This is a genomic window from Rhodococcus sp. NS-SX18, from assembly GCF_057367935.1.
Window position 1 is genome coordinate 2102611 of record NZ_CM170633.1, and the last position, 57671, is coordinate 2160281.

Here is a 57671-nt window from a genome sequence, read left to right on the forward strand (position 1 = left end):
GACGCTGGCCAAGCACACCGGCAAGGATCCCGATCAGATCCGCAAGGACACCGACCGCGACAAGATCCTCACCGCCGCGGAGGCCGTCGACTACGGTCTGATCGACAACGTGCTCGAGTACCGCAAGCTCTCGGCCCAGAAGTAACCGCCTCGGCCCGGCCCGGAGTGCGCCCCGCGCGCCTTCGTGGCCGGGCCGGTGTGCTCGCGCGGCATTGCCGCTGCGCCGCACAAATAATGGCCCGAATCGCCCGGAACCGGTCGACCGCCGTCGCTGTCTCCGGGTACGGTCGTTCCAAGGGCCCGCTCCCCGGACCGGCGCTGTCGGCGGTCGCGGGATCGGTTGCACGCTCACGAGGAAGTAGGGACCTGACAGATGGCACGTATCGGTGACGGGGGCGACCTGCTCAAATGTTCTTTCTGCGGAAAGAGCCAGAAGCAGGTCAAGAAGCTCATTGCGGGCCCAGGGGTCTACATCTGCGACGAGTGCATCGACCTGTGCAACGAGATCATCGAGGAAGAGCTGGCCGAGTCCAACGAGGTCAAGCTCGACGAGTTGCCCAAGCCGGCCGAGATCCGCGAGTTCCTCGACAACTACGTCATCGGGCAGGACTCCGCGAAGCGGACCCTCGCGGTGGCGGTCTACAACCACTACAAGCGCATCCAGGCGGGCGAGAAGGCGCGCGACACGCGTGGCGAGTCGGTCGAGCTGGCCAAGTCGAACATCCTGCTGCTCGGACCCACCGGCTGCGGCAAGACGTATCTGGCGCAGACCCTCGCGAAGATGCTGAACGTGCCTTTCGCAATCGCCGACGCCACCGCGCTGACCGAGGCCGGCTATGTCGGTGAGGACGTCGAGAACATTCTCCTCAAACTCATCCAGGCGGCCGACTACGACGTCAAGCGCGCCGAGACCGGGATCATCTACATCGACGAGGTCGACAAGATCGCCCGCAAGAGCGAGAACCCGTCCATCACCCGCGACGTGTCCGGTGAGGGCGTCCAGCAGGCGCTGCTGAAGATTCTCGAGGGCACCCAGGCGTCGGTGCCGCCGCAGGGCGGGCGCAAGCACCCGCACCAGGAGTTCATCCAGATCGACACCACCAACGTGCTGTTCATCGTCGCCGGTGCCTTCGCCGGACTCGAGCGGATCGTCTCGGACCGGGTGGGCAAGCGCGGAATCGGCTTCGGCGCCGAGGTGAAGTCGAAGGCCGAGATCGATACCACCGATCACTTCGCCGAGGTCATGCCCGAAGACCTGATCAAGTTCGGGCTCATCCCCGAGTTCATCGGTCGCCTGCCCGTCGTCGCCTCGGTGACGAACCTCGACAAGGATTCGCTCGTGCAGATCCTGTCGGAGCCGAAGAACGCACTCGTCAAGCAGTACGTCCGGCTCTTCGAAATGGACGGGGTGGAACTCGAGTTCACCCAGGACGGCCTGGAAGCGGTCGCCGACCAGGCGATTCTGCGTGGTACCGGTGCCCGCGGTCTGCGCGCCATCATGGAAGAGGTCCTGCTGCCGGTGATGTACGACATCCCGAGCCGCGACGACGTCGCCAAGGTGGTCGTCACCGCCGAAACCGTCAACGACAACGTGCTTCCCACGATCGTGCCGCGCAAGCCCGAGCGCGAGCGCCGCGACAAGACCGCCTGATCGCGGAACACGAGTAGGCCCCGGCAGATGTGCCGGGGCCTACTCGTATGCGCGGAACCTGTACGACCGAATGTCACATCGCATCGATGTCATCGACGCGATGTGACATTGGGTCCCTACGGGAAGGGTCAGATCCGGTTGCCGAGCTCGCGCAGCGGGGTGCGGAAGGTCTCCTTCGCGGACAGTGCGGAGACCGCACACACCAGGCAGGCGCCGGAGGTCAGGATCGCGACGGGCAGCCAGTTCGTCGGGTCGCCGCCCATGAGCGCGGTGCCGATGGCGGGTGCGAAACCGGCGATGGCGAAGCCGAGCTGGGTTCCGATCGCCATACCGGAGTAGCGGACCTTCGTGTTGAACATCTCGGCGTAGAACGACGGCCAGATCGCGTTGGGTGCGGCGTAGAGCAGACCCATCAGGACGATGCCGGCGGCGAAGATCAGCGCGACGTTGCCGGTCGAAATGGCCTGGAAGTACACGAAGACGAACACCGCCGAGCCGAGGACGCCGGTGACGAAGACGGGCTTACGGCCGACCCGATCCGACAGAGCGGCGAGGGCGGGCTGGCTGAACAGGGCGACGGCGTTGGCGGCGATCGCGACCGCGAGCATCGTCGACTTGGCGATGCCCACTTCCTCGCTGGTCGCGAACGCCAGGCCGAAGACGGCGAAGATCGTGCTCACGACGGCGACGAAGGCGCAGAAGATCACGCGGGCCAGGTTGGCGGAGTGGGTTCGCAGCAGGTCGGCCACCGGCAGCTTGGCGACGTGGTCGGCCTTCTTGGTCTCCGCGAATTCCTCCGGCTCCTCGAGCTTGAGGCGCATGACGTACGCGGCGACGAGCACGAGCAGGCTGCCCCAGAACGGGACGCGCCAGCCCCAGCTGTAGAGGATGTCGTCGGGCATGGCCGCGACGGGCAGGAACACCAGGCTGGCGAGGATGAAGCCGGCCTGGGTGCCGTTGAGGGTCCAGCTCGCGAAGAACGCGCGACGGTTCTGCGGGGCGTGCTCGAGGGTCAGCGAGCTGGCGCCGGACTGCTCGCCGGCGGCGGAGATGCCTTGGAAGATGCGCATCAGGACGAGCAGTGCGGGCGCCAGTACGCCGATCGACTCGGCGCTGGGGATCAGGCCGATGCCGAAGGTGGCGACACCCATCAGGATGAGGGTGAACAGCATGACGTTCTTGCGTCCGACCCGGTCACCGAAGTGGCCGAGGACCACGGCGCCGAGGGGCCGCGCGACGTAGGCGACGCCGAAGGTCGACAGGGAGAGCAGTGCCGCGTGTCCGCTGTCGGGGAAGAACACCGTCGGGAAGATCAGGGCAGCGGCGGAGGCGTAGATGTAGAAGTCGTAGTACTCGAGCATGCTGCCGAGAAAGGCCGACGACGCCGCGCGCTTGACCTTGGTGGTGTCGTGCGGGCGGGCAGCGGTCGTCATACCGGAATTCTCCGGTGTGTCGAGGGTGTGCGCGGTCATCGCGTCTCCTGTGCGGAAAAGATGGGGGATGTTCGAGATACGAACCCGGGTTCGTTCTGCGTCGTTCCGAATGTAGGCGCCATCACACGTCCACCGCAAGATGTATGAACTAGATAGTTCATAAATTTTCGGGAAGCGCGCCCGCACGCTGCGGCGCAGGGTTCGTCAGGCGGGCGCGGTCGTCAGGTAGGCGACCACGAGATCGCCCAGCATCCGCCGGTGCCGGGTCCGCAGTTCGTCCGTGGCGAGGTCCTGGTCGAACAGTGCCTGCCAGGTGTACCGGTTGGCGGTGCGGAAGACGCAGAAGCTGCTGATCACGAGGTGGATGTCGAGAGCGTCCACGCCGTCGCGGAAGATTCCGTCGTCCCGGCCGCGTTCGAGGATGCCGGTGAGCACGTCGACGGCGGGCGCTCCCAGGCCGGCGAGCCGGGTCGACCGGCGGATGTGCTCACCGCGGAGCATGTTCTCGTTGGCGACGATGCGAATGAAGTCGGGATGCTGGTCGTGATGGTCGAACGTGGCCTCGGCCAGCGTGCGGATGGCTTCCACGGGGCCGAGGTCTGCGAGGTCCAGCTCGCGTTCCTGGGCGCGGATCGTTCCGTACGAGTTCTCGAGGACGGCCCGGTAGAGGCCCTCCTTGTCGCCGAAGTAGTAGTAGATCATCCGCTTGGTGGTCTGCGTGCGCTCGGCGATCTCGTCGACCCGGGCTCCGGACAGCCCCTTGTCCGCGAACTCCGCCGTAGCCACCTCGAGGATGTTCTCCCTGGTGAGGTCGCTGTTGCGACGGCGTCGGCCGGTGGTCTGCTCGGTTGCCATGGCGCCACCTTAGCGACCGGGTGTTGTGTCGGCCCCGCCCTGGCCGTACGCTACGTCTTGTAACTCACTAGTTCGTACATTGCGCTGGGAAGGGCCCGCCATGACCGACTCCATCCTCTGCGGCCTCATCGGAACCGGCATCGGTGCGTCGCTGACCCCGCCCATGCACGAGGTGGAGGGTGCGCGGCAGGGCTTGCGCTACGTCTACAAGATCATCGACCTCGACGTGCTGGGTCTGGCGGTGGCCGATCTGCCGCGGCTGCTCCGCTCCGCGCACGACCTCGGCTTCCGCGGTCTGAACATCACCCATCCGTGCAAGCAGGCGGTCATCGAGCACCTCGACGACCTCTCCCCGGAGGCGAGCCGGCTCGGTGCCGTCAACACCGTCCTCTTCGACGGAGGCCGGGCGATCGGGCACAACACCGACTGGTCCGGATTCGGTCGCAACTTCGACCGGGGCCTGGGCGGTGTCGCCCTCGACAGAGTGGTCCAGCTCGGCGCCGGGGGAGCCGGTGCGGCGGTCGCCTACGCGGTGCTCACCCGCGGGGCGCGCGAGTTCACCGTCGTCGACCCCGACCTCGCACGAGCCACCGCCCTGCGTGACAAGCTGACCGTGTTGTTCCCGGGCGCCGACGTCGGTTCGGCGACGCCGGACGAGCTGCCCCGGCTGCTGGCCGCCGCCGACGGCCTCGTCCACGCGACGCCCGTCGGCATGGCCGCCCACCCCGGGACGGCCTTCGATCCGGCGCTGCTGCGTCCCGACCTGTGGGTCGCCGAGGTCGTCTACCGGCCCATCGAGACCGAACTCGTCCTGCGCGCCCGGGCGCTCGGCGCCCCGACGCTGACCGGGGCGGGCATGGCGGTCTTCCAGGCCGTCGATGCATTCCGCATCTTCACCGGTGTGGAACCCGATGCCGATCGGATGCTCGCGCACATGACCTCGCTGATCGAAGCGGAGAAGGTCGCCGTCTGACCCGCACCTCCCGGGGACGCCCCGGTCACCGTCCGGGCACGCGGAGCATCGCACATGCCAGGTCGACGATCTCCGACTCGAACGCCCCCAATTCCGGCGCTTCCCCCACGTCGTGGGCGCGTTCCCAGGCGGCGTAGGAGCCGATGACGAACCGCACCGTCAGGCCGACCCGGCGCTGGGCCTCGGCCTCTGCCAGCTCGAGACTGTGCACGATCGCCTCGAACAGGGACGTGAGCACTGCGAGCGACTCGTCGGTCGGGTAGTAGTCCGCACGGGACGCGTTCGCGGCGGGGGCTGTCAGGAACTCCAGTGGCGCCACGGCGAGCCACTGCTCGTTGAACCGTGCCCAGTAGCTGGGGCGGCCGCGGGCGACCTCGGTCGTGAGCGGGTGGACGTAGGCGAAGACCAGTCGCTCCAGGCGTGGCGGTGTGTCGAGGCGGGCAGCGTCCACGAGGGCGGCCCGTTCCGCGTTGACCCGCGGTGCGTGCCGGGTCCACACCGCATCGAGCAGTCCGTGCCACGATCCGAAGTGGTACGCGACGGCCGAATTGTTGCGTTGGCCCGCAGCTTTGACGACCTCCCGCGCCGAGACGCCGTGGATGCCGCGGTGCGCGATCAGTTCCTCCGCGGCGTCGAGTAGAGCGAGACGACCCGTTGACACGACCATGACGTCCACTGTACTAAGAAGCTCAACTTTCCATTTAATACGAGCATCTTAACGGAGGAACTCGTGGCTGGTCTTTCCGGTAGGCGCGTCGTCGTCGCGCTCGCTCTGTCCTCGATGCTGGCTGCAACGGCGTGTTCGGAGGCGGAGCAGCCGCCGTCCGAGCCCGCGCCCGGTGCGCTCGTCAGCTCCCGTCCCCTGACCACCGCTGCGGCACTGCCCAGTGCGGCGCGTACCGAACTGATCACCTACCTGTCCGAGGATGCGGCCGGCCGCACCATCCTCGTATCCGGGACGGTCGCCGTCCCCCGCGGCGATGCTCCCGACGGCGGGTGGCCGGTGATCAGCTGGGCCCACGGCACCACCGGTGTCGGGGACGCGTGCGCCCCGTCCGCCGACACGGTCGGCGGACCCGCACACGGCTACCTGTCCCGCACCACCGCCATGCTCGATCGGTGGGTCGCGGACGGCTACGTCGTCGTGCAGACGGACTACGAGGGTCTCGGCACACCCGGCGGCCATCCGTACATGAACGGCGACAGCGCCGCGAACACCGTCGTCGACATCGTGCGTGCGGCCCGCGAAGCCGACCCCGCCATCGGCACCCGATGGACGGCGATGGGGCACAGCCAGGGCGGGCACGCCGCGCTGTTCACCGCCGCGCACGGCGCCGAACGCGCCCCCGAACTCGAACTGCAGGGAGCGGTCGCCTACGCCCCGGGCAGCCGCACCAGCGAGACGGCCGCCTACTTCGAAACCGGCGGTCCGGGCATCGCACAGGCTCTGAGCTTCCTGCCCGTTCTCCTGCTCGGCGCCGAGGCCGCGGACCCGGACATCTCCGCCGACGCGATGCTCACCGACGCCTCCCGCCCGCTGCTCGCGGCGGCACGCACCGGATGCATGGACGACGTGCGCGCCGCGGCCACAACCGTGCCGGTGGACCAGGTGTTCGCACCCGGCGCCGACGTCGGTCGCTTGACCGAGTACTTCGCCACGCAGGAGCCCGAGGCCTTGACGCTGACCGTGCCGACCCTCGTCGTGCAGGGGACGACCGACGTGCTCGTGTCCCGCCAGGTCACCGACGAGGTCACGAAGTCGCTGTGCGGCAACGGATCCTCGCTCTCGTACGAGGTCTACGACGGTGCCGACCACCGCGGCGTGCTCGAGGCCGCCCACGACGACGTGCGCTCGTTCGTCGAGAAGGTGAGCTCCGGCGAGGCGCCGGCGGCGGTCTGCAGCTGACGGGCGTGCCGTCGACTCACGCGACGGTGCCGGTGTAGACGTTCATCGAGTCGCCGCGGAGGAAGCCGACCAGTGTCAGGCCCGCCTCCGCGGCGAGATCGACCGCGAGCGACGACGGGGCCGACACCGCGCCGAGCGCCGGCACCCCCGCCATCACGGCCTTCTGTACCAGCTCGAAGGACGCCCGGCCGCTGACGACGAGCACACTGTCCGACAACGGGATCCGGTTCTCGGTCAGTGCCCAGCCGAGCACCTTGTCGACCGCGTTGTGCCGGCCCACGTCCTCCCGCAGCGCCCGCAGAGTGCCGTCGGGGGTGAACAGCGCTGCCGCGTGCAGGCCCCCGGTGCTCTGGAAAACCTTCTGCCGCTGCCGCATCCGGGGAGGCATGCCGACCAGGGCGCGGGCGGAGATCGTGAAGCCGTCGGTCAGGGGGAACCGGGTACGGGTGCGCACCTGATCGAGGGACTCCTTCCCGCACACTCCGCACGCGGAACTCGTGACGAAGTTACGTGCGCCCGCCCCGTCCGGCACCGCGACGCCGGGCGCGAGCTGCACGTCGAGCACGTTGTACGTGTTGGCGCCGGTGTCGTCGACCCCGTCGCAGTAGCGCACCACGGCGACGTCCTCTCGGCCGCCGATGATGCCCTCCGCGAGCAGGAAGCCGTGGGTGAGTTCCACGTCGTGTCCCGGGGTCCGCATGGTCACCGTGAGGGCGCGGCCGTCCAGGCGGATCTCGAGCGGTTCCTCCACCGCGAGGCTGTCCGGCCGGCGTGCCTGCCCGTCCGCGGTGATCCGCAGGACGGCCCGGCGGGTGGTGACTCGTCCCATCAGTCGGTCCCGGCCGGTTCGAGCCGCACGACAACGGCTTCGGAGACCGCGGTGTCGGGCTTCGCGGGCATGTTGTCGGTGCCGTAGCTGCGGATCGGCAGGTGGTAGAGGAACGCGGCCTCCTTGCTGGTGCGGCCGGAGGTGTAGAAGACGGCGTGGTCCGGGGTGGTGCCGTTCTCGCAGGACTCCGCGGGTTTGCGATGGCCGGGGGTCTCGGGCCGTGCACTGCCCGGGCAGTCGATGCCGTGACGCTGGTTCGGACGCGGCAGCGTCGCGGCGGTGCGGGCGACGCCCATCCGTTCGCAGGCGTGCTTCAGTGACACCAGGACCGCCGGGACGCCGGCGGCATGGTCCTTCGGCTCGGTGAGGTCGAGGTCGGATTCCACGATGTCGTGCAGCGAACCGTGTCGCGTCATGTGTCCATCCTCACCCGCGGGAGATGCGTATACCGGTTCGAACGCTACCGGGCGTGGCCGAGCGGGCGCTGGGCGGTCGCGGTTCCCGAGGGCGAGCCGCCGTTACACGAAGTTCACCGGCGACTCCCACGCTCATTACACAGCAGGTTCACTCTCAGGTGACGGTGATTAACAACATAAGACAGTCACCGCGACACGTACGAGGGGCGATCCCTCGGGACTGAACAAGGTGGACACCTATGGAAGAGGCAATTGCTGCCGCCGACACCGCCTGGATTCTCGCGGCCTTCACGGCGGTCTCGCTGATGGTTCCCGGGCTCGCGCTGTTCTACGGCGGCATGGTGAGCGTCCGCAGCACGCTCAACATGATCATGATGACATTTGCAGGATTCGCGCTGGTCGGAGTCCTGTGGGTGTTGTTCGGCTACTCGGCCGTGCTCGGAAACTCGCTCGGCGGTGCCGGACTGCTCGGCAACCCCCTCGAGTATCTCGGGCTCGGCCAGCTGCTCGAGGCGCCGGCCGAACCGGGACTGCCCCCGGCCCTGATAGCAGGATTCCAGCTGCTGTTCGCAGGCATCACCGTCGCGCTCGTGTGTGGCGCCCTCGCCGACCGCATGAAGTTCTCGGCCTGGATGGTGTTCGCCGGGCTGTGGGCGGTGCTGGTGTACTTCCCCGTCGCGCACTGGGTGTTCGCGTTCGACTCGGAGGACGGGTCGATCGTCGGCGGTTGGATCGCCAACACCCTCGGTGCGGTCGACTTCGCCGGCGGCACCGCCGTGCACATCAACGCCGGCATCGCGGCGCTCGCCGTGATCCTCGTCCTCGGCAAGCGCCGCTCGTTCCTCAATCCGCCTCGGCCGCACAGTCTTCCGCTGACCGTTCTCGGCGCCGGCATTCTGTTCTTCGGCTGGTTCGGCTTCAACGGTGGTTCCGCGCTCGCCGCGAACAACAGTGCCTCCGTCGTGGTGCTCAACACCCTCGCCGCGGCGTGCGCCGGCATCTGTGGCTGGCTGATCGTCGAGAAGCTGCGGGAGGGCCACGCCACCACCCTCGGTGCGGCGTCCGGCCTCATCGCCGCCCTCGTCGCTATCACCCCGGCCTGCGGTGCGGTCTCGCCGATCGGTGCGCTCGTCGTCGGTGCCCTGGCCGGCGCGCTGTGCTGCTTCGCGATCTCGCTGAAGTTCCGCCTGGGCTACGACGACGCGCTCGACGTCGTGGGCATCCACCTCGTCGGCGGCGTCCTGGGCACGATTCTCATCGGATTGCTGGCCGTACCGGCGGCGCCGAGCGGTGCGACCGGGCTCTTCTACGGCGGCGGATTCGGCCTGCTGGGCACCCAGACCGTCGCCGTGCTCGCGGTGCTGACCTATTCCTTCGCGGTCACCTGGATCATCGCCAAGGGTCTCGACCTGGCCATGGGCCTGCGCGTCGACCCGGAGACCGAATACGAAGGCCTCGACGTCGTCGTGCACGGCGAAACTGCGTACGTCCTCGACGCGGTGGGATTCTCCGGCACGTCCCGCCCGGAGGCGGCGTCAGTGGCCGAGGCCGCGACGGTCCTCACGTCGAAGGCCGCCGCCGAGAAGATCTGAGCGAAAGAGCCGGCCGAGCGAGGCCCCCGCTCCGGCGGGGGTCTCGTCGGCGTGAGCGGGAGGTTCTCCCGACGAGCGGGCGGTGGTGGCGGTCGGCACCCGCGAAACGCCGCGACCTCCTCCCGCTCGCCGTTCTCCCGATCGCCGCGGCGGTCAGTCCTGGTGTTTGTCGGGATACGCGGTGACGGCGAGGAACCGGATCGGCAGGGTGACGAGTTCGTTCGGTCCGTGGATGCCCTCACCGTCGAGCAGCAGGGCGTCGCCCGGCTGGAGCCGGTACTCGGATTCGCCATGCCCGTAGACCATCTCGCCCTCGAGCATGTAGAGCAGCTCGGTTCCCGGGTGCTGGAACAGGGGGAAGACCTCGCTCGCGTCGGTGAGCGTCACCAGTACCGGCTCGAGCCGCTTGTGCTGACCCCGCAGCGTGCCGAGGAGTTCGTAGTGGTGCCCGACGCGGGTACCGCGGCCGACGATCTCCGCGCCCTGCCCGGCCTTGACGAACACCGCCTCGCGTTGCGCGTCGGCGCCCCGGAACAGCGACGTCACCGGGACGTCGAGACCTGCCGCCAGGCGAGCGAGAGTCGACAGGCTGCACGATGTCTGGGCATTCTCGATCTTCGACAGCATCGCCTTGGAGATGCCCACCTTCGCGGCCATGTCGCCCACGGAGAGCCCGCTGGCGATCCGCAGCTTGCGGACCTCGCGGGCGATGGCGCGTTCCAGGTCCACCCCGGTCGGGGTGTCGCGCGGGACCTCCCGGCCCGGCGCGTCGTGCAGTACGGGACGCTCGGGGCTGCTCATGTCCTCACTGTACGTGTTGTTTCCCGACAGTGGACGGTCGTGCGGGGGCGCACATGCGAAAGCGAGCGAATGTGCCTTGCCGTCGGACAGGCCGACAGCAAGGCACATTCGCTCGGTGGGAGGCGGGAGCGGCTCAGAAGCCTCGGCCGGGAATCCAGTCGGTGCCGGCCAGCGGCACGCGCGCCATGGCGGCCGACTCGAGCGTCAGGGCCACCAGGTCCTGGGGCTCGAGGTTGCGCAGGTGGGACTTGCCGCAGGCACGCGCGATGGTCTGTGCCTCCATGGTGAGCACGCGCAGGTAGTTCGCGAGTCGTCGGCCGCCCTCGACCGGATCGAACCGGGCCTGCAGCTCCGGATCCTGCGTGGTGATGCCCGCCGGGTCCTTGCCGTCCTGGAAGTCGTCGTAGAACCCGGCGGCGGAGCCGAGTTTCTCGTATTCCGAATGGAATCGGGGGTCGTTGTCGCCCAACGCGATCAACGCGGCGGTGCCGATCGCGACGGCGTCCGCGCCGAGGGCCATGGCCTTGGCGACGTCCGCACCCGAGCGGATGCCGCCGGAGACGACGAGCTGCACGCCGCCCGGGGTGCGGTGCATCCCCAGCTCCTGCAGCGCTTGCACGGCCTGCGGGATCGCGGCGAGCGTCGGGATCCCGACGTGTTCGATGAACACGTCCTGCGTGGCCGCCGTGCCGCCCTGCATGCCGTCGACGACGACGACGTCGGCGCCGGCCTTCACGGCGAGCTTGACGTCGTAGTAGGTCCGGGTCGCGCCCACCTTCACATAGATCGGCTTCTCCCACCCGGTGATCTCCCGCAGCTCGATGATCTTGATCGCGAGGTCGTCCGGACCGGTCCAGTCGGGGTGCCGGCACGCGCTGCGCTGATCGATCCCGACCGGCAGGGTGCGCATTCCGGCGACGCGCTCGGTGATCTTCTGACCGAGCAGCATGCCGCCGCCCCCGGGCTTGGCTCCCTGGCCGAGGACGACCTCGATCGCATCGGCCTTGCGAAGGTCGTCGGGGTTCATCCCGTAGCGCGACGGCAGGTACTGGTAGACGAGGTGCTTGGACTGGCCGCGTTCCTCCGGCGTCATCCCACCGTCGCCGGTGGTGGTGGAGGTGCCGACCTCGCTCGCGCCGCGCCCGAGCGCCTCCTTCGCCCGGCCGGACAGCGCCCCGAAGCTCATCCCGGCGATGGTCACCGGGATGTCCAGGTGCAGTGGGTACTTCGCGTGCCGGTCGCCGAGGACCACGTCGGTCTCACACTTCTCGCGATAACCCTCGAGGGGGTATCGCGACATCGACGCGCCGAGGAACAGCAGGTCGTCGAAGTGCGGAAGCTTGCGCTTGGCGCCCCATCCACGGATGTCGTAGATGCCGGTGTCGGCGGCACGCTGGATCTCGTGGATGACGTTGCGGTCGAAGGTGGCCGACTCACGAAGTCCGGGCTGGAAGGTCATGGGAGTCTCCTGAATACGGTGCGATCAGTACGCCGAGGCGTTGTCGACGTGGAAGTGGTAGAGCCCGCGGGCCGAGCCGTAGCGGGTGAACTCGGCCGGGTCGGCGTCGAAGCCGGCCGCCCGGAGGAGGTCGCGCAGTTCCTCGAGGTGCTCGGGCCGCATCTCCTTCTTCACGCAGTCCGCGCCGAGGGAGGCGACGGTGCCGCGCACGTAGATGCGTGTCTCGTACAACGAATCTCCGAGGGCCTCACCGGCATCGCCGAGGACGACGAGCCGCCCGGCCTGTCCCATGAAGGCGCTCATGTGGCCGATGCTGCCGCCGACGACGATGTCCACGCCCTTCATGGAGATGCCGCAGCGGGCGGCGGCGTTGCCCTCGATCACCAGCAACCCGCCGTGGGCCGTGGCGCCGGCGGACTGGGAGGCGTTCCCGGTGACGCGCACCGTGCCCGACATCATGTTCTCGGCGACGCCGACCCCGGCGTTGCCCGCCACGGTGACGGTCGCGTGCTTGTTCATTCCGGCGGCGTAGTAGCCGACGTGGCCTTCGATGCGCACGTCGATCGGCCGGTCGAGCCCGCACGCGAGGGCGTGCTTGCCCTGGGGATTGGTGACGGTCACCGACGCGGGCGCCTCGGTGGCCTGCAGTGCGGCGTTCAGTTCGCGCGTGGTGGTGACGTCGAGGTCGTACGTCGTGGTGGCGGCAGGGGTCTCGGCAGGCAGGGTTTCGGCAGGCAGGGTTTCGGCAGGCATGGTCGTCTCCGGCGTCGAAGCGGTGGGGGAAGCGTCGGTACTGGTCAGCGGTGCCATACGTAGACCCGCTCCGGCTCGGGTTCGAAGATGTGGGCGTCCGCGATGCCGGGCAGACCGGCGAGGGCCCGGAACTCGGAGGCCATCGCGACGTACGCGTCGGTCTCGGCGACGATCGCGGGCTTGCACGCGATCGGATCACGCACGACGGCGAAGGAGTCGGACGTCGACACGAGCAGGGTGTAGAACCCGTCGAAGCGGTCTCCGAGCAGCCGCAGGGCCTTCTCGAGGTCGGCGCCTTCGGCGAGGTGCTTGGCGACGAATCGCGCCCCGACCTCGGTGTCGTTCGCGCTGTCGAACGCCACCCCCTCGGCCTCGAGTTCCCGCTTGACCGACAGGTGGTTGGAGAACGAGCCGTTGTGCACCAGGCACTGATCCGGGCCGACGGCGAACGGGTGCGAACCGGCGGCGGTGACGGCCGATTCGGTGGCCATGCGGGTGTGGCCGACGCCCTGCCATCCGGAGGCGACGGGGATCCCGAAGCGCTCGGCCAGCGCCACCGGGTCACCCATGCCCTTGAGGACGGTGACGTCGTCGCCGAAGCCGATGAGCGTGGCGCCGGGATCGACAGCGCGGACTGTGTCGGCGAGCAGCTGCGCCGGAACCGGCGCGTGCAGCACCGTGGTGGGTGCCAGGTCGATGCCGGTCACGCTCACCCCGAGTGCGGCACCCACGGTGGCGGCGAGGTCCGGGGCGGCGCCGAGCAGGGACACCGAGGTGTGGCCGGCGGGGGAGAAGGTGGGGTCGCCGTAGAGGGCGACCCCGGCCGAATCCGGCCCCCGGTCGACCATCTGGCCGAGCATGCCGGTCAGCAGGCTGCCCAGGCGGGGGGCGAGGGCGGCGTCACGCAGGTGAAGCCCGACGATTCCGCACATGGGTCGTCTCTCCTTTTCGATCGTCGTTCGCGGTGACCCGAACGGGTCAGAAGGCGGTCAGGTAGCTGTCGATCTCCCACGCGGTCACGGTGTTGTGCCAGTGGAAGAACTCCTCGCGCTTGAGGGCGGCGAAGTACTCGGCGACACCCGGGCCGGCGGCATCGAGGGCGCCGGTCACGACGGGGTCGGCGGTGAGGGCGTCCATCGCGTGCAGCAGGGTCATCGGCAGCGTCTCCGGATTCGGAGTGCCGCCGGGTGCACCGGGATCGAGCCTGCGGTCGATGCCGTCGAGGCCCGCCGCGACGGCTGCGGCGGCAGCGAGGTAGGGGTTGGCCGAGCCGTCCCCACCGCGCAGCTCGACGCGGTTGCCGTCCGGAACACGCAGGTAGTGGGTGCGGTCGTTGCCGCCGTAGGTGGCGTGCCGCGGCGACCACGTCGCGCCGGAGCTGGTGGCGGTGGCTCCGGTCCGCTTGTAGGAGTTGACGGTCGGGGCGATCACACCCTGCAGGGCGCAGGCATGGTCGAGGATGCCGGCGATGAACGCGTACGCGGTCTCGGACAGCCCGAGTCCGCGGGGATCGTCGGCATCGGGGAACGCGGCCCCGTCCGCCCGCCACAGCGACAGGTGCATGTGCATGCCCGAGCCGGTGCGGTCGGCGAACGGCTTGGGCATGAAGGTCGCGGTCATGCCGCGTTGCTCGGCGAGCACCGAGATCAGGTAGCGCAGCGTGACCACGCGGTCGGCGGTGGTCATCGCGTCGGCGTAGTGGAAGTTCTGCTCGAACTGTCCGTTGCCGTCCTCGTGGTCGTTGGCGTAGTTGCCCCAGCCGAGGGAGTTCATCGCCGCGGAGATCGAGGTCAGGTGTTCGTACATGCGGGTGACGTCCCGGGCGTCGTAGCAGGGCTGCCGCGAGGTGTCGAGCACGTCGGCGGTGCGCAGCGTCCCGTCCTCGTCCCGCCGGACGAGGAAGTACTCGATCTCGGCGCCGACTTTGACGGAGAGGCCACGCTCGGCGGCCTTGCCCAGGACCTGCTTCAGGATCACCCGCGGGGCATAGGGCCAGGGCGTGCCCTCGACGTGGGGGTCGCAGTGCACCAGCGCGAGGCCCGGACGCACGAACGGGATCGGCGTGAAGGAGGTGGGGTCGGGGAGTGCGACGAGGTCGGGATCCTTCGGGACCTGCCCCATCGCTCCGGCGGCGTAGCCGGCGAAACCGACCCCGTCGGACTGGAGCTCGTCGACCGCCTCGACCGGGACGAGCTTGGCGCAGGGCTTTCCGGCGAGGTTGGTGAACACCGCGAGGATGAAGCGGGTGTCGGTGGCGCGGGCGAGAGTGGCGAGATCGGCGACGGGGGCGTCCGTGGAGGGCAGACGCATCACGGGGAGGTCGGTGGCTTCGAGCGTCATGGGTACTCCTGAGGTCCGGCTGCGAAGTTTCATATGGTGAATCGCTGTCGAATGAAATGAAACATAGCATGCATGACGACCGTGTTACGTGGTCGTGAGTTTGTGGTGACGGTCCGGCCCGGCCCGCCGAATCGCGAATTTCCCTCGGGCCGAGAGGATTCGGTTACACGCGTTAACGCGACGGTAACCGCCCGGGGTGTTTCATCTCATTACTGTCTGTTTCACGTCAGCGATCGACGTTCTTCTCACCCCGCCGGTGCAACCGGCCTCGATCCTCAGGAGCCTCCATGGCAGAGACCACCACCGTCCCCGCGTTCCGCGTCACCGCCGACTTCTGGAAGAGCCTGCCCCAGATGTCCACCGACGAATTCCCGGGCACCGAAGGCTTCATCGACGACGTCTACCCCAACCCCGAGGGGTCGGAGATGGCCGCCGGATACTTCAAGCTCGAGCACACCGACGCCCCCCTGGACTACCTGTACGAATACGACGAGATGAAGGTCGTCCTCGAAGGCGAGTTCCGCCTCGAGAACCTCGACACCGGCCAGGTCGCGATCGCCCGCGCCAAGGACGCGATCTTCTTCCCCAAGGGCTCACGCATCCGCTTCACCACGCCCGACGGTGCGCTGGCGTTCTACGTCGGCCAGCGCACGTTCGCGCCGTGAGGACCCGGACATGAGTGTCTGTACGGAGACGACCAGCGTCCCGCGCTGGGACGAGGAGCGCGTCGTCGCCGACGGCGGCAGGGCGGTCACCGTCCTGTCGTTCGGCGACGCCGCCACCGACCACGCCCGCCGCCTGGTGACCTCTTTCGAAGGCCGGCGGGTGAGCTGGCTACGGGCGCCCGCCACCTGGGGCGACGCGGCCGCGGAGGTCCTGCAGCGACAGCTCTCCGCGGCCCGCGTCGGCTGGCGGCTCGTCCTGGTGGGCGACGAGGCCGCCGTCCTCGCCGCCCGGGCCGTGGCCGTCGCCGCGGGGGCGCTCGACGACGAGATCCTGCCCGAGGTGCTGACCACGGACACCCGCACGGTGTACTGCGCGCACTGCCGGCACACCCACGACACCGCCGCCGCGATCGGGCAGACGAGCACGTGCCCGGGTTGCGCGGCGACCCTCGTGGTCTACCACCATGTTTCGCGCCACCACGGCGCATATCTCGGCTACCAGCTCGACGCGGAGGAATGCTGATGACACTCGTATCCGATTCCGGAGCGGCCGTCCGGCGCAACGACGCGATCCTGACCCTCGCCGTCGCCGAGGTGACCACCGTCGCCACCGGTGTGCGGCACGTGCGGTTCGTCGACCCCACCGGTGCGCCACTGCCGTCGTTCACCCCGGGCAGCCACGTAGTGCTCTCCTGCGGCCCCCACGACGACGGCCGGCCCCGCCGCAATTCCTACTCCCTGACCGGTCCGGAGCTCGAACCGCAGAGCTACTCGATCTCCGTGCGGCTCGACGAGACCGGCCGGGGCGGCTCCCGCTGGGTCCACAATCTCGAGGTCGGCGACGTCGTGGAGGTCAGCAGACCCCGAAGTGCCTTCGCGCCGGTCCTCACCGCGCGCCATCACCTGCTCGTGGCCGGCGGCATCGGCGTCACACCCATCCTCTCGCACGCCCGCGCCGCCGCGCAGTGGGGCCGCTCCTTCGAGGTCCACTACACCTTCCGCGAGGGCGACGGCCCGCACCTCGGCGAGCTGCGCCAACTGTGCGGCGACCGCCTGCACACCTACCACACACCCGGGCAGTTCTGGGCCGCGCTCGGCCCGGCCCTGCTCGATCAGCCGCTCGGCACGCACCTGTACGTGTGCGGGCCCGCCGGTCTCATCGACGAACTCACCGCCCGCGCCCGCGGGGCGGGGTGGCCCGACGCCCGCATCCACTACGAGCACTTCGGTGTCGGCGACCTCGACCCCGGAGCGCCGTTCACCGCGCATCTGAACCGCACCGGGATCGACATCGTAGTGAACTCCGGCGTGAGCCTGCTCGACGCGCTCGAAACGAACGGGGTTGCGGTGCCGAACCTGTGCCGGCAGGGAGTGTGCGGCGAATGCCGGATCCCGGTGACCGGCGGCGCGATCGAGCACCGCGACCTCTACCTGACCGACGCGGAGAAGCTCGCCGGCGACTGCGTGATGCCCTGCGTCTCCCGCGCCGGCGGCGACCGATTGGAGCTGGACCTGTGACTGCCGCAACCGGATTCGAGGTACTCCCGGAACACGTCGCGCGGTTCCCGTTTCCGTTCCCCCGCGACACCTACCGCTACAGCACCAATGTCGAACCCGCCGAGACCCCCGCCGACACGGCCGCCGGCGGATGGGGTGAGCATCCGGTCGACGTGGACGGCTTCCTCCTCGACGAACTCGCCGAACGACGGCGCGTGCTCGCCACCGACCCGGGCCGCTTCCAGGCACTCGGGCACATGGAGGTCGCCCAGTGGGACGCGATGCTCACCCTGATGACGATGCTGGCCGAGGCGTACCCGCAGACCTTCGCGCTCGACCGCGACGGCACCGCCCGGCGGTGGAGCAACCGCGCCCTCGACCTCGAGCACGTGTTCGTCTACGGGCAGTCCGCCACCCTGCCCGAGCCACCCCTGCTGTACATCGGCCGGCAGATCCAGGAGGACGTCGTGTTGCTGGACCAGCGCGACGGTGCCCTGTGGGGCGACGCGGGCCTGGTGACGTTCGCGGCGGACTGGTCGCTGCGTTTCGACGTCGGGATGAGCTTCCTGCAGATCCACGGTCCCGTGCCCCGCATCCATACCGAGGGGGTGATCACCCGCGCCCAGTCCTTCCTCATGGGACTGCAACCCGGGCAACGGTACCGGCGCACCAACTGGACTTTGACCGTGGACCGCCGGCTCGACACGGCCACCGAGACGTATCCCGAGTGGGGACGTGACCGGCGCCTGCTCGCCGAGGGGCCTCTCGAGGACGTCGGCCGTCGCCTGCACCTGCGGGTCGAGGTGCAGCACCTGATCCGGCTCGGCGCGTCCGGCGCGATCATGTTCCTCGTCCGCACCTACCTGCTGCCCTTCGAGGAGGTCGCGCTGGTGCCGGAATGGGCCGACCGGCTCTACCGGGTCCTCGAGGAACTGCCCGGGGACATGGCCGACTACAAGGGCCTCACCCGCACCCGCGAGCCGGGCCTGAAGTGGTTGCGCGAGTTCGGGGGTGTGCGGCCGTGAAGAACTCCGGTTTCGTCACCGGTGCGGTGCCCCCGCTCGATCCGAGTGGGCGCATCCATCTCATGTTCTGCCTCGGTGGCGGCGCCGACGCGCGGGCCGCGGTGACGGCCTGGGCGGCGGAGGCGCTCGCCGCCGGCCGCATCGCCACCGTGGTTCCGGATGCGAGCGCTGCGGAGGTGGCGCGTCTCGTGCGCGAGGCCCGCGCCGGTACCCGCGTGCTGATCGCCGGACCGCGGCGGGAAGCGATGGCGGCGACGGCTGCCGCGCGCGCCGCCGGCCTGCTGCCGTGCGAGACGACCACCTACGTCACGGCCGTCGACGGAGTACCGGTGTTCTGCCCGCACTGCGGCACGACCGGGTCCGTCGATGCCGGACCCGGGGATGTCGTCGCCTGCGGTTCGTGCGGCCTCGACCTCGAGATCCGCCCCCATCTGTCGGGGCACCACGGTGCCTATCTCGGCGCCGTGGCCTGACACCTACCGGAAAGGAACCCCTCGTGACCGCCTCCGTCGTCAGCGACCTGTCCTGTCTGCCGTGGCCCTTCCCCCAGGGCGACAGAGTGTTTCGTTACGCCGTCAATGTCGAACCGGCACCGCGCCGCACCGAGACCGCCGCCGGGGCCTGGGGCGAGCACATCGTCGACCTGGGCAAGAGCCACGACGATTACCTCGAGATGATGCGGTTGCGCCGTGCGATCCTCGAGGCCGACCCCGGGCGCGTGCAGATGCTGCCCCACATGACGCCGGCGTGCTGGGATCTGATGCTCTACTACATGCGCGACATGGCGGCCTCTTTCCCCGACGTCATGCACTTCGACGTCGAGAGCGACGGGTACCGCTGGCGCAACGATCTTCTCGGGATCGATCAGCGGTTCGTCCTCGGCGATCTGTCCACCCTGCCGGAACATCCACTGGTCTTCATCGGATGCCAGTTGCCCGACGACGTGCTGCTGGTGACCGAGCGCGACGGGCACCTGTGGTTCGACGCGGCGCTGGTCACGTCGTCCGCCGACTGGTCCGTCAAGTTCGACATCGGGATGAGCCTGCACGAGATCCACCGGCCCGTACCCGGCCTGACCTCGACCGGGGTGACCGACCGCGCCGAGCAGTTCATGCGCCGTCTCACCACGGAGCGGCCGTACCGGCGGGTGAACTGGACCTTCTCCGCGGTCGGCTCGCGGCGACGGGACACCAGCCTCGAGACGATGCCCGAATGGATGGACGACATGCCACGGCTGGTCGCCGACCGCGACTGGGGCCGCATCCAGCTGCGCATCGAACTCGAGCATCTGATCCGGTTGCCCATGACAGGGACAGTGGTGTTCAACATCCGCACCTACATGGCGCCGCTCGAGGAGATCGCGCAGGTCCCGGTGTGGGCCGAACAGCTCGCCGACATCGTGGAGGAGCTGCCCGGCGAGATCGCCGCGTACAAGGGCATCGACTCCTACCGCATGCCGGCGATGGCCTGGTTGCGGGAACGGGCACGCGCCCACGCGGCGTAGCACCGCACGACCGTCCCCGGCGGCCGGTACGGTGGCGAAGGAGAAGGCTCCGGCGAGGGGGAGGGGCGAGCGTGCGAGCTTGGAACGAACCGGTCGACGGCGGCATCGCCGTCCTGGGGGCGGGCCTGAGCGGCCTGTCCCTGGCGGCCCATCTCGCCACCGTCCCGGCGCGGCCGGGTCCGGTGGTGCTCGTCGACGACGGCGCCCGCGACATCCGAGAAGCCGGATGGGCGTTCTGGTCCCGCCGGCCCGGACTGCTCGACACCGCCGTCTCCGCGCGGTTCGCCCGGGTCCGGGTCCACGCGGGCGGGCGGTCCCGCACCCTCGGTCTCGGCCGGTACCGGTACGACGTCGTCCGTGGCGCCGATCTGGTGTCGGTGGTCGACGAGATCACGGACGCAGTCGACGACATCGGGCTCCGCACCGGCCGCGTGACGCGCGTGCACGACGGAGCCCGTCCGCGGGTCGGCCTGTCCGACGGGACGGAACTGCACCCCGAGTGGGTCTTCGACGGCCGCGGCCCCGGCAGCGCCGACCTGGGCGACGGGACGAGCCCCGATGCCTGGCTCGACTTCCGGGGGTGGCGGATCCGCACCGAAGCGCCCCTGTTCGATCCCGAGGTCCCCACCCTGTTCGACTTCCGCACCGATCAGGGCCGGGCCGCCTCCTTCGTGTACGTGCTGCCCACCGACGACCGTCGCGCCCTCGTCGAGCACACGAGTTTCGCGCACCCCGCCGCCGGTCCCGTCGGCGCCGCCGGCCACGACGGCGCACTCCGGGAGTACCTGGCGGCGGTGCTCGGCGCCGACGAGGGCACCTACGTCGTGGAGGCGGACGAGTCCGCGCGGCTCCCGTTGGCGTCGCAGCCACCGGCGCGGCGCCGCGGCAACATCGTGCGGATCGGCGCCGCGGGCGGGATGCTCAAGGGCAGCAGCGGATATGCCTATCAGCGGATCCAACGCGACAGTGAGGCGCTCGCTCGCTCGCTCGCCCGGCACGGACACCCTTTCGACGTGCGCCCGGCCGCGTCCCGGTTCGCCCGGTACGACCAGGGGCTGTTGCGGGCCGTCGTCGAGCGGCCCGCGGTGCTCGAGCGCGCGTTCGCGGGCCTGTTCGACCGGTCCTCCGCGGAGCCGATCCTGCGGTTCCTCGACGAGGAGTCGTCGTGGCGCGACGAGGCGGCGCTGTTCGCGTCGCTGCCAGCGGCTCCATTGCTCAGAGCGATGGCCGGTCGCTGACCGTCCGCGGCGGTTCCGGGGTACCGCGAACAGGGGATATGTGCGTCGCGGACCGGGTCGGCCGGGGTTCCACCCCCAGTTTCGTGGATCTTCGACAAATCTCACTTTCTGTTGGCATGAATTCCGGTGGCGTGGGGTACTCCCCGGTCCATGAGATCGACGAACCGAGATGCGGCCCCTCGCGGGGGTCTCGGCGCGTGGATCGAAGTGAGCGAAAGGTCGCAGACTTTCGTTTGGTCCGCTCGCACTGCGTGTGAGCCTGCTGTCAAGGAGAGCCCCGTGCCATTGTCACCCCACCCCCTCCGGCCGACCGTCGATGTCTGGAACTGGCAGATGCAGGGCTTGTGCCGCGGTGTCGACTCGTCGGTGTTCTTCTCGCCCGACGGTGAACGGGGCCGAGCGCGGTACCAGCGGGAGTCGAAGGCCAAGGAGATGTGCCATCGGTGCCCGGTCATCGAGCAGTGCCGTGAGCACGCGCTCACGATGGGCGAACCCTACGGGGTGTGGGGTGGGATGTCGGTCGCCGAGCGGGAGAAGTACGTGCAGTCCCGGAGACGAAAGATCGCGAGCTGATCCGGGTCTTCTTCCGGCACCGACATTTCGTCGGTGCCGGTTCACGTCTGCGGGTCCCCGGAGGACTCGGCACTGCCGCCCGCATGGGGTTCGGCCCGGGCGTGGAGTCCGACCAGACTGAGCACATGATGGGCGGTGGTGCCCGGTGGGGCCACCAGGGTGACTGCGGTGTGTTGCCTGGCCGCACGGTCCCGGGCCGTGGAGAGCAACGAGACCCCGGCGGAGCCGAGGTGGGTGACCTCGCTCAGATCCACTGTCACCGAGAGTGTTCCGCCGCGTGATGCCGTGTCGAGGTGTCCCTTCAAGATGGGGGCGGTGTCGATGTCGACATCTCCCCGCACCGAGAGGCGACCGGGTGTGGTCTCGTCGACGGCGAAGTCGCGCGGAGGATCGGGACGACCGACGATCGCGCCGTCGGTGAATTCGGTGACGACGCGGGCGCTGCGGGTGAGCCGGAACGTCACCGTCGCAGTCGTGCCCGTGTCGTCGCAGTCGATGCGGAGATCGTCGGCGAAGAGCCGGACCATCGTCAGCCCGCGGCCGCGCCTGCCCGGCAACCGGTGGGACTCCGGGGTTTTCGCCGGGTCCTTCCAGCGGCCCCGGTCCCGCACCCGGATCCGGAGACAGCCGTCGGCATCGAGAATGCCGCCGATCTCGACCGGGGTGTGCTCGGCGGCGGTGTCGGGATAGGCGTGCTCGACGACGTTGGACACGAGTTCGGAGACCACGTGCTCGACGGCCACGGTCCCCGCACGGTCGGCCCCGATGCGCACGAGCCAGTGCCGCAGCGCCGCCCGCGCGGCCTTCGGCGCCTCCCGGTCGGCGCGCAGGTGAAGATGCAGGGGATCCGGCATCACCGTCCGCTGAGCGGCGACGATGGTCACGTCGTCGCTGTATCCGGTTTCCCGGAGCAGGAATTCGAGGATTTCCCCGCACACCCGATCCACCGTCCGGGCGCGCGTGTCCGGGATCGGGAACGAGCGGCCGGTCACGCTCAGGGCTGCCCGCTCCGCGAGTTCGGCGGTGCTCACCGGGGGCGGCCGGCCGGGACGCTCGATCAACCCGTCCGTGTACAGCAGCACGACGTCGCCGGTAGCAAGGATGTCGGTGGCGACGGGGAACGTCGAGCCGGTGCCGATCGGCGTCGCGCCCGAGGGGGACAGGTAGCGCACCGCCCCCGCCGGGCTCGCCACCAGCGGCGGGGGATGCCCGCCGGTGCAGTAGCAGACTCGGCCGGTGGCGGTGTCGAGCACGACGACACAGACCGTCGCGGTGCGGGCGCCGGGGACGTGCGCCGAGAAGGCGTCGAGAGTCGACAGGGCGCCGGTGACGTCTGCACCCGCGAGGATCTGCTGGCGCAGCACCGCCCGGAGTTGTCCCATCACGGCGGCGGCCTCGACGCCGTGCCCGACGACGTCCCCGGTGATGAGCGCGAGCTCGCCGTTCGGGAGGGCCAGCGCGTCGAACCAGTCGCCGCCGGCGGCCGTGTCCTCCGCGGCGACCAGGTAGGCCGCCGCCACCTCGGCTCCCGGCACGACCGGAACGGACGGCGCCAGCAGGGCGTGCTGCATCACCGTCACCGCGTCGCGGGCCTGCTCGTACTTCTCCGACATCAGCTGGGCCCGGGCCTCGACGACGTGCCTGGCCAGGACGCTCTCGGTCACGTCGGAGGCGAAGAAGAGCAGCCCGGCGACGCCGCAGCCGGGGTCGCGGCAGGGAGCGATGGTGAAGTCGAAGTAGCGCTCGCGCACTACCCCGCTACCGTCGGTGTCGATCTGCATGCACCATTCCTTGGCGGTCTCGGCGACGCCGGTCGCCGCCACCCGGTCGAGCAGCTCGAAGAACTGCTGACCCTCGAGTTCGGGGACGACCTCGCGCACCGGCCGGCCGAGGAGATCGTCCCGGCCGAGGAGGGCACGGTAGGCGGCATTGGTCGCGACGTACACATGATCGTGTCCCTGCCACGCCCCGAGAGCGAACGGCAGCGCCTCGAACACGCGGAGAACCGTGTCCGGCTCTCCGGTGGCCGAGAACAGGTCCTCGTCGTCCGGCATGACGTGTACCTTCTCCGGTCCCCGCGGTGCAGCGTCACCTTCAGTTCTATACCCCGCCGGGGCTTCGGTACAGCGGCGTGCCCGCCGGTGCGGTTCGTCAGCGCATCTCTCCGGCGCCGACGTACGGGTTCAGGCTGGCGAGCGGTTTGCCTTCGGCGAAACGCGAATACCGGAAGTCGGTGCCGTCGACGGCGGGGTCGCTGCTGATGCCGTCGAGCAGGAGGTCGGCGGCGAGCCGGCCGACGGCAGGGGAGATCTTGTAACCGTGGCCGCTGAAGCCCACGAGCAGGAACAGTCCCGGCGCCGGGGACGGGCCGATGATCGGGTTGTAGTCGGGTGTGGTGTCGTAGCATCCCGCATACGACGAGGCGAGTCGCGGATCGGGCATGACGGGCAGCAGCCGGTCGAGCTTCGCGACGGCGGATTCCACGAACGGGTCGTCGGCGCGATTGACGTAGTCGTCCGGGTCCGCCCATTCCGGCGCGGAGTGGTCGCTGTTGCCCACCAGCAGGTCCCCGTTGGGCTCGCGGCGGATGTACTGGAGATTCACCAGGTCGGAGAAGGTGGGTATGTCGGGAGTGGGTTCGCCCTGGTCGACGAGCAGCAGTTGTTCCCGCTGGGCCCGGATCGGGAGGTCCACGCCGGCGGTCGCGCCGAGTGCCGGTGACCACACGCCGGTCGCGAGCACGACGGTGCCCGCGTGGATTTCGGAGCCGTCCGCGAGCTGCACCCCGTAGACCTCGCCGCCCTCGCGCTGCAGGAGGGAGGCGACGGGGGTGCTCTGGCGCACTCGCACGCCGAGGCTTCGGGCGCGGGTGCCGTAGGCCATTCCGGTCATGTAGGCGTCGCCGTGGCCGCCGAGGGGCTCGTACGCGAAGGCCGCGAAGGGATCGAGGGCGATCCCCGGTAGCAGGCGGCGGACCTCGTCGGCGTCGATCGTCTCGACGGGCACTCCGAGAGCGCGGTGCATCTCGACGTTGGCGGCGAGCGGGGCGGTGTTCTCAGGCCCGACGCCGACGACGTATCCGGTCTGCCGGAAGCCGATGTCGGCGCCGAAGATCTCCTCGGCTTCGGAGAACACCTGCACGCCGTGCCAGGCCATCGCGGCCAGCGACGGAACGCCGTAGTGGCAGCGGACGATGCCGCTGGACTTGCCGGTCATGCCGGAGCACATCGTCCCGCGTTCCAGCACCAGGACGTCCGTTTCGCCGCGCTCGGCGAGAGACCAGGCCGCAGCCAGGCCCTCGAGTCCGCCGCCGACGATGACGATGTTCGCGGTTTCGGTCATCGTGTTTCCTCACAGCTCGCACTTCGGTGGTTTCTTACAGAGAAACATTGTTGCATCAAATGAAACCCCGGTCACCCGCTCGGTGTGACAACGACGTAAAACCTGCTGTGCGGCAACGATGCTCCTTCGAGGCCGGTAGCCTCGTCCGCATGACCCCTGTCGTCCGCCCGGTCACCAGACGGGACATACCGGTCTTCGCCCGCACCCTCGCCGACGCGTTCTTCGACGATCCGGTGATGATGTGGATGTGGCCCGACGACGAGCGCCGGCGCCGAGGTCTGCCCCGCATGTTCGCCGTCGAGGCGAGACATCACCTGCTGTCGCACGGCGGACTCGAGATCGCCGAGGGGTCGGACGGGTCCGCCGGGGGCGCGACCATGTGGGCGCCGCCGGGTCGCTGGAAAGCCACGGGGTGGCGGTCCGTGCTGGTCGCGGCGGGGATGATCCGTGCGCTCGGGAGCCGGGCCCGCGTCGGCGCCGAGGTCGACGGCGCGCTCGACGAGGCGCACCCGGCCGAGCCGCACTGGTACCTCTCCGCCATCGGAACCGGAAATGCCGCGCGTGGTGGGGGTTTCGGAAAGGCGCTGCTGCGTTCGCGGCTGGACCGCTGTGACGCAGACGGGATGCCCGCGTATCTCGAGTCGAGCAAGGAGAAGAACATCTCCTACTACGAGCGGTTCGGGTTCCGGGTCACCGGCGAGATCGCCGTCCCGAACGGTGGGCCGACCCTGTGGAAGATGTGGCGCGAACCCGTGACGCCGTGACCCGGCGGATCCCTTGATATGCAAGCAGTCGCTTGCATATAGTCGGTGTCTGTGAGTGATGTCTCGCGGATCGCCGCAGGACCGAGCGGCGCATGCGAAGCCCCGGCCCGGCTCGGGGGTACGAGGTGAGCGCGCCCCTCGAGCGTCCGAACGCGGTGGATGGTCACGGCCGTAAGACCGGCGAATGGGTGGAGCCCGACCCGCACGGCGGGCTGGTGGCGGGTACTTACGTCGACGGCGAGCGTCACGGGACGTGGCGGCACTTCTCCGCCGGTGGGGCGCTACGTTCCGAGGGTGGTTACGACCGCGGCGTCCTGCACGGTCCCTGGACCTGGTACCGCGCCACCGGCGGTCTGCTGCAGCGCGGTGCATTCGCCCACGGTGACAAGCACGGCCACTGGGAACGCTGGACGGCGGCGGGGACACTCGTCGACAGCGGACACTGGGAGCACGGCAGGAAGACCGGCGAGTGGACTTACTACGACACCGACGGGAGTATCAGGAAGACGACCACCCACCGGCCGAGGCCGCCGCGCGGGTGACCGCCCGGATGGCTCTCGGGAAGGAAGAAGACGATGGACCGGCAGGAGGTCGACCGTGGGTCCGGTGCACATGCGGCGCCGGCGAGGACGCAGACCGCAGTGCCGGTCGGCAGGGGCATTCGCCGTCCGAAACGGCAGTGCCGGCTCCCCGGTGACACCCCCGGCGCGCACTACCCTCGGGCACCATGACCGCATTCGACGACCTCGACGACTATCTGGCTCTCCCGCGCGTCACCACGCTCGCGCTGTCGCCGGACGGGAACCGTGTCGTGATCGCCCAGTCCACCCCGGACGAGGAGGGGACGGGGTACGTCGGGGCGTTGTGGGAGGTGGACCCGCACGGACAGGAGCCCGCCCGGCGGCTCACGTGGGGCGCGAAGGGCGAGTCGGGCCCCGTCTTCACCGCCACCGGTGACCTGCTGTTCACCGCCGCCCGGGCCGACGGGACGGACAGCGACGGCGCGCCGGCCGCACTGTGGCGGCTGCCGGCAGCCGGTGGCGAAGCGCAGCGCGTGGTCTCCCGCAAGGGCGGGGTACGCGCAGTGCACGCGGCGCGGGGCGCCGACCGGATCGTGGTGACGGCGGACGTGCTCGGCCGCACCGACGGCGACGACCAACGGATCCGGGACGCCCGCAAGAAGCACAAGATCTCCGCCGTGTTGCACACCGGATACCCGATCCGGCACTGGGATCACGACCTCGGGCCGGCCGAGCCGCACCTGCTCGCCCTCGCGGACGGCCCCGACGCGCCGCTGTCGGACCTGACCCCGGGACCCGGGGGCGCCCTGCGCGAGGCCACCCTCGACCTCGCCCCGGACGGCACGTTCGCCGTCACCACCTGGTCGGTGCCCGGACCACTCGCATCCCGCCGCACCACCCTGGTGCGCATCGACACCGACACCGGACTGCGCACGGTCCTCGTCGACGACGAGACCGCCGACGTGTTCGCTCCCGCGATCTCACCGGACGGCACCCGGGTCGCGTTCCTGCACGAGACGCACTCCGACCCCGAGACCGCGCCGAGAATCACGCTGCGGCTGTTCGATCTTCGTTCGGGGGACACGACGCTCCTGGTGCCCGGGTGGGACCGGTGGCCGACGTCCGTCGTCTGGCGTCCCGACTCCGGGGCGCTGCTCGTGACCGCCGACGAACACGGCCGCGCGCCGATCTTCCAGGTCGCGTTGTGGGCCGACGTCCCCACCCCGTTGACCACCGACCCGGCCGCCTACACCGACCTGCACGTCGCACCCGACGGAACGTGCGTCTACGCCCTGCGCGCGGCCTACGACGCCCCGCCGCACCCGGTGCGGATCCCGCTGGACGGCTCCGGCGCCGTCACCGCTCTGCGCGCTCCCGCCGAGCTACCGGACCTCCCCGGCCGTCTCACGGAACTGACCACCGCCGCCGACGACGGCACCCCGCTGCGGGCCTGGCTGGCCCTGCCGGCCACCGCCGATCCCGACGCCCCCGCGCCGCTGCTGCTGTGGATCCACGGTGGCCCCCTCGGCTCCTGGAACACCTGGTCGTGGCGATGGAACCCGTGGCTGCTCGTCGCCCGCGGCTACGCCGTGCTGCTCCCGGATCCCGCCCTGTCCTCCGGTTACGGGCAGGACTTCGTCCAACGCGGGTGGGGCAGATGGGGCAAGGAGCCCTATACCGACCTGATGGCGCTGACCGACGCCGCGATCGAACTCCCCGTGATCGACGCCGACCGCACCGCCGCGATGGGCGGCTCCTTCGGCGGATACATGGCCAACTGGGTGGCCGGGCACACCGACCGCTTCCGGGCGATCGTCACCCACGCGAGCCTGTGGGCTCTCGACCAGTTCGGGCCCACCACGGACTCGGCCTGGTACTGGGCTCGGGAGATGACCCCCGAGATGGCGGTGGAGAACTCACCGCACCTGTACGTCGCCGACATCGTCACCCCCATGCTGGTGATCCACGGCGACAAGGACTACCGCGTGCCGATCGGGGAGGGCCTGCGACTGTGGTACGAACTGCTGTCCGAGTCGGGGGCGCCCGCCGCCGAGGACGGCTCCACCGTGCACCGCTTCCTCTACTTCCCCGACGAGAACCACTGGGTGCTCGGCCCCCAGCACACGAAGATCTGGTACGAGGTGGTCGAGGCGTTCCTCTCCGAACACGTACTCGCGCGTCCCCGGGCGCTGCCCGAGGTGCTGGGCTGAACCGAACCCGCAGGCCGGCGGCCCCGATCCGGGTCCGTGGGGCGTGTTCAGGCGGTTTGCCTCCGCTGACTACGATTGCGGGGTGACCAGTGCGCCAGAGAACCACCAGAACCCCGCCGACGCCCTCCCCAAGAGCTGGGACCCCAGCGCCGTAGAGGACGAGCTGTACCAGGGCTGGGTGGACGCCGGTTACTTCGCCGCCGATCCGTCCAGCGACAAGCCCGGTTACTCGATCGTGCTGCCGCCGCCGAACGTCACCGGCAGCCTGCACATGGGTCACGCACTCGACCACACCCTCATGGACGCGCTCTCGCGCCGCAGACGCATGCAGGGCTACGAGGTGCTGTGGCTGCCCGGCATGGACCACGCCGGCATCGCCACCCAGACCGTCGTCGAGAAGCAGCTCGCGGTGGACGGGAAGACCAAGGAGGACTTCGGTCGCGAACTGTTCGTCGACAAGGTCTGGGACTGGAAGCGCGAATCCGGCGGCACCATCCAGGGGCAGATGCGCCGTATCGGGGACGGCGTCGACTGGTCCCGCGACCGGTTCACCATGGACGAGGGACTCTCGCGGGCCGTGCAGACGATGTTCAAACGGCTCTACGACGACGGGCTGATCTACCGCGCCGAGCGACTGGTGAACTGGTCGCCCGTGCTGCAGACCGCGATCTCCGACATCGAGGTCAAGTTCGAGGAGGTCGAGGGCGAGCTCGTCTCGTTGCGCTACGGCTCTCTGGACGACGACGAGCCGCACGTGATCGTCGCCACCACCCGGGTCGAGACCATGCTCGGTGACACCGCCGTCGCGGTGCACCCGGACGACGAGCGCTACAAGCACCTGGTCGGCACCACCCTCGAGCACCCCCTCACCGGCCGGCGGATCCCCGTGATCGCCGACGAGTACGTCGACCCCGAATTCGGCACCGGCGCCGTCAAGATCACCCCCGCCCACGATCCCAACGACTTCGAGATGGGCGTGCGGCACAACCTGCCGATGCCCACCATCATGGACAAGGCCGGCCGGATCGCCGGCACCGGAACACCATTCGACGGCATGGACCGGTTCGAGGCGCGGGTCCGGGTGCGCGAGGCGCTGGCCGAGCAGGGGCGGGTCGTCGCCGAGAAGCGCCCCTACCTGCACAGCGTCGGTCATTCCGAGCGCAGCGGCGAGACGATCGAGCCCCGGCTGTCGATGCAGTGGTGGGTCAAGGTCGATGCGCTCGCCAAGGCTGCGGGCGACGCGGTCCGCAACGGCGACACCGTGATCCACCCGGCCAGCCAGGAGCCGCGCTGGTTCGCGTGGGTCGACGACATGCACGACTGGTGCATCTCGCGGCAGTTGTGGTGGGGTCACCGCATCCCGATCTGGTACGGCCCGGACGGCGAGGTCGCGTGCTTCGGACCGGACGAGACCGCCCCCGAGGGCTGGGAACAGGATCCCGACGTCCTCGACACCTGGTTCTCCTCGGGCCTGTGGCCGTTCTCCACGATGGGCTGGCCGGACAAGACGCCGGAGCTCGAGAAGTTCTATCCCACCAGCGTTCTCGTCACCGGATACGACATCCTGTTCTTCTGGGTGGCCCGGATGATGATGTTCGGCCTGTACGTCGCGAACGACGAGGCGATCACCGCCGGCGGGAAGTCCGGCGTCCAGGTGCCGTTCAAGGACCTGTTCCTGCACGGCCTCGTGCGCGACCAGTTCGGCAAGAAGATGTCCAAGTCGCGCGGCAACGGCATCGATCCGCTGGACTGGGTGGAGCGGTACGGCGCCGACGCGCTGCGCTTCACCCTGGCCCGCGGGGCGAACCCGGGTAGCGACCTTGCCGTGGGTGAGGACCACGCGCAGTCCTCCCGCAACTTCGCCAACAAGCTGTTCAACGCGACCAAGTTCGCCCTCATGAACGGCGCGGTCGTCACCGAGCTCCCGGCGCGCGCTGCCCTCACCGACGCGGACCGGTGGATCCTGGACCGGCTCGAGCGGGTCCGTGCCGACGTCGACGAGGCGTTCGAGCGCTTCGAATTCTCCAAGGCGTGCGAGGCGCTCTACCACTTCGCGTGGGACGAGGTGTGCGACTGGTATCTCGAGCTCGCCAAGGTGCAGCTGGCCGACGGCAGCGAGTACGCGCAGGGCACCAAGGCGGTCCTCGGTAACGTTCTCGACCAGCTGCTCCGTCTGCTGCATCCGGTGATCCCGTTCGTCACCGAAACCCTCTGGAAGGTGCTCACCGGCGGCGAATCCGTGGTCGTCGCGTCCTGGCCGAGCGCCACCGGCGTCGAGCCCGACGCCGACTCCGCGCGTCGCATCGAGGATCTGCAGAAACTCGTCACCGAGGTCCGCCGTTTCCGTAGCGACCAGGGCCTCAAGCCGTCGCAGAAGGTCGCCGCGCGCCTCACCGAGATCGACGCCGCCGACCTGGCTGCGCAGGTGCCGGCCGTACGGTCACTCGCGCGGCTGACCGAGCCGGGGGAGGAGTTCGCCGCCACCGCCGCCATCGAGGTGCGCCTGTCCGGTGCCACCGTCACCGTGGAACTGGACACCTCCGGCACCGTCGACGTGGCGGCCGAGCGGGCCCGTCTGGGCAAGGACCTCGCGGTCGCAGAGAAGGAACTCGCGGGCACGTCCGCCAAGCTCGGCAACGAGGCTTTCCTCGCCAAGGCGCCCGCGGCGGTCGTGGAGAAGATCACCGCCCGCAGACAGATCGCGGAGGAGGAGATCGCGCGGATCACCGCGCGCCTGCAGGAACTGGGGTCGGCGTGAGCGAGGACCGGTCCGCGGCCACCCCGGCGAAGCCGTCGCCGGTCGACCTGGCCGAGCTGACCCTGGTCGAGGCCGAACTCGACAAGCGCTGGCCCGAAACGAAGATCGAGCCTTCGCTGACCCGGATCGCGGCGCTGATGGATCTGCTCGGATCCCCGCAGCGCAGCTATCCGGCCATCCAGATCGCCGGCACGAACGGTAAGACGTCGGTGAGTCGGATGATCGACGCCCTGCTGACCCGGTTGCACCGGCGCACCGGCCGCACCACGAGCCCGCACCTGCAGCTGGCCACGGAGCGCATCAGCATCGACGGGGCGCCGGTCTCCCCGCGCACCTACGTCGACACCTATCGCGAACTCGAGCCGTACGTCGCGATGATCGACGCACAGTCGCAGGCCGCGGGCGGCCCGGCGATGAGCAAGTTCGAGGTGACCACGGCCATGGCATTCGCCGCGTTCGCCGAGGCCCCCGTCGACGTCGCCGTCGTCGAGGTGGGACTCGGTGGCACCTGGGACGCCACCAACGTCGTCGACGCGCAGGTCGCGGTCATCACCCCGATCGGGCTCGACCACACCGAATACCTCGGACCCGACCTCGCGACGATCGCGGGGGAGAAGGCCGGGATCATCAAGAAGGCACCCGACGACGGGCTCGTGCCTCGCGACACCGTCGCAATCCTGGCCCAGCAGGAACCCGAGGTGATGGAGGTGCTGCTGCGCCGGGCCGTGGAAGCGGATGCCGCTGTCGCGCGCGAAGGCTCCGAGTTCCAGGTCCTGGCCCGGCGCATCGCTGTAGGCGGGCAGCAACTCGAGCTGCAAGGCCTCGGCGGGGTGTACACCGACATCTTCCTGCCGCTGCACGGCGAGCACCAGGCCCGCAACGCCTCGCTCGCGCTCGCCGCCGTGGAGGCGTTCTTCGGTGCCGGCGCCGACCGGCAGCTCGACGCCGACGCGGTGCGCGCGGCGTTCGCCTCGGTGCTCAACCCGGGCCGGCTCGAACGGGTGCGCAGCGCTCCGACGGTATTCCTCGACGCCGCCCACAACCCCCACGGTGCGAAGGCTCTCGCTGCCGCCCTCGCCGACGAGTTCGACTTCCGCAAGCTGGTCGGGGTGGTGTCGGTGATGGCCGACAAGGATGTGCCCGGTCTGCTCGACGCCCTCGAGCCGGTGTTCGACGAGATCGTCGTGACCCACAACGGCTCGCCGCGGGCGATGGACGTCGACGAGCTCTCCGACCTGGCCGTGGCACGGTTCGGCGACGAACGCGTGGTCGTCGCGCCGACACTGCCCGACGCCCTCGAGACCGCCATCGCCATCGCCGAGGAGGTCGCCGAGCCGGGTGAGGCAGTATCGGGGGCGGGTGTCGTGGTTACCGGTTCGGTGGTGACCGCCGGCGCCGCCCGCACTCTCTTCGGAAAGGACCCCGCGTGAGCGAGGCAGCTGACAACTCCGCCGCATCGCCGGACCGGGACTCCGCCGTCCGGCCCCCCGCGAAGGACCCGTGGAAGGGGCTGCGAGGCGTCATGGCCGGCACGCTCGTCCTCGAAGCCATCGTGGTCCTGTTGGTGCTGCCGGTCGTCGCGGTCGTCGGTGGGGGACTCACGTGGCTCTCGGGTGGCTACATCGTGCTCCTCGCCGTGGCGATGATCGCGGGCGCCGGGCTGCAGGGCCGGCCCTGGGCGCTCCGGTACAACCTCGCGCTGCAGGTGCTGACCCTGCTGGGGTTCTTCGTCGACCTCTCGCTCGGCATCGTCGGCGTGATCTTCAGCGTGGTGTGGGGCTACATCCTGTACCTGCGCAAGGACATGAAGGACCGCGAGGCGCGGGGCCTGCTACCGGGGCAGCGGGGCTGACCACTACGCTGTGCGCGTGACTGAGCGGACCCTGGTACTGATCAAGCCCGACGGCGTGGCCCGTCGTCATGTCGGCGAGATCCTCTCGCGCATCGAGCGCAAGGGACTCGACATCGTGGCACTCGAGCTGCGCACCGCCACCGAGGAGGTGGCCGCCGCCCACTACGCCGAGCACGAGGGCAAACCCTTCTATCCCGGCCTGATCGAGTTCATCACCGCGCGGCCGCTGGTCGCGGCGGTCCTCGAGGGGCCCCGGGCCATCGCCGCATTCCGCCAGCTCGCGGGCGGCACCGACCCCGTCGAGAAGGCCGTACCCGGTTCCATCCGCGGTGATCTCGGGCTCGACGCCGGAGAGAACCTGGTGCACGGTTCCGACTCGGTGGAGTCGGCCGAGCGTGAGATCGCTCTGTGGTTCCCGGCCCTCGCCGGGTCCTGATTCATCCGTCGACCTACGTGCCACGGCGCCCTTCGGGGCGCCGTTGGCGTGTTCACGGACCTCTGTGTGGGATACTGAGGTAGGTCGCTCCGCTTCGGAGTGTTGCGGAACGACCGAACGACATCACGGATCGATGCCCGACATCGCTGTGACCGGGGACGCAGGAGACACCTCGCCCGGTTGCACGCTGGATGCACCGGCGCTCGATCCGCGATCCAGCCAGGCACCGCTCGGCCGTGCAGTGAAAACGGGCACCGGACGACCGTGCGATGCGAGACCGCACATCTCGCGCCTCCCGGTGCGAGCCCACACAGACAGCGCCCCCGCGTGGCCGCGTCACATCGCTCGAGACGAGGATGGACGCGCCCGGGGGCCCGAGGAGACCTACGTGGCCGACCAAGCGCCGCCGAACGACACTTCCATCGATGAGGGCACCGTGGTGCTGCCGCCGAAGATGCGCGTGCACGCCCTCGCCAAACTGCTCGGCCTCACGAGCAAGCAGGTCATGGCGAAGGCCGCCGACCTCGGCACCGAATTGCGCAGTGCCCACTCGAGCCTGCAGCGCGACCTCGCCGAACAGATCCGCGCCGCTCTCGGTGCGCCCGCCGAGACCGGCGCGGAAGCCGCACCGGAACCGGTGGGGGAGGTGCCCGAGGTGCCTGCCGAGACCGCCGAGGTTCCCGCCGGAGAGCCGGCCGTCGCGGCGGAGGCCGCGGTCGAGGACACCACCGCTCAGGAACCCGCCGCGCCGCCCGCGGCTCCGACCCTGTTCACCGGCGTGGAACAGGAGACCCCGGTGTTCACCGCGCCGGAACCGAGCGCCGTCGAACCCGTCGTCAGCGCGCCGTTGTTCCTGCAGCCGGAAGTCACCGCCCCCACCGAGGCGGCGCCGCGTCGCCGCCGGTCCCGCCGGGCGGCCGAGGCACCCGAACCCAGCGTCGCCGAGGAGGTCACCGAGGAGACCGCGGCGGCGGAACCGGGCGAGGAGGCCGCCGAAGAGGAGCCGCGCCGTCGCCGTCGTGGCCGACGCGGCCGTGGCCGTGGGCGCGGCGAGCAGGCCGAGACGCCGGAGGAGACCACCCCCGAGGAAACGTCCCCTGCAGAGACCGCCGCCGAGGAGGGCACTGCTCCGGAGAAGGGCGAGGGACCGGAAGCAGAGCCCGAGGCGCCGGCGACGGAAGAGGTCGCGACCGCCGAGCCGAGCGCCGAGCCGACCGAAGGCGAGCAGGCCGAAGGCGAGCAGGCCGAGGGCGAGCAGAAGGAGTCCGAGCAGCGCGAGGGCGAGGAGGAGTCCGCAGAAGGGCCGTCCCGTCGTCGCCGCCGCCGTCGTCGCCGCAAGGGCAGCGCGGACGGCGCCGACACCGCGGTCGAGGACGACTCGGTCCCCACCGTCGTCCACGAACGTGAGCCGCGGTCCAAGACACGCGCCGCCAAGGACGAGGTTCAGGGCATCACCGGTTCCACCCGGCTCGAGGCCAAGCGCCAGCGCCGCCGCGACGGCCGGGACGCAGGCCGCCGTCGGCCGCCCATCCTCACCGAGTCGGAATTCCTCGCCCGCCGCGAGTCCGTCGACCGCGTCATGGTGGTGCGGGAGAAGGCCGGTGACACCGCGAACCCCGGAAACATCACACAGGTCGCGGTCCTCGAGGACGGTGTCCTGGTCGAGCACTTCGTGACCAGCGCCGGCTCCGGTTCGATGGTCGGCAACATCTTCCTCGGCCGCGTCCAGAACGTGCTTCCCTCGATGGAGGCAGCGTTCATCGACATCGGCCGGGGCCGCAACGGCGTCCTCTACGCCGGCGAGGTCAACTGGGAGGCCGCCGGGCTCGGTGGCAACTCGCGCAAGATCGAGCAGGCCCTCAAGCCGGGCGACCGCGTGCTCGTGCAGGTCAGCAAGGACCCGGTCGGGCACAAGGGTGCCAGGCTCACCACGCAGATCAGTCTCGCCGGCCGATTCCTGGTGTACGTGCCGGGCGGCTCGTCGACGGGCATCAGCCGCAAGCTGCCCGACACCGAGCGCAAGCGGCTCAAGGAGATCCTGCGAGAGGTCGTCCCGGCCGAGGCCGGTGTGATCATCCGTACTGCGGCGGAGGGCGTGAGCGAGGACGAACTCGCCCGCGACGTACAGCGCCTGCAGACGCAGTGGGCGTCGATCGAGGAGCAGGCCGCCAAGCTCGAGGCCGACGGTTCGGGACAGCCGAAGACCCTCTACGAAGAGCCCGACCTGCTGGTCAAGGTGATTCGTGACCTGTTCAACGAGGACTTCTCCAAGCTCGTCATCGAGGGTGGGAACGCCTGGAGCACTGTCGAGAACTACATCCGCACCGTCGCCCCGGACATGCTGCCCCGCGTGGAGCGGCACGATTCCGAGTCGGGTGGGCGTGACGTGTTCGCCGCCCACCGCATCGACGAGCAACTCGCCAAGGCGCTCGATCGCAAGGTGTGGCTGCCATCCGGCGGCACTCTCGTCATCGATCGCACCGAGGCGATGACGGTCGTCGACGTCAACACCGGCAAGTTCACCGGCGCCGGGGGCAACCTCGAAGAGACCGTCACGCGCAACAACCTCGAGGCAGCCGAGGAGATCGTGCGGCAGATGCGCCTGCGCGACATCGGCGGCATGATCGTCGTGGACTTCATCGACATGGTGCTCGAGTCGAACCGGGACCTGGTGCTGCGACGCCTGACCGAGGCGCTCGGCCGGGACCGTACCCGTCACCAGGTCTCCGAGGTGACCTCGCTGGGACTCGTGCAGATGACGCGCAAGCGGCTCGGAACGGGGCTCGTGGAGGCGTTCTCCACCACCTGCGAGCACTGCCACGGACGCGGCATCCTCGTGCACAGCGAACCCGTCGAGGTCGCCGCGGCCGAGGACGGTGGCCGGCCCGCGCGCGGCGAGAGCGGCTCCCGTCGCCGCCGCGGCCGTGATCGGGGCACCCAGCCGGAACCGGCGACGACCGAGGCGGCCGTGTCCCAGCCGGCCCCCGAGGCGCCGGTGGTGGATGCGACCGTCAAGCGCGCCCACCCGGTCGCTCTGGCGATGGCCGCGCATCACGGCAACCACGACGAACACCCGACCGAATCCGGAGCCGAGCCGGCGGAGGCAGTTCCGGCAGAGGCAGTTCCGACAGAGGCAGGGCCGACGAAGGCAGGGCCGACGAAGGCAGCGCCGGCGGAGACGCCCACCGAAGCCGTGTCGGCCGAAGCCGCGCCGGCCCCGGTGGCCGAACCGCGCGAGGCGCGGCCGGCCGAAGCGCCGGAGGCCGGCACGCAGCCCGCCGAGCCGGCGCCCCGTCGCCGTCGCCGGGTCTCGCGGGCCGCTGCGGCTCCGACGGGCGACGGCACCGGCACGGTCTTCGTGGTGCCGACACCGGCCCCGGAGCCCGTGGCCGTGGCCACCGCGCCGGCCGGTGACAACGCCGAGCCGGTGACTGTTCGACGGCCACGTCGTCGCCGGGCCGCGGGCCGGCCTGCCGGCCCGCCGGTCGAAGCACAGGCATGAGGTCGAACCGGGCTCGACTGCGGCCGGGCCCGGTTTGACCCTGGCAGTCACCTTCCCGTAATCTTGGTCAGTCGCTACTCGGCGATACGGCCCTGCTGCGCCCGATGCGGGATTGTGGCGGCCCCGAGTCAGCAACCACCAGACCAGTCGCGCTGCACACCGTGGCGCGAGCACGTTCGAACTAGCAAGGGGTAGCCGTCCGATGGCAACGTACGCGATCGTCAAGACCGGCGGTAAGCAGTACAAGGTCGCTGAGGGCGATCTCGTCAAGGTCGAGAAGATCGAGGGTGAGCCCGGCACTGCTGTCTCGCTTGCTCCGGTCCTCGTCGTCGACGGAGCCGAGCTGACCACCGACGCCGACAAGCTGGCGCAGGTCACGGTCACCGGCGAGATCGTCGAGCACACCAAGGGCCCGAAGATCCGCATCCACAAGTTCAAGAACAAGACCGGCTACCACAAGCGCCAGGGTCACCGTCAGAAGCTGACGGTCCTGAAGGTCACCGGCATCAAGTAATTCGGGCTTCCGCTTCAAACCCCAGGAGGGTTCGTCATGGCACACAAGAAGGGTGCATCCAGCTCCCGCAACGGTCGCGATTCGAACGCCAAGCGTCTCGGCGTCAAGCGCTTCGGCGGCCAGGCCGTCAGCGCCGGTGAGATCCTGGTGCGCCAGCGTGGCACCCACTTCCACCCCGGCGTGAACGTCGGTCGTGGCGGCGACGACACGCTCTTCGCGCTCGCTGCCGGTGCCGTCGAGTTCGGTACCAAGCGTGGTCGCAAGACGGTCAACATCGTTCCGGTCGCGGCAGACGCCTGATCTGCCGTCCGAATCGGACACCGCGAAGGTCTCCTTCGCACATACTCCCAGTAGGGGCGGACCAGGGTCGCACACCCGGGTCCGCCCCTACTGTTTTCGGACCATCGGTAACGCGGTGGTCCCGGCACGACTCCGGTGCTCCCGGCACATCGGGAGCACCGGCCGACACAACAGTTCCACCATTCGACGGAGGTCCACCCATGTCCCGCTTCATCGACCGGGTGGTGCTGCACGTCACCGCCGGCAAGGGTGGTAACGGCTGCGCCTCCGTCCACCGGGAGAAGTTCAAGCCGCTCGGCGGCCCCGACGGGGGCAACGGCGGGAACGGTGGCAACGTCGTGCTCGAGGTGGACGAGGGTGTCCACACCCTCCTCGACTTCCACTTCCACCAGCACGCGAAAGCCACGAACGGCACCCAGGGCGCGGGCAGCAACCGCGACGGCGCCAACGGTGGCGACCTCGTGCTGAAGGTGCCCGACGGCACCGTCGTGCTCGACAAGGACGGCCGGATCCTGGCCGACATGGTCGGCGCCGGCACCCGCTTCGTCGCCGCGCACGGCGGCCGCGGAGGTCTCGGCAATGCGGCGCTGGCTTCGAGGGCCCGCAAGGCCCCCGGCTTCGCCCTGCTCGGCGAGGAGGGGGAGGAGCGCGACCTCGTCCTCGAGCTCAAGTCCGTCGCGGACGTCGGGCTGGTCGGGTTCCCGTCCGCGGGCAAGTCGTCCCTGGTGTCGGTGCTCTCCGCGGCGAAGCCGAAGATCGCCGACTATCCGTTCACCACGCTCGTCCCCAACCTCGGAGTCGTGCAGTCGGGCGACACCACGTTCACCGTCGCCGATGTGCCGGGCCTGATCCCCGGTGCCAGCGAGGGCCGCGGGCTCGGCCTGGATTTCCTGCGACACCTCGAGCGGTGCGCTGTGCTGGCCCACGTCGTCGACTGCGCCACGCTCGAGCCGGGTCGCGACCCGATCTCCGACATCGATGCACTCGAGGCCGAGCTGGCCGCCTACCGGCCGGCACTGTCCGGTGACAGCAGCCTGGGCGACCTCGCCGACCGTCCCCGCATCGTCATCCTGAACAAGGCCGACGTGCCCGACGCCGCGGAACTCGCGGACTTCGTCACCCCGGACCTCGAGGAGCGGGGCTGGCCGGTGTTCAGGATCTCCGCCGTCAGCCGGGAAGGCTTGCGGCCACTGACGTTCGCGCTGGCGCGGATGGTGGAGGAGTACCGGAAGGCGCATCCGCCGGCGGCGCCGCGACGGCCCGTCATCCGGCCCGTCGCCGTCGACGAGACCGGGTTCAGCGTCGTTGCCGATCCCGAGACGCCGGGCGGCTTCATCGTGCGCGGCACCCGGCCCGAGCGCTGGGTGCGGCAGACCGCGTTCGACAACGACGAGGCCGTCGGTTACCTCGCGGACCGTCTCGCCCGCCTCGGTGTCGAGGACGAGCTCGTCAAGCAGGGCGCCGAACCGGGCGCGTCCGTCACGATCGGCGACGTCTCCTTCGAGTGGGAGCCGCAGACGCAGGCCGGCGTGGACGTCGTGCCGACCGGCCGCGGCACCGACGCCCGTCTCGACCAGGTCGATCGGGTCGGGGCGGCCGAACGCCGCCACGCCAAGAAGGTACGGCGCGGTCTCGCGACCGACGACGACGAGTTCTGACCACCTCGAACCCAGAAGCAGGAGATCGTGAGCGATACCCGGGAGGCCGTCGCCGGCGCACGCCGCGTCGTGGTGAAGATCGGCTCGTCCGCCATCACCAGCTTGGTCGGCGGACTGGACCGGGACCGCCTCGACCGTCTCGTCGACGCGCTCGAGGGGCGCATGCGCGACGGCTCGGACGTGGTGGTGGTGTCCTCCGGCGCGGTCGGTGCCGGACTCGCTCCGCTCGGCCTGACCGTCCGGCCCCGCGACCTGGCCACCAAGCAGGCGGCGGCCAGCGTCGGGCAGCTCGCCCTCGCCCACGCGTGGGGCACCTCCTTCGCCCGGTACGACCGCACCGTCGGGCAAGTGCTGCTCACTGCCGACGACATCGCGCGACGCACCCAGCATCGCAATGCGCAGCGCACCCTCGACCGGCTGCGCGCGCTGCACGCCGTGCCGGTGGTCAACGAGAACGACACCGTCGCGACCGCCGAGCTGCGGTTCGGTGACAACGACCGTCTCGCCGCGCTCGTCGCGCACCTCGTCGGGGCGGACGCACTGATCCTGCTCTCGGATGTCGACGGCCTCTACGACGGCGATCCCCGCAAGGGCGATGCGCACCTCATCGCGGAGGTGACCAGCCCGGAGGACCTCGACGGCGTCGTCGCCGGGTCCGGGGGCGCCCTCGGCACGGGCGGGATGGCCTCCAAGCTGTCCGCCGCGCGGCTGGCCGCCGACTCGGGCGTGCCGGTGCTGCTCACCGCCGCGTCCCAGGCCGACCGCGCTCTCGGTGCCGCGGATGTGGGGACCGCGTTCGCGCCCCGGCCCGACCGGATGTCCGCGCGGCGATTCTGGGTGCGGCACGCCGCCGACACCCACGGCACCCTGCACCTGGATGCGGGCGCGGTGCGGGCAGTGGTCGAACGGCGCCGCTCGCTGCTCGCGGCAGGCATTACCGGGATGAGCGGGCGCTTCCACGGTGGGGACGTGGTGGCGCTGGTCGGTCCCGACGGTCGGACGGTGGGGCGCGGCGTAGTGGCCTACGATGCCGCCGAACTGGACTGGATGATCGGGTTCTCCACGCAGCAGCTGCCGGCGGACCTGCAGCGGCCGGTGGTGCACGCCGACGACCTCGTGACGCTGTAGGGGCGGGCGCTCACCGGCCTGGGGCGGCGGCCGGCGACCGGGCGGCCAGGGCCGTGAGCACCTCCGAGCACCCGGCGTCGACCTTCACCGTGGCCAGCGCATCGCCCCGGGTGGTCCCGCGGTTGACGATGCCCACGGGTTTGCCGAGTTTCGCGGCGTGCCGCACGAAGCGCAGTCCGGACATCACCGTGAGCGAACTGCCGACCACGAGCAGCGCATCCGCCTCGTCGACGAGCGCGAACGCGCGTTCGACGCGTTCGCGAGGCACCGATTCCCCGAAGTACACGATGTCCGGCTTGAGCATTCCCCCGCACCGCTCGCAGTCCACCGGGCGGAAGCTGCCGGTGTCGTCGACGACCGCGTCGGCGTCCGGTGCGACCTCCAGACCGGTCGTTCCCCGGACCTTGTCGAGGAAGCCCGGATTGGCGGCGGTGAGTTGCTCGGCGAGGGTGAACCGCGAGATCCGGTGATCGCACGCCAGGCAGCGCACCTGGGCGTAGCAGCCGTGCAGGTCGATCACCCGTCGGCTGCCGGCCTTGGTGTGCAGCAGGTCCACGTTCTGGGTGAGCACACCGAGGACGGTGCCGCGCCGTTCGAGCGCGGCGAGGGCACGGTGCCCGGCATTGGGCCGCGCGGAGTCCATGTGCCGCCACCCGACATGGTTGCGCGCCCAGTAGCGGCGCCGGAACTCGGGATCGCCCACGAACTGCTGGTAGGTCATCGGGTTGCGGGGTGGCGCGCCGGGGCTGCGGTAGTCCGGGATGCCGGAATCGGTGGAGATCCCGGCGCCGGTGAGCACGCACAACCGCCGGCCGTCGAGCAGGTGGTGCAGCGGTTCGATCACCCCGTCCAGGGTAGCGGGGAGTCAGTACCCGGCGCTCGGATCGACGACCGCGGCGAGGTCGAGGCCGGCGGCGAAGCGCGTGACGTTCTCGGTCACGTGCTCGGCGAACGCGGGGATGCGCAGCGCCGGGGGATTGGAATCGTGTGGAGTGATCATGGCATTGCGCAGGGACCACAGGGGATGCCCGTCCGGCAGCGGTTCCGGGTCCGTGACGTCCAGGCCGGCGCCCGCGATGACGCGGCGGGTGAGAGCGTCCACCAGCGCGTCGGTGTCGACGAGGCTGCCGCGGGCAACGTTGATCACCCAGGCGGTGGGCTTCATCGCCGCCAGTTCGTCGGCCCCCACCAGCTGCTCGGTCTCTGCCGTGGCCGGAGCGGCGATCACGAAATGATCTGCGCGGGACCATACTTCGTCGATCCGCGCGACGGGGACGGTCTCGACGGCGCCTGGGACGGGACGGCCGCTGCGGGTGACCGCGAGCGCCTGGGCGCCCAGCGCGCCGAGCATGGGGATCAGGGCCCGGCCGATGCCCCCGGCGCCGATGATCCCCACGGTGGCGCCGCGCAGGGTTCCCAGCTGGGGGTAGAACTCGTTCGGCGTCCACGACGTCGCGGCCAGATGGTCGGGCAACGCCCGGACCCCGGCGAGCAGCAGCATGAGCGCATGTTCGGCGACCGTCGCGGCGAACGCACCGGCCGCCGACGTCCACGTCACCTGGGGGTGAGCACGGATGATGCCGGCGTCGAGCCAGTCCTCCACACCGGCGGCGGGGAGCTGGACCCATCGCACCGACGTCGGCAACGCCGCGGGGAACTCGTCCGATGTGCCGGTCCAGACCACCGCGTCCGGGTGGTCGTCGAACCCGCATACGCGACCGCCGCCGGCCCCGATCGCCCGGTCGAACACGATGTCCGGGGCGGGGCCGACGGCGATCCGCGGCTGTCGCTCGTAGGTCATGGATCCGACTCTAGGCGCGAAGGGCCGGCCGGGCACATGCTGCGGGCTCTCAGACGACCTCGACGAGGGGGTACACGCCGTTCTCGTCGTGGACCTCCCGGCCGGTGACCGGCGGGTTGAACACGCAGAACATGCGCATCCGGGTGTCGGGCTCGACCCGGTGCCGCTCGTGGCCGTTCAGCAGGTACATCGTGCCGGGCGCGAGCGGGTACACGGTGCCGGTCTCGAGATCGGTGAGCGTGCCGGTGCCCTCGATGAGCCACACGGCCTCGATGTGGTTGGCGTAGTGGAATTCGTTGACGGTGCCGGCCTCGATCGTGGTCTCGTGGAACGAGAACCCGACCTTGTCGCCGCCGAGCACGATGCGCTTGCTGCGCCAGTTGCCGTTGTCCGACGTGATGTCGCGGTCGGTGCCGGTGATTTCCTCGGTGGTACGGACGATCATGCGCGGGTCCTTCCGGTGCTCGTCTTCTCGTGCGGGGTTCGACGGGTGGCCGGGGCTCAGGCCCGGACCACCGAGGTGGCCTCGCACAGGATGTTCAGGCCGTGCTCGAGCTCGTCGTCGCTGATCGTCAGCGGCGGCAGCAGCTTGACGACTTCGTCGGAGGGGCCGGAGGTCTCCGCGAGCAGGCCCTGCTCGAACGCCAGGGCGCACACCTTCTGCGCGTCGCTCGGCTCGTCGAACACCAGGCCCTGAACCATGCCGCGTCCGCGGGTGGAGACGCCGTCGAACATGTCGGACAGGTTCATGAAGGTCTGCCGGATCCGCTCGCCCTTGCGCAGCGTGTCGCGTTCGAGACGGTCGTCGGCCCAGTAGTGCTGCAGTGCCTTCGCCGCGGTGACGAACGCCGGGTTGTTGCCGCGGAACGTGCCGTTGTGCTCGCCCGGGCCCCACACGTCGAGTTCCCGCTTGAACAGCGTCAGCGCGAGCGGCAGGCCGTACCCGCCGATCGACTTGGACAGGGTCACGATGTCCGGGGTGATCCCGGCGACCTCGAACGAGAAGAACGGGCCGGTGCGGCCGCAGCCCATCTGGACGTCGTCGACGATGAGCAGGATTCCGCGCTCGGAGCACAGGTCCGCGAGGGCGCGCAGCCACTCGGGACGGGCGACGTTCACGCCACCCTCGCCCTGCACGGTCTCGACGATGACGGCCGCCGGGCGGTTCAGGCCGCTGCCGGAGTCGTCGAGCACGCGGGAGAACCAGTGGAAGTCCTCGGTGACGCCGTCGAAGTAGTTGTCGAACGGCATGGGGGTGGCATGCACCAGGGGCACGCCGGCCCCGGCGCGCTTCATCGAGTTGCCCGTCACCGACAGCGCGCCCAGGGTCATTCCGTGGAATGCGTTGGTGAAGTTGATGATCGACTCGCGACCGGTGACCTTGCGGGCGAGCTTGAGGGCTGCCTCGACCGCGTTGGTGCCCGTCGGGCCGGGGAACTGGACCTTGTAGTCGAGGCCACGCGGAGCCAGGATGTGGCTCTCGAACGACTCCAGCAGCTCCCGCTTGGCGGGGGTGGCCATGTCCAGGCCGTGGGTGATGCCGTCGCCCATGATGTAGTCCACGAGCGCGGTCTTCAGGATCGGGTTGTTGTGCCCGTAGTTGAGGGCTCCGGCGCCGGCGAAGAAGTCGAGGTAGTCCTTGCCGTTCTCGTCGCGGATCCACGATCCGGATGCCGTCTCGAACACGGCCGGCCAGCCACGGCTGTAGCTGCGCACCTCGGATTCGAGGTGATCGAAAATGCTGTGCTTGGCGGGGGTTTCGGGGTGCTCCAGAATGGTCATTCCTCGTCCTCCTGCGGCGAATTCGTTTTCGCCGGTCGTGTATTCATTCGCCGATCGTGTAGAGATCCTCGGCCATGTGTGAATCGGGAAAATCCGAAGGGGTGAACAATTCGCTCCGGGTGATGCGCAGCCCGCGTCGACGGGCGAGCGCGGTGAACATCGCGATCGATGCCTCGTTGTCCGGGCTGACCGTCGTCTCGAGCCGGGTCACGCCGGCGTCGGTGAGTCGGTCCCACAGACTGTCGAGCATCCGGCCCGCGACGCCGCGGCCCCGTTGGTCCTGGTCCACGGCGACCTGCCAGACGAACAGCGTGTCCGGTGCGTCCGGGCGTCGGTAGCCGCTGACGAAACCGACCGCCTCGTCGTCACCAGCGGTGGCGACCACCGAGGTCGCCGCGAAGTCGCGGCACCACAGCACGTACGCGTAGCTGGAGTTGACGTCGAGCACTTTCGAATCGCGCGCGATCTGCCACAGGCGAATTCCGTCGGAAATGCGCGGTGCGCGGAAATTCGGCTCGGCCGGTGCCGTTTCGGCAGGCGCGGTGGGCGGGGTACTACTTTGTGTCACAGGCGTCATAAGCGGTCTCGAACCTAACAACTTCGCGGACGGGAATCACCCGTCTTGTCGGGATCCGTCCCCGGGTACCCCGCCTCTGTGCAGGTGAGACATCGATGTGAGAAGCGTCACTTCGCGTAGCGCCGGGGTGGAGCGCAGCGATTATTTCGGGCTCGCCAGAGCCAGCGGGAGCACCGCGGACGCACCGGCGTGGATCAGGGTCCGTGCCGCCATCGTCAGCGTCCAGCCGGTGTCGGTGACCGCGTCGACGAGCAGGACCGGCCCCGGGTTTCCGTGGAGGTCGGGGCTCTCCCACGCGTCCACGAGGCCGGCGATCCGGTACGCCGAGTTCGCCGCCGTCACCGGGGGCCGGCCGGGCCGGGCACGTAGCACGCCGAGGTCCTCGAGCCGGCCGAGCTGCGCCAGCCGCGTCGCGAGGGAACCGACCAGCAGGGGCCGGGTCGCCGACTCCAAGGCCATCACCGCGGTCGGCCGGTGCGACCAGTCCCACGCCCTGAGCACGTCCACGGCGGCCTGCACGACCGCATCGGGCACCGGCGCGTCGGGGCCGTCCAGCAGTGCCCGCAGCCGCGGTCCCCATCCCAGGTCCGACAGCCGGCCGAGCACCCGCCCCGGCTCGGGCCCGTCGGTGATCTTTCCGGACAGTGCCACGCCGAGCTTGGTCATCCCGGTCGGCCACTGCCGCCGCGGCGGCAGGTCCACCCCCGGCCGGTCCAGCCGGGCCCGTACCCGGCCCAGCTCGGTGTCGTCGACGTCCGCCGACCACCGGGCCCCGCAGCAGTTGTCGCACCGACCGCAGCCCGCGGTCTCGGATGTCAGGCCGGGATCGTCGAGCTGGGTGCGCAGGAACACCATCCGGCACCCGGTGGTCCGCTCGTACTCGAGCATCGCCTCCTGCTCGGCCGCACGCGCCTGCTCGAGCTTGGCGTACCGGTCGGCGTCGTACTCCCAGGGCGCGCCGGTGGCGATCCAGCCGCCCTTGACCCGGCGCACCGCGCCGTCCACGTCGAGGACCTTGAGCACCATCTCCAGCCGGGACCGGGTGAGGTCGACCAGCGGTTCGAGGGCCTGCGTGGACTGCGGCCGCTCCGGCTCGAGCACCTCGATCACCCGCCGCACCACATCCTCCCGCGGGAAGGCCACCGACGCGAACCAGCTCCAGATCTGCCGGTCCTCGGGCCCCGGAAGCAGGATCACCTCCGCGCGCTCGGTCGCGCGCCCCGCCCGCCCGACCTGCTGGTAGTAGGAGATGGGCGACGACGGGGCTCCCAGGTGCACGACGAACCCGAGATCGGGTTTGTCGAAGCCCATGCCCAGCGCCGAGGTGGCGATCAGTGCCTTGACCCGGTCGCCGAGCAGGTCCGCCTCGAGCTGTTCCCGCTCGGCCGGGTCCGACTGGCCCGTGTACGCCGCGACGGTGTGACCGTGCTCGGACAGCAGCGCGGCCAGGTCGTGCGCGGCCGACACGGTGAGGGTGTAGACGATCCCGGACCCCGGCAGCTCGTCGAGGTGCTGGGCGAGCCATGCCGCTCGCCGGGCGGGCTCGTCGATCCGCAGAACCGACAGGTGCAGCGACGGCCGGTCGAGGCCCCCGCGCAGGACCAGGGTCTCGCCCCGGCCCTCCCCGACGCCGAGTTGTGCCGCCACGTCCGCCACGACGCGGTCGTTCGCGGTCGCGGTGGTCGCGAGCACCGGGATGCCCTCGCCGAGGTCGGCGACGAGGGTGCGGATACGCCGGTAGTCGGGGCGGAAGTCGTGGCCCCAGTCGGAGACGCAGTGCGCCTCGTCGACCACCACCAGCCCGGCGTCGCGGGCGAGCGACGGCAGCACCTGGTCGCGGAAGTCCGGATTGTTCAGTCGCTCCGGGCTGACGAGCAGCACGTCCACTGCGCCGTCGGCGACCTGCCGGTGGATCTCCTCCCACTCGGTGACGTTGCCGGAGTTGATCGTGGCGGCGCGGACACCCGCGCGCTGCGCCGCCTCGACCTGGTTGCGCATCAGGGCCAGGAGGGGAGAGACGATCACGGTCGGCCCGTGCCCGCGGGCGCGGAGCAATTTGGCGGAGATGAAGTAGACCGCCGACTTGCCCCACCCTGTGCGCTGGACGACCAGCGCTCGACGGCGATGCACCACCAGTGCCTCGATGGCAATCCACTGGTCCTCGCGCAACCGGGCCCCGGGTCCGGCGAGGTCGCGGAGCAGTCGTTCGGCGTCGTCGCGCAGATCCGTGGTGGCGGTGCTCATGGAACCCATCGTGCCGGACGGTCACGACATCGTGGCGCGGGCGAGGCCGGCGGTGGCGTCCGATTCGGGGACGAACGTGCCCGGTTCCGCGACGAACGGGGTCGTTTCGTCGGCGAACGAACCGTCGGGCCGGTCGCGGAACCGCGTCCCGTCCCCGCGCCGGCACGGGGACGCCGATCGAGTCGGGATCGTCGGCGTCGCAACCGGCCGGAGTCGGGCCCGCTGCGGTCCCGATGGTCGGACCCGCTGCGCGACAGTTGCTTTCGGATGCCGATGCAGGGGAGATGTTGGGCCGTGCGGAGTCGGCCGGACGGTATGCGGTGGGGGAGTGGTCCGCGCCCCATCCGGTCGATCGCTGTGACGGAGGCTTCGTCGGCCGCCGCGCGTGCTCGTACCCTGTTCGCTATGCAGACGCAGTTCCTCCGCCCCGCATCCGACTCCGCTCCGAGCCGAATCGACCACCCGGCGTTCCGGCAGAAGGTCGTATCTGCGGAGGAAGCCGTCCGCTGGATCCAGCCCGGCCACACCGTCGCCATCAGCGGCTTCGCCAGCGCCGGCACACCGAAGGCGATCACCCCGGCGCTCGCGGAACGCATCGGCGCTGCCCGCGCCGCCGGCACCGACTTCACGGTCAACCTCCTCACCGGCGCGTCGGTCTCCGCCGAGACCGAGCGGATGCTGTCCGAGGTGGCCGGCATCTCCCTGCGGATGCCGTACCAGGCCGAACCCACCGCCCGCCGCAACATCAACAGCGGCCGGATGGACTACGTGGACATCCACCTGTCCCACGTCGCCCAGCAGGTCTGGGAGGGCTACTACGGGCACGTCGACGTCGCGGTCGTCGAGGTCTCCGGCGTGACCGAGACCGGTGAACTGATCCCGTCCGCGTCGATCGGCAACAACAAGACCTGGCTCGACGTCGCGGAGAAGGTGATTCTCGAGGTCAACTCGTGGGTTCCGGCCGCGATGACGGGCATCCACGACGTGTACTACGGCACCGCCCTGCCGCCGCACCGTAAGCCGATCATGCTCACCGATGTCGAGGATCGTATCGGCCAGAGCACCTTCCGCGTCGACCCCGACAAGGTCGTCGCGGTCGTCGAGACGCACGCGCGCGACAGCGCCAGCCCGCTGACCCCGCCGGACGCGGTGAGCCGGGCGATCGCCGCGCACGTGCTCGACTTCTTCGAGCACGAGGTCTCCCGCGGACGGCTGCCGGCGGATTCGCTCCTGCCGCTCCAGTCCGGCATCGGCAACGTGGCCAACGCGGTCCTCCAGGGTCTCGACGCCGGACCCCACAAGGGGCTGACCTGCTACTCCGAGGTCATCCAGGACGGCATGCTGCACCTGATCAAGCACGGCACGGTCCGCTTCGCGTCCGCCACGTCGCTGGCGTTGAGCGAGGCCGGGATCGACGAGCTGGTGTCCAACATCGACTTCTACCGCGAGCACATCGTGCTGCGTCCGCAGGAGATCAGCAACCATCCCGAGATCGTGCGTCGCCTGGGCATCATCGCCATGAACGGCATGCTCGAGGCCGACATCTACGGCAACGTCAACTCCACCCACGTCATGGGCACCAAGATCATGAACGGGATCGGGGGATCCGGGGACTTCGCCCGCAACGGCTACTTGTCGATGTTCCTGAGCCCGTCCACCGCGAAGGGGGGCAGCATCTCGTCGATCGTGCCGATGGTGCCGCACGTGGACCACACCGAACACGACGTGCAGGTCCTCGTCACCGAACAGGGGCTTGCGGACCTGCGTGGGCTGTCGCCGCGGCGGCGGGCACGGGTCGTCGTCGACAACTGCGCCCATCCGGACTACCGGGACATGTTGCACGACTACGTCGACCGGGCCGAGGCCGTGCCGGATGCGGGACACACCCCGCATCTGCTCGGCGAGTCACTGTCCTTCCATCAGCGTTTCCTGCAGACGGGATCCATGCTGGCGCAGTGAATCCCGTGGGTCGCCGGCCGCGTCAGCCGCCGGCGACCGGCGCGGGATCGATCGGCTGCTGGGGCAACGACTGCGTGATCGCCGCCGAAACCGTCTGCAGCGGAGTCGGACCTGAACCGTTGGGCACCGTCAGCGCCACGTACACCGGCCGGTCCACGACGAACCACGTGCTCGCGTCGATGCCCTCCGCGGCGCCGGACACCTCGAACCACTGGACGCCGTCGACCACCTGCAGCGCCGCCGCCTGATCGAACTCCGCGGGCCGCTCCAGCCCGCACCGCAGCACCACCGGCTCGCCCTCGACGGGCTGCCACGCCGCGGCGCCCGCGGGGGCCGGGTCCGTCAGCTCCGCGCGGCGGAGGTCGCCGACCTCCTCGGGCAGCGACTCCAGCAGTGCCGCGCACTCCGGTGACTCGGCCTGCGGCGCCACCACCGGTCCGAGCGCCACGGGCGCCAGTTCCGGGGTGCGGTTCGCCAGCACCGCCGCCACCACGATGCCGATCAGCAATGCCACCGGCAGTGCGACGGCCGTGGCGACCAGCGCGGGGCTGCGGCGGTGCTCGTCGTCACCGGAAGTGCCGTCGGGGGAAGTGCCGTCGGGAACGGGATGGGGGTCGGGGGAGGGCGTCGGCTCGGTCATCGTCTCTCGGGAATCGGGAACGGTAGCGTGGTCGAAACTACCGTGTCCGCCGAAGCCGGTGGCCCTCCGACCTACGAACGGGAGCGCAGCGTCCCAGTGCCCGAAGTTCCTCCAGTGCCCGGTGTCTCTCCCATGCCCGGTGTCTCGCCAGGGGCCCCCCGTACCGGTCCCACCGTCGCCGACCTCGGCGAGTTCCCCGTGATCGACCGCGCGGTCGCCGGACGCCGCCAGCCCCCCACCACCCTCGTCGGGCCGGGGCACGACGCGGCCCTCGTCGCCGCCGCCGACGGACGGGTCGCCGTCTCCACCGACATGCTCGTCGAGGGCCGGCACTTCCGGCTCGACTGGTCGACGCCGCACGAGGTCGGACGCAAAGCCGTTGCCCAGAACGGTGCCGACGTCGCGGCGATGGGCGCCCGCCCCACCGCCTTCCTCGTCGGGCTCGGCTGCCCACCGGACACCCCGGTCGGCGTGCTCGACGGCGTCTCCGCCGGCATCGGCGAGGCCGCGGAGGCGCTCGGCGCCGGCGTCGTCGGCGGCGACCTGGTGCAGGCGTCGCAACTGATCGTCGCGGTGACCGTCCTCGGCGACCTCGGGGGGAACGCGCCCCTCCTGCGGTCCGCGGCCCGACCCGGCGACATCGTCGCGCTGGCCGGTTCCACCGGGCGTTCCGCCGCCGGACTGGCCGTCCTCACCGCCGGACTCGCCGGTCACCCGGACCTGGTGGCTGCCCACAAGGTGCCGTCGCCCCCGTACGCCGCGGGCCCCGCCGCAGCCGCCGCCGGTGCCCATGCTGCGACCGACATCTCCGACGGCCTGCTCGCCGACCTCGGGCACATCGCCGCCGCGTCCGGCGTCGCGATCGACGTCTCGCGCGAGCTGCTCGAGCCCGGCCCCGGGCTGCGGTCCGCCGCCGCGGACCTCGGCGCCGACGTGTGGGAGTGGGTGCTCACCGGCGGCGAGGACCACGCCCTGGCCGCGTGCTTTCCACCGGACGCGCCGCTCCCCACGGGCTGGCGTCCCGTCGGTACGGTGCGTGCGGGCGGCGGCGTCACCGTCGACGGTCACGACCGGCCGGGTCCCGGCGGCTGGCAGAGCTTCTCGAGATAGGTTTCAGGACATGGCTGTGTATGCGCTCGGCGACCGTGTGCCCGATATCCATCCCGACGCCTGGGTCCATCCCGATGCGGTGGTCATCGGCGACGTCACCCTCGGTGCCCGCGCCTCGGTGTGGCCCACCGCGGTCCTGCGCGGCGACTACGGCCGGATCGTCGTCGGCGCCGAGAGCAACATCCAGGACGGGACGATCATCCACTGCACCGCCGTGGACGCCACCGTCATCGGCGCGGGAACCGTCGTCGGCCACAACGCCCACATCGAGGGCTCCACCATCGGCGACGGCTGCCTGATCGGTTCCGGCTCGCTCGTGCTCAACGGCTCCGTCGTCGGCGACGGGGCGATCGTCGCGGCCGGCGCGCTCGTGGCCCCCCGCTTCCAAGTCCCGCCGCGCTCGATGGCGATGGGTGTGCCGGCGAAGGTCCGGGACGGATACGAGGTGCCGGAGGGGCACATCGATGCCAACGCCAAGATGTACGCGGCGAACGCCGAGTACTACCGCGGCGCGCTGCGGCGGATCGACTAGAAGGACCGGTCACCCCGATGGCTGTACGACCCCTGCCGGAGATCGTCGAGGAGGGCTGGGCGCGGGCACTGGCCCCCGTCGCCGACGACATCGCCGCGATGGGTGACTTCCTGCGCGCCGAGAACGCCGCCGGACGCGGCTACCTGCCCACCGGCGCGAACGTGCTGCGAGCCTTCACCCAGCCGTTCGACCGGGTGAAGGTCCTCGTCGTCGGCCAGGACCCGTACCCGACGCCGGGGCACGCCGTCGGGCTGAGCTTCTCCGTCGCACCGGACGTACGACCGGTGCCGCGCAGCCTGGCCAACATCTACCGCGAGTACAGCGACGACCTCGGCCTGCCGACACCACCGAACGGCGACCTCACGCCGTGGTCGGCACAGGGGGTGCTGCTGCTCAACCGCGTCCTGACGGTGCAGCCGGGGCAGCCCGCGTCGCACCGGGGCAAAGGCTGGGAGCGCGTGACCGAGCAGGCGATCCGGGCGCTCGTCGCGCGTACGGCGCCGCTCGTCGCGATCCTGTGGGGTCGGGACGCGGCCACACTCGAGCCGATGCTCGGCGACGTGCCCACCGTGAAGTCGGCGCACCCGTCTCCGTTGTCGGCCTCCCGCGGGTTCTTCGGGTCCCGCCCCTTCAGCCGTGCGAACGCGCTGCTGGCCGATCAAGGCGGGGACCCGGTGGACTGGCGCCTGGCCTGACCGGGTGCGGTTCAGCCCCGGTGGATCGACTCGAAGTCGGGACGCCGCTTCTCGACGAACGCGTCGACACCCTCGATACCCGTAGGGGTGGTGGCCGCCGCGGAGATCGCGTCGGCCTCCGCGTCGAGCTGCTCGGACAACGACCGTCCCATGGAATCGGCCACCAGTCGCCGGATGCCGGCGTAGGCGGCGGTGGGACCGTTCGCGAGGGTGCGAGCCACCCGCATCGCCTCGCCCTGCACCTCGTCGTCGGCGACGAGGCGGCTGAGCACCCCGAGTCGCACGGCCTCGTCGGCGTTCAGGACACAGTCGGTCAGGATGATCTCCCGCGCGCGGGCGACCCCCACGATGCGCGGCAGGGTCCACGACATCCCGCCGTCGGGTGTGAACCCGATCGACGGGTACGCCGGACGCAGCTTCGTCGAGGGACCGCCGAGCGCGATGTCGGCGTGCAGCACGATGCTCATGCCCGCGCCCGCCGCCCAGCCCTGGACCGCGGCCACCACTGGCATGCGAGCCGCGTCGAGGGCACGGACGAAGTCGTGGAACAGGCGTGCGACGTCGCCGACGAACTCGCCGCGGTCCGGCGCGGTGGCGAACGCACGGACGTCGCCGCCCGCGCAGAAGTTGGCGCCCTCACCGACGAGCAGGACGGCGCCGGCATCGGCTCCGGCGGTTCGCAGGGCCTCGATGCCCTGGGTCATGCCCGTGGGGGAGAGGGAGGTGCCACGCTCGGCGGTCGCCACGGCGATGCGCAGCACGCCGTCCTCGATACGGACGTGGGACAGTACTGATTCGGTCACCCGGGCACCCTACCGGTCGCCCCCAGGGGCGGTGCGAGCCCGTCCCGACGGTGCAGGCGAGTCCTTCGCGACGGTGCATGCGAGTCCGTCGCAGCTGTCGAGGCGAGTCCGTCGCGGCTGTCGATGCGAGTCCGTCGCGACGGGGACCGAACGCGACGAGGCCCCGGCGTCGCAACGCCGGGGCCTCGTCGAACCGGGTATCAGCCGCGGACGACCTTGCCTGCCTTGAGGCAGGAGGTGCACACGTTGACCTTGCGCGTGTTGCCCGGGGCAACCTGAGCGCGAACGCTCTGGATGTTCGGGTTCCAACGACGGTTGGTACGCCGGTGCGAGTGCGAGACCGACTTACCGAAGCCGGGGCCCTTGGCGCATACGTCGCAGACGGCAGCCATAGTCGCGAACTCCTTGGTGAGTAGTGGATATTTTCGTGTCTTCGTCGGCCTGCGAACACGAGAAGGCGTCCGCCACCCGTGCGAGGCAACCCTGCAAGCGTAGCGGGTGGGGGTGGCAATGGCCAAACCGGCCGTCCGGCGGGCACACCGTTACCCTTGCGTCACCGTTGCGTGGTGGTCGAAGAGGGGGGAAGCAGGTGCTCGAGGTCGGGGAGGCAGTCGACGGGACCGCCCTGCGCAGATGGGTGGATCTGGGGTTGCGGGTCCTCGCCGAGCGCCGCGACGAGATCAACAGCCTCAACGTCTTCCCCGTCCCCGACGGCGATACCGGTACCAACCTGCTCGTCACCCTGCGCTCCGCGGCAGCGGAACTCGACACCTCCGCGGCCGACGCCGACGATGTCGCCACGATCGTCGGCGCCTTGGCGCGCGGCGCGTTCCACGGCGCCCGCGGCAACTCCGGGGTCATCCTCGCCCAGATGCTGCGGGGCCTGGCCGACGCCCTCGACGGCGCCGTCGTGGTCGACGCCACCGAACTCGGACGTGCCTGGTGTCATGCCGCCGACCTCGTCACCGGTGCCCTGAGCTGCCCCGCCGAGGGCACGATCGTCAGTGTGCTGCACGCGGCCGCCGACGGCGCGCACGCCGCCGGCGGGTCCGGTTCGCTCGTGACGGTGGCGACCGCAGCCGCCGACGCCGCCGCCGAGGCCGTGCAACGCACCACGGCACAGCTCGACGTGCTGGCCGAGGCCGGGGTCGTCGATGCCGGTGGGCTCGGTCTGCTCCTGCTGCTCGACGCGTTCGTCGAGACGGTCTCCGGCCGACGTCCGGACCGGGCGCCGATCGCGACGTCGCGGCCCGGCGCCCCCGCCCGGCATGTCGGGCACGACGGGCACGGCCTCCGCGACGACGGCCAGGACTTCGAGGTCATGTACTTCGTCGAGGACTCCGACACCACCCGCATGGACGTCCTGCGAACCCGCCTCGACGCGCTGGGGGACTCGGTCGCCGTGGTCGGTGACGGCGCCGGCACCTGGTCCGTGCACGTGCACTGCTGCGACGCGGGCGCCGCCGTCGAGGCGGGCCTGGAGGCCGGGCGCCTCCACCAGGTCACCGTCACGTGCTTCGCGCTGGAGGCCCAGCAGCGGATCGGCGTCGATCCGGTCGGTTCCGGTGCCGGAACCCGCTCGGTGCTTGCCGTCGTGGCCGGCGACGGAGCGGCCGAGCTGTTCGAAGCCGAGGGTGCGGCGATCGTGCGAGCGGACGATCCGATCACCCGCCGGCATCTGCTCGACGCGATCCGCCGGCTGGGCAGCCGCGACGTGATGGTCCTGCCCAACGGTGCGCTGCCCGCCCAGGAACTCGTCGCCGTGGGTGCGGCGGCTCGCGACCACCGGCGTGAGGTGATGTTCCTGCCCTGCTCGTCGATGGTGCAGGGGCTGGCGTCGCTCGCGGTGCACGACCCGGGCCGCGATTCCGCCGACGACGCCTTCGCCATGTCCGAGGCGGCCGCGGCGACGCGGTGGGGCTCGTTGCGCATCGCGAACGAACGCGCCCTGACGTGGGTGGGAACCTGCGAGCCGGGGCACAGCCTGGGCCTGTCCGGTCACGATGTCGTAGTCATCGAGCATGATCTGGTGACGGCGGGAGCGTCGCTGCTCGACAAGGTGCTCGCCGCGGGCGGAGAGCTCGTGACGATGCTCGTCGGCCTCGACGCCCCCGACGGACTCGCCGAACAGCTGACCCGGCACGTCAACGACCGCCACCCCGAGGTGGAGGTGCTGGTGTACCACGGAGGGCAGCGCAGCGACCTGCTGCAGCTCGGCGTGGAATAGCCGGCACAGGAACAGTCGGACACCGGATACCGGTGTCGATCGGAGCGGAGAGGACGGCAGTGGCGACACTCGCGGACCGACTCGATCATCTTCTCGGCCGCAAGACCGCGGATGCACTCGCCGATTCGTTCGGCATGACCACCGTCGAGGACCTGCTGCGCCACTACCCCCACCGGTATGCCACCCAGGGCGCCGAACTCGGCGACGCGCAACCGGTCGAGGGCCAGCACGTGACGATCATCGCGCGGGTGGCCAAGGCCGACGAGGTGCGGATGAAGAGCCGCCCCGGTACCCGTCTCGCTGTCGTGCTCGAATCGGACCGGCAGAAGATCGACGTGACCTTCTTCAACCCGCACAAGGTCAAGTACAACATCAAGCCCGGGGTGCGCGGCATGTTCTCCGGCACCGTCAAGTATTTCCGCGACAAGTGGAGCTTGGCCCACCCGAGCTACATCATCCTGCCCGAGCCCCGCGGCCCCGAGATCGGCGGCGCGGCCCCGCGGCCCGCCCGGGTCCGCGGCGCCGGCGCCCTCGCGGGGATGGCCCGCAGCGCCCAGGGCGACGGCGGCATCGACATGTCCATCTTCGACCGGGCCCTCATCCCCATGTATCCCGCCACCCGCGACGTCGAATCGTGGACCGTGATGCGATGCGTGCGGCAGATCCTCGACCAGCTCGAGACCGTCGACGACCCGCTGCCCGACTGGGTGCGGCGCGAACACGGTCTGATCGGGCTGGACGAGGCGCTGCGCCGCATCCACCTGCCCGACGACCGGGACGACGTCACCGCCGCCCGCGAGCGCCTGCGTTTCGACGAGGCCGCGGCGGTGCAGCTCGTGCTCGCCCGGCGCCGCCACGACGTCGCGGTGCGCACCGCCCCGGCGTGCCCGCGCCGCAGTGGCGGTATCGCCGACGAGTTCGATCGCCGGCTGCCGTTCGAGCTGACCGCCGGCCAGCTCGCCGTCGCCGACGAGATCGCGGCCGATCTCGCGGGCGACCATCCGATGAACCGGTTGCTGCAGGGCGAGGTCGGTTCGGGCAAGACGATCGTGGCGCTGCGGGCCATGCTGCAGGTCATCGACGCGGGGCACCAGTGCGCGCTGCTCGCTCCGACCGAGGTCCTCGCCGCCCAGCATGCGCGGTCGCTGACGAAGATGCTCGGCGACCTCGCCGCGGCGGGTGAACTCGGCGCCCACGAGCTGGCCACGAAGGTCACCCTCGTGACGGGATCGATGGGCACGGCCCGCAAACGGCAGGCCCTGCTCGACGTCGTGAGCGGCGAATCCGGTCTCGTGATCGGCACCCACGCGCTGATCCAGCAGGGTGTGGAGTTCCACGACCTCGGTCTCGTCGTCGTCGACGAACAACACCGCTTCGGGGTGGAGCAGCGCGACGTGCTGCGCAACCGCGGCCGCGACGGTGCCAGCCCGCACGTGCTGGTGATGACGGCGACCCCGATCCCGCGCACCATCGCGATGACCGTCCTCGGCGACCTCGAGGTGTCCACATTGCGGGAACTGCCTCGCGGCCGGTCGCCCATCACCAGCCGGGTCGTGCCGGCGAAGGTGCATCCGAGCTGGGTGGCGCGCGCGTGGGAACGCATCGGCGAGGAGGTCGCGGCGGGCCGGCAGGCGTATGTGGTGTGCTCGCGCATCGGCGACGGCGACAGCGACGAGGACGCCGACCTCGTCGACGTCGACGAGGCGGAGACGACCGGTGGGCGCAGGGGAAAGGGCGCGCCTCCCGAGACGAAGTCGGTGCTCCAGCAGTTCGACGAGCTCGCCGGCGGGCCGCTCGCTCACCTGCGGGTCGGGCTGCTGCACGGGCGCCTGCCCGCCGACGAGAAGGACGCGGTGATGCGTGACTTCGCCGCGGGCGACATCGACGTGCTGGTGTGCACCACCGTCGTCGAAGTGGGCGTGGATGTGCCCAACGCGACGGTGATGGTCATCGTGGATGCCGACCGCTTCGGGGTCAGCCAGTTGCATCAGCTCCGCGGCCGGGTGGGCCGGGGCGGACATGCCGGGCTCTGCCTGCTGGTGACCGATTCCAAGCCGGGCGCGCCCGCCATGGCCCGACTCGAGGCCGTCGCCGCGACCACCGACGGATTCGCGCTCGCTCAGCTGGACCTGCAGCAGCGTCGCGAGGGTGACGTGCTCGGCGTCGCCCAGTCGGGTACCACGTCGACGCTGCGGATGCTCTCGCTCGTCGACGACGTCGAGGTCATCTCGGCCGCGCAGGCCTTCGCGCGGGCAGTGACCGACCTGGATCCGCGGCTCGAGGAGCACCCCGGTCTTGCCCGCATGGTCTCGGCCGCGCTCGACACCGAACGGGTCGCGTACCTCGAGAAGTCGTGAGGTTACGTTTCGCGCACATCGAGGGCCGCGCCCGCGTGAGGTGACGGCGGACCCGTCCTCCGTGTTTCCGGCGCGTTAAGGATCTCTCGACCTGCATCGTTTCAGTCGGACAAAGACTGCCGTCCGTCTCACGATCTGGGACGCGGGCGCCGAACGGAGTGTTTCGTCGCGGTACCGTCGTCCAATGTTCTCCAAAGTGCTTGTCGCCAACCGAGGCGAGATCGCGATCCGCGCATTCCGTGCCGCCTACGAACTGGGTGCCGGGACCGTCGCGGTGTTTCCGTACGAGGACCGCAATTCCCTGCACCGGCTCAAGGCCGACGAGGCCTACCAGATCGGGGAGCAGGGGCATCCGGTCCGTGCGTACCTGTCCGTGGCGGAGATCGTCGCCGCCGCGAAGAAGGCCGGGGCCGACGCCGTCTACCCCGGCTACGGCTTCCTGTCCGAGA

General features: G+C 70.4%; 52 protein-coding genes and 1 pseudogene (2 of these 53 only partly in view). 32 read left to right on the forward strand and 21 right to left on the reverse strand.

All coding sequences use genetic code 11. The features are described from left to right. Positions 1–145: the 3' end of an ATP-dependent Clp protease proteolytic subunit gene (locus AC2IPW_RS09835; RefSeq protein WP_003938128.1), read on the forward strand. Its footprint begins 542 nt before the window's first position; only the last 145 of its 687 coding nucleotides appear in the window; the start codon falls outside the window, past its left edge; the stop codon is at positions 143–145. Between the two features lie 228 nt (positions 146–373). Beyond that, entirely contained in the window at positions 374–1651 is a 1278-nt protein-coding gene (gene clpX / locus AC2IPW_RS09840) for an ATP-dependent Clp protease ATP-binding subunit ClpX (RefSeq protein ID WP_003938129.1), read from the forward strand. A 128-nt stretch (positions 1652–1779) separates the two neighbouring features. Here clpX and AC2IPW_RS09845 read toward each other — a convergent pair whose 3' ends face one another. Beyond that, the gene (locus AC2IPW_RS09845; RefSeq protein WP_289377775.1) at positions 1780–3123 is read right to left on the reverse strand and encodes an MFS transporter; all 1344 of its coding nucleotides are present in this window, start codon (positions 3121–3123) and stop codon (positions 1780–1782) included. Positions 3124–3288: 165 nt separating this feature from the next. Beyond that, entirely contained in the window at positions 3289–3939 is a 651-nt protein-coding gene (locus AC2IPW_RS09850; protein ID WP_003938131.1) for a TetR/AcrR family transcriptional regulator, read from the reverse strand. A 100-nt stretch (positions 3940–4039) separates the two neighbouring features. Between AC2IPW_RS09850 and AC2IPW_RS09855 the strand changes: the two genes are divergently transcribed. Beyond that, positions 4040–4912 carry a shikimate dehydrogenase gene (locus AC2IPW_RS09855; protein WP_003938132.1) on the forward strand — a complete coding sequence of 291 codons (873 nt, stop codon included), beginning with the start codon at positions 4040–4042 and terminating at the stop codon, positions 4910–4912. Positions 4913–4937: 25 nt separating this feature from the next. Here the strand turns inward: AC2IPW_RS09855 and AC2IPW_RS09860 are convergent, their stop codons facing one another. Then, positions 4938–5579 (reverse strand): TetR/AcrR family transcriptional regulator, encoded by a 642-nt coding sequence (locus AC2IPW_RS09860; protein ID WP_486376782.1) that lies wholly within the window; start codon positions 5577–5579, stop codon positions 4938–4940. Between the two features lie 63 nt (positions 5580–5642). Here AC2IPW_RS09860 and AC2IPW_RS09865 point away from each other — a divergent pair, with 63 nt between their 5' ends. Then, positions 5643–6818, forward strand: coding sequence for an alpha/beta hydrolase family protein (locus AC2IPW_RS09865; RefSeq protein WP_486376783.1), 1176 nt, complete (start codon positions 5643–5645; stop codon positions 6816–6818). Positions 6819–6834: 16 nt separating this feature from the next. On the opposite strand, the gene fdhD is transcribed toward AC2IPW_RS09865, so the two are convergent. Both fdhD and AC2IPW_RS09875 read right to left on the reverse strand, forming a co-directional pair. Then, positions 6835–7647: a formate dehydrogenase accessory sulfurtransferase FdhD gene (gene fdhD / locus AC2IPW_RS09870; RefSeq protein ID WP_486376784.1), complete on the reverse strand. Its 813-nt coding sequence runs from the start codon at positions 7645–7647 to the stop codon at positions 6835–6837. A 65-nt stretch (positions 7648–7712) separates the two neighbouring features. Then, a pseudogene (locus AC2IPW_RS09875) lies at positions 7713–8063 on the reverse strand (hypothetical protein); the annotation flags it as partial. A 239-nt stretch (positions 8064–8302) separates the two neighbouring features. Between AC2IPW_RS09875 and AC2IPW_RS09880 the strand changes: the two are divergent. Further along, on the forward strand, positions 8303–9655 hold the full coding sequence (locus AC2IPW_RS09880; protein WP_486376785.1) for an ammonium transporter: 1353 nt from the start codon (positions 8303–8305) through the stop codon (positions 9653–9655). A 153-nt stretch (positions 9656–9808) separates the two neighbouring features. Here the strand turns inward: AC2IPW_RS09880 and AC2IPW_RS09885 are convergent, their stop codons facing one another. From AC2IPW_RS09885 to glnT, 5 genes are all read right to left on the reverse strand, one after another. Beyond that, positions 9809–10456 (reverse strand): helix-turn-helix domain-containing protein, encoded by a 648-nt coding sequence (locus AC2IPW_RS09885; protein ID WP_054374234.1) that lies wholly within the window; start codon positions 10454–10456, stop codon positions 9809–9811. A 133-nt stretch (positions 10457–10589) separates the two neighbouring features. Further along, a complete protein-coding gene (locus AC2IPW_RS09890; RefSeq protein WP_450119917.1) occupies positions 10590–11915 on the reverse strand; it encodes an FMN-binding glutamate synthase family protein in 1326 nt (441 codons plus the stop codon). A gap of 24 nt (positions 11916–11939) precedes the next feature. Next, the gene (locus tag AC2IPW_RS09895; RefSeq protein WP_486376786.1) at positions 11940–12668 is read right to left on the reverse strand and encodes a protein glxC; all 729 of its coding nucleotides are present in this window, start codon (positions 12666–12668) and stop codon (positions 11940–11942) included. 44 nt (positions 12669–12712) lie between these two features. Beyond that, positions 12713–13600: a class II glutamine amidotransferase domain-containing protein gene (locus AC2IPW_RS09900; protein WP_003938141.1), complete on the reverse strand. Its 888-nt coding sequence runs from the start codon at positions 13598–13600 to the stop codon at positions 12713–12715. 46 nt (positions 13601–13646) lie between these two features. Then, on the reverse strand, positions 13647–15008 hold the full coding sequence (gene glnT, locus AC2IPW_RS09905; protein WP_486376787.1) for a type III glutamate--ammonia ligase: 1362 nt from the start codon (positions 15006–15008) through the stop codon (positions 13647–13649). A 287-nt stretch (positions 15009–15295) separates the two neighbouring features. On the opposite strand from glnT, the gene AC2IPW_RS09910 reads away from it, so the two are divergent. The 8 genes from AC2IPW_RS09910 to AC2IPW_RS09945 all read left to right on the forward strand — a co-directional run bounded on the left by AC2IPW_RS09910 (position 15296) and on the right by AC2IPW_RS09945 (position 21510). After that, a complete protein-coding gene (locus AC2IPW_RS09910; protein WP_003938143.1) occupies positions 15296–15673 on the forward strand; it encodes a cupin domain-containing protein in 378 nt (125 codons plus the stop codon). Positions 15674–15683: 10 nt separating this feature from the next. Continuing rightward, positions 15684–16196 (forward strand): dimethylamine monooxygenase subunit DmmA family protein, encoded by a 513-nt coding sequence (locus tag AC2IPW_RS09915; protein ID WP_450119914.1) that lies wholly within the window; start codon positions 15684–15686, stop codon positions 16194–16196. Beyond that, on the forward strand, positions 16196–17191 hold the full coding sequence (locus tag AC2IPW_RS09920; protein WP_003938145.1) for a PDR/VanB family oxidoreductase: 996 nt from the start codon (positions 16196–16198) through the stop codon (positions 17189–17191). The genes AC2IPW_RS09915 and AC2IPW_RS09920 overlap by 1 nt, the downstream gene beginning before the upstream one ends. Beyond that, on the forward strand, positions 17188–18195 hold the full coding sequence (locus tag AC2IPW_RS09925; RefSeq protein WP_486376788.1) for a heme-dependent oxidative N-demethylase family protein: 1008 nt from the start codon (positions 17188–17190) through the stop codon (positions 18193–18195). The genes AC2IPW_RS09920 and AC2IPW_RS09925 overlap by 4 nt, the downstream gene beginning before the upstream one ends. Continuing rightward, the gene (locus AC2IPW_RS09930) at positions 18192–18668 is read left to right on the forward strand and encodes a dimethylamine monooxygenase subunit DmmA family protein (protein ID WP_003938147.1); all 477 of its coding nucleotides are present in this window, start codon (positions 18192–18194) and stop codon (positions 18666–18668) included. Before AC2IPW_RS09925 ends, AC2IPW_RS09930 begins: the two co-directional genes overlap by 4 nt. Before the next feature lie 23 nt (positions 18669–18691). After that, positions 18692–19699, forward strand: a complete 1008-nt coding sequence (locus tag AC2IPW_RS09935) for a heme-dependent oxidative N-demethylase family protein (protein WP_486376789.1) — start codon at positions 18692–18694, stop codon at positions 19697–19699. Positions 19700–19770: 71 nt separating this feature from the next. After that, positions 19771–20937 (forward strand): lycopene cyclase family protein, encoded by a 1167-nt coding sequence (locus tag AC2IPW_RS09940; protein WP_486376790.1) that lies wholly within the window; start codon positions 19771–19773, stop codon positions 20935–20937. Between the two features lie 333 nt (positions 20938–21270). Then, on the forward strand, positions 21271–21510 hold the full coding sequence (locus AC2IPW_RS09945; RefSeq protein WP_017680511.1) for a WhiB family transcriptional regulator: 240 nt from the start codon (positions 21271–21273) through the stop codon (positions 21508–21510). 41 nt (positions 21511–21551) lie between these two features. On the opposite strand, the gene AC2IPW_RS09950 is transcribed toward AC2IPW_RS09945, so the two are convergent. Together AC2IPW_RS09950 and AC2IPW_RS09955 are read right to left on the reverse strand one after the other, a co-directional pair. Further along, positions 21552–23564 (reverse strand): SpoIIE family protein phosphatase, encoded by a 2013-nt coding sequence (locus AC2IPW_RS09950; RefSeq protein WP_486376791.1) that lies wholly within the window; start codon positions 23562–23564, stop codon positions 21552–21554. 97 nt (positions 23565–23661) lie between these two features. Then, positions 23662–24852 (reverse strand): NAD(P)/FAD-dependent oxidoreductase, encoded by a 1191-nt coding sequence (locus AC2IPW_RS09955; RefSeq protein ID WP_450119908.1) that lies wholly within the window; start codon positions 24850–24852, stop codon positions 23662–23664. A gap of 149 nt (positions 24853–25001) precedes the next feature. On the opposite strand from AC2IPW_RS09955, the gene AC2IPW_RS09960 reads away from it, so the two are divergent. From AC2IPW_RS09960 to proB, 12 genes are all read left to right on the forward strand, one after another. Then, positions 25002–25616, forward strand: a complete 615-nt coding sequence (locus tag AC2IPW_RS09960) for a GNAT family N-acetyltransferase (protein WP_486376792.1) — start codon at positions 25002–25004, stop codon at positions 25614–25616. A gap of 125 nt (positions 25617–25741) precedes the next feature. Then, positions 25742–26158: a toxin-antitoxin system YwqK family antitoxin gene (locus AC2IPW_RS09965; RefSeq protein ID WP_486376793.1), complete on the forward strand. Its 417-nt coding sequence runs from the start codon at positions 25742–25744 to the stop codon at positions 26156–26158. 185 nt (positions 26159–26343) lie between these two features. Continuing rightward, positions 26344–28347, forward strand: coding sequence for a S9 family peptidase (locus AC2IPW_RS09970; RefSeq protein WP_450119905.1), 2004 nt, complete (start codon positions 26344–26346; stop codon positions 28345–28347). Between the two features lie 82 nt (positions 28348–28429). Beyond that, a complete protein-coding gene (locus AC2IPW_RS09975) occupies positions 28430–31105 on the forward strand; it encodes a valine--tRNA ligase (protein ID WP_486376794.1) in 2676 nt (891 codons plus the stop codon). After that, positions 31102–32535: a bifunctional tetrahydrofolate synthase/dihydrofolate synthase gene (folC, locus tag AC2IPW_RS09980; RefSeq protein WP_003938157.1), complete on the forward strand. Its 1434-nt coding sequence runs from the start codon at positions 31102–31104 to the stop codon at positions 32533–32535. Before AC2IPW_RS09975 ends, folC begins: the two co-directional genes overlap by 4 nt. Then, positions 32532–32957, forward strand: a complete 426-nt coding sequence (locus tag AC2IPW_RS09985; protein ID WP_003938158.1) for a DUF4233 domain-containing protein — start codon at positions 32532–32534, stop codon at positions 32955–32957. The genes folC and AC2IPW_RS09985 overlap by 4 nt, the downstream gene beginning before the upstream one ends. A 16-nt stretch (positions 32958–32973) precedes the next feature. Beyond that, entirely contained in the window at positions 32974–33393 is a 420-nt protein-coding gene (gene ndk / locus AC2IPW_RS09990) for a nucleoside-diphosphate kinase (RefSeq protein ID WP_003938159.1), read from the forward strand. 388 nt (positions 33394–33781) lie between these two features. Next, on the forward strand, positions 33782–36895 hold the full coding sequence (locus tag AC2IPW_RS09995; protein ID WP_486376795.1) for a translation initiation factor IF-2 N-terminal domain-containing protein: 3114 nt from the start codon (positions 33782–33784) through the stop codon (positions 36893–36895). A gap of 202 nt (positions 36896–37097) precedes the next feature. Continuing rightward, complete coding sequence (gene rplU / locus AC2IPW_RS10000; protein ID WP_003939076.1) at positions 37098–37409, forward strand: 50S ribosomal protein L21; 312 nt, start codon at positions 37098–37100, stop codon at positions 37407–37409. Between the two features lie 36 nt (positions 37410–37445). After that, a complete protein-coding gene (gene rpmA, locus AC2IPW_RS10005; protein WP_003939075.1) occupies positions 37446–37709 on the forward strand; it encodes a 50S ribosomal protein L27 in 264 nt (87 codons plus the stop codon). A gap of 200 nt (positions 37710–37909) precedes the next feature. After that, a complete protein-coding gene (gene obgE, locus AC2IPW_RS10010; protein WP_054374670.1) occupies positions 37910–39367 on the forward strand; it encodes a GTPase ObgE in 1458 nt (485 codons plus the stop codon). 27 nt (positions 39368–39394) lie between these two features. Further along, the gene (proB, locus tag AC2IPW_RS10015) at positions 39395–40495 is read left to right on the forward strand and encodes a glutamate 5-kinase (protein WP_054374671.1); all 1101 of its coding nucleotides are present in this window, start codon (positions 39395–39397) and stop codon (positions 40493–40495) included. A gap of 10 nt (positions 40496–40505) precedes the next feature. Here proB and AC2IPW_RS10020 read toward each other — a convergent pair whose 3' ends face one another. From AC2IPW_RS10020 to AC2IPW_RS10045, 6 genes are all read right to left on the reverse strand, one after another. After that, the gene (locus tag AC2IPW_RS10020; protein ID WP_054374672.1) at positions 40506–41339 is read right to left on the reverse strand and encodes an NAD-dependent protein deacetylase; all 834 of its coding nucleotides are present in this window, start codon (positions 41337–41339) and stop codon (positions 40506–40508) included. A 21-nt stretch (positions 41340–41360) separates the two neighbouring features. Beyond that, positions 41361–42296 (reverse strand): D-isomer specific 2-hydroxyacid dehydrogenase family protein, encoded by a 936-nt coding sequence (locus tag AC2IPW_RS10025; protein WP_054374673.1) that lies wholly within the window; start codon positions 42294–42296, stop codon positions 41361–41363. Between the two features lie 49 nt (positions 42297–42345). Next, complete coding sequence (locus AC2IPW_RS10030) at positions 42346–42741, reverse strand: ectoine synthase (RefSeq protein WP_003939070.1); 396 nt, start codon at positions 42739–42741, stop codon at positions 42346–42348. Positions 42742–42797: 56 nt separating this feature from the next. Beyond that, complete coding sequence (ectB, locus tag AC2IPW_RS10035; protein ID WP_003939069.1) at positions 42798–44078, reverse strand: diaminobutyrate--2-oxoglutarate transaminase; 1281 nt, start codon at positions 44076–44078, stop codon at positions 42798–42800. Positions 44079–44121: 43 nt separating this feature from the next. Next, the gene (gene ectA, locus AC2IPW_RS10040; protein WP_486376796.1) at positions 44122–44655 is read right to left on the reverse strand and encodes a diaminobutyrate acetyltransferase; all 534 of its coding nucleotides are present in this window, start codon (positions 44653–44655) and stop codon (positions 44122–44124) included. 141 nt (positions 44656–44796) lie between these two features. After that, positions 44797–46899 (reverse strand): RecQ family ATP-dependent DNA helicase, encoded by a 2103-nt coding sequence (locus AC2IPW_RS10045; RefSeq protein WP_432375449.1) that lies wholly within the window; start codon positions 46897–46899, stop codon positions 44797–44799. A 405-nt stretch (positions 46900–47304) separates the two neighbouring features. Here AC2IPW_RS10045 and scpC point away from each other — a divergent pair, with 405 nt between their 5' ends. Continuing rightward, on the forward strand, positions 47305–48858 hold the full coding sequence (scpC, locus tag AC2IPW_RS10050) for a succinyl-CoA:acetate CoA-transferase ScpC (RefSeq protein WP_040784232.1): 1554 nt from the start codon (positions 47305–47307) through the stop codon (positions 48856–48858). A 22-nt stretch (positions 48859–48880) separates the two neighbouring features. On the opposite strand, the gene AC2IPW_RS10055 is transcribed toward scpC, so the two are convergent. After that, the gene (locus AC2IPW_RS10055; protein WP_486376797.1) at positions 48881–49498 is read right to left on the reverse strand and encodes a DUF3515 domain-containing protein; all 618 of its coding nucleotides are present in this window, start codon (positions 49496–49498) and stop codon (positions 48881–48883) included. A 132-nt stretch (positions 49499–49630) separates the two neighbouring features. Between AC2IPW_RS10055 and AC2IPW_RS10060 the strand changes: the two genes are divergently transcribed. From AC2IPW_RS10060 to AC2IPW_RS10070, 3 genes are read left to right on the forward strand one after another with little or no spacing between them, the layout of a single operon-like run. Further along, the gene (locus AC2IPW_RS10060; protein ID WP_432375445.1) at positions 49631–50608 is read left to right on the forward strand and encodes a thiamine-phosphate kinase; all 978 of its coding nucleotides are present in this window, start codon (positions 49631–49633) and stop codon (positions 50606–50608) included. A 10-nt stretch (positions 50609–50618) separates the two neighbouring features. Further along, positions 50619–51140, forward strand: a complete 522-nt coding sequence (locus AC2IPW_RS10065; RefSeq protein WP_003939063.1) for a gamma carbonic anhydrase family protein — start codon at positions 50619–50621, stop codon at positions 51138–51140. A 17-nt stretch (positions 51141–51157) separates the two neighbouring features. Further along, the gene (locus tag AC2IPW_RS10070) at positions 51158–51835 is read left to right on the forward strand and encodes a uracil-DNA glycosylase (RefSeq protein WP_003939062.1); all 678 of its coding nucleotides are present in this window, start codon (positions 51158–51160) and stop codon (positions 51833–51835) included. 11 nt (positions 51836–51846) lie between these two features. Here the strand turns inward: AC2IPW_RS10070 and AC2IPW_RS10075 are convergent, their stop codons facing one another. Together AC2IPW_RS10075 and rpmB are read right to left on the reverse strand one after the other, a co-directional pair. Continuing rightward, positions 51847–52638, reverse strand: a complete 792-nt coding sequence (locus AC2IPW_RS10075; protein WP_054374677.1) for an enoyl-CoA hydratase-related protein — start codon at positions 52636–52638, stop codon at positions 51847–51849. Positions 52639–52838: 200 nt separating this feature from the next. Then, positions 52839–53030: a 50S ribosomal protein L28 gene (rpmB, locus tag AC2IPW_RS10080; protein WP_003939060.1), complete on the reverse strand. Its 192-nt coding sequence runs from the start codon at positions 53028–53030 to the stop codon at positions 52839–52841. Positions 53031–53227: 197 nt separating this feature from the next. On the opposite strand from rpmB, the gene AC2IPW_RS10085 reads away from it, so the two are divergent. From AC2IPW_RS10085 to AC2IPW_RS10095, 3 genes are all read left to right on the forward strand, one after another. Continuing rightward, positions 53228–54865 carry a DAK2 domain-containing protein gene (locus tag AC2IPW_RS10085; protein WP_432375440.1) on the forward strand — a complete coding sequence of 546 codons (1638 nt, stop codon included), beginning with the start codon at positions 53228–53230 and terminating at the stop codon, positions 54863–54865. A gap of 59 nt (positions 54866–54924) precedes the next feature. After that, a complete protein-coding gene (gene recG, locus AC2IPW_RS10090) occupies positions 54925–57222 on the forward strand; it encodes an ATP-dependent DNA helicase RecG (RefSeq protein ID WP_486376798.1) in 2298 nt (765 codons plus the stop codon). A 184-nt stretch (positions 57223–57406) separates the two neighbouring features. Then, positions 57407–57671, forward strand: the beginning of a protein-coding gene (locus AC2IPW_RS10095; RefSeq protein ID WP_486376799.1) for a pyruvate carboxylase. Its footprint extends 3134 nt past the window's final position; 265 of the gene's 3399 nt are visible here — the first part of the coding sequence; it begins with the start codon at positions 57407–57409; its stop codon lies off the right edge, out of view.

Coding starts and splice junctions, on each gene's coding strand:
- obgE (WP_054374670.1), top strand. CDS start 37,910: ATGTCCCGCTTCATCGACCGGGTGGTGCTGCACGTCACCGCCGGCAAG.
- scpC (WP_040784232.1), top strand. CDS start 47,305: ATGCAGACGCAGTTCCTCCGCCCCGCATCCGACTCCGCTCCGAGCCGA.
- AC2IPW_RS09895 (WP_486376786.1), bottom strand. CDS start 12,668: ATGCCTGCCGAAACCCTGCCTGCCGAAACCCTGCCTGCCGAGACCCCT.
- AC2IPW_RS09910 (WP_003938143.1), top strand. CDS start 15,296: ATGGCAGAGACCACCACCGTCCCCGCGTTCCGCGTCACCGCCGACTTC.
- AC2IPW_RS09950 (WP_486376791.1), bottom strand. CDS start 23,564: ATGCCGGACGACGAGGACCTGTTCTCGGCCACCGGAGAGCCGGACACG.
- AC2IPW_RS09900 (WP_003938141.1), bottom strand. CDS start 13,600: ATGTGCGGAATCGTCGGGCTTCACCTGCGTGACGCCGCCCTCGCCCCC.
- AC2IPW_RS09885 (WP_054374234.1), bottom strand. CDS start 10,456: ATGAGCAGCCCCGAGCGTCCCGTACTGCACGACGCGCCGGGCCGGGAG.
- AC2IPW_RS09880 (WP_486376785.1), top strand. CDS start 8,303: ATGGAAGAGGCAATTGCTGCCGCCGACACCGCCTGGATTCTCGCGGCC.
- AC2IPW_RS09920 (WP_003938145.1), top strand. CDS start 16,196: ATGACACTCGTATCCGATTCCGGAGCGGCCGTCCGGCGCAACGACGCG.
- AC2IPW_RS10025 (WP_054374673.1), bottom strand. CDS start 42,296: ATGACCTACGAGCGACAGCCGCGGATCGCCGTCGGCCCCGCCCCGGAC.
- AC2IPW_RS10030 (WP_003939070.1), bottom strand. CDS start 42,741: ATGATCGTCCGTACCACCGAGGAAATCACCGGCACCGACCGCGACATC.
- rpmA (WP_003939075.1), top strand. CDS start 37,446: ATGGCACACAAGAAGGGTGCATCCAGCTCCCGCAACGGTCGCGATTCG.
- AC2IPW_RS10070 (WP_003939062.1), top strand. CDS start 51,158: ATGGCTGTACGACCCCTGCCGGAGATCGTCGAGGAGGGCTGGGCGCGG.
- AC2IPW_RS10065 (WP_003939063.1), top strand. CDS start 50,619: ATGGCTGTGTATGCGCTCGGCGACCGTGTGCCCGATATCCATCCCGAC.
- clpX (WP_003938129.1), top strand. CDS start 374: ATGGCACGTATCGGTGACGGGGGCGACCTGCTCAAATGTTCTTTCTGC.
- AC2IPW_RS09855 (WP_003938132.1), top strand. CDS start 4,040: ATGACCGACTCCATCCTCTGCGGCCTCATCGGAACCGGCATCGGTGCG.
- AC2IPW_RS09960 (WP_486376792.1), top strand. CDS start 25,002: ATGACCCCTGTCGTCCGCCCGGTCACCAGACGGGACATACCGGTCTTC.
- AC2IPW_RS10055 (WP_486376797.1), bottom strand. CDS start 49,498: ATGACCGAGCCGACGCCCTCCCCCGACCCCCATCCCGTTCCCGACGGC.
- AC2IPW_RS09970 (WP_450119905.1), top strand. CDS start 26,344: ATGACCGCATTCGACGACCTCGACGACTATCTGGCTCTCCCGCGCGTC.
- fdhD (WP_486376784.1), bottom strand. CDS start 7,647: ATGGGACGAGTCACCACCCGCCGGGCCGTCCTGCGGATCACCGCGGAC.
- AC2IPW_RS09890 (WP_450119917.1), bottom strand. CDS start 11,915: ATGACCTTCCAGCCCGGACTTCGTGAGTCGGCCACCTTCGACCGCAAC.
- AC2IPW_RS10060 (WP_432375445.1), top strand. CDS start 49,631: ATGCCCGGTGTCTCGCCAGGGGCCCCCCGTACCGGTCCCACCGTCGCC.
- glnT (WP_486376787.1), bottom strand. CDS start 15,008: ATGACGCTCGAAGCCACCGACCTCCCCGTGATGCGTCTGCCCTCCACG.
- AC2IPW_RS09945 (WP_017680511.1), top strand. CDS start 21,271: ATGCAGGGCTTGTGCCGCGGTGTCGACTCGTCGGTGTTCTTCTCGCCC.
- AC2IPW_RS09860 (WP_486376782.1), bottom strand. CDS start 5,579: ATGGTCGTGTCAACGGGTCGTCTCGCTCTACTCGACGCCGCGGAGGAA.
- ectB (WP_003939069.1), bottom strand. CDS start 44,078: ATGACCATTCTGGAGCACCCCGAAACCCCCGCCAAGCACAGCATTTTC.
- rpmB (WP_003939060.1), bottom strand. CDS start 53,030: ATGGCTGCCGTCTGCGACGTATGCGCCAAGGGCCCCGGCTTCGGTAAG.
- AC2IPW_RS09850 (WP_003938131.1), bottom strand. CDS start 3,939: ATGGCAACCGAGCAGACCACCGGCCGACGCCGTCGCAACAGCGACCTC.
- AC2IPW_RS09915 (WP_450119914.1), top strand. CDS start 15,684: ATGAGTGTCTGTACGGAGACGACCAGCGTCCCGCGCTGGGACGAGGAG.
- AC2IPW_RS09955 (WP_450119908.1), bottom strand. CDS start 24,852: ATGACCGAAACCGCGAACATCGTCATCGTCGGCGGCGGACTCGAGGGC.
- rplU (WP_003939076.1), top strand. CDS start 37,098: ATGGCAACGTACGCGATCGTCAAGACCGGCGGTAAGCAGTACAAGGTC.
- AC2IPW_RS09845 (WP_289377775.1), bottom strand. CDS start 3,123: ATGACCGCGCACACCCTCGACACACCGGAGAATTCCGGTATGACGACC.
- AC2IPW_RS10045 (WP_432375449.1), bottom strand. CDS start 46,899: ATGAGCACCGCCACCACGGATCTGCGCGACGACGCCGAACGACTGCTC.
- ectA (WP_486376796.1), bottom strand. CDS start 44,655: ATGACGCCTGTGACACAAAGTAGTACCCCGCCCACCGCGCCTGCCGAA.